Source organism: Pseudomonas sp. BP01, assembly GCF_022760795.1.
Lineage (GTDB): Bacteria > Pseudomonadota > Gammaproteobacteria > Pseudomonadales > Pseudomonadaceae > Aquipseudomonas > Aquipseudomonas putida_Q.
Genome location: NZ_JAFBKA010000019.1, coordinates 1 through 57,671 on the forward strand (window position 1 = coordinate 1; position 57,671 = coordinate 57,671).

The window sequence follows — 57,671 nt, forward strand, 5'->3', positions numbered from 1 at the left end:
GATTACATCGAGATGTTCTATAACCCAAAACGTCGACACAGCAGTGCTATGCAGCTGTCTCCAGTAGAGTATGAGAAACGCTATTTCCTGAGCTTGGAGAGTGTCTAGGAAACCAGGGGCGATTCAGCCCATAAGGGCTGTAGGCGCGCGGAACGTACATAGTGTCTGATCTCGCAAGACGGGTATGCCTTAAGTCTTGAGGTTTGCGAGGGTGCGTGCAACTAGCAGAATTGTCAGTACTCGTCGCCGTTTCAGGCGGCTTCGGTGAAGTCCACTAGTCTCATCGGGCGGCGGAAGCCGGCAGTCAGTGTCGCCAGATAGGCCAACCCCAGCGCAAACCAGCACAGACCAATCACCAGCGTCAGCGCGGACAGGCTGGTCCACAGCCACAGTGTCAGCGCCAACCCCACCAGCGGCACCACGCCATAGTTCAGCAGCCCCTTGGCATTACGCTGGCTGGCATCATCCATCAGATGCGTCTTCACCACCGCCAGGTTCACCGCCGAGAACGCCACCAGCGCACCAAAGCTGATCAGCGAGGCGAGGGTAGCCAAGTCGATCACCAGCGCCAGTAGCGAGAACGCCGACACCAGCAAGATAGCGAACACCGGCGTGCCAAAGCGCGGCGACAGGTAGCCAAAGCTGCGCCGTGGCAGCACGTTGTCGCGGCCCATGGTGAACAGGATGCGCGACACCGCCGCCTGCGAGGCCAGCGCCGAACCCAGGCTGCCTGCAACATAAGCGGCGGTGAAGAAGTTGGTAAGGAACTGCCCGCCAGCCTTGAACATCACTTCGTTGGCCGCTGCATCGGCGTTGGCGAAGCTGCTGCCTGGCAGCACCAGTTGGCTGACATAGGCCAGCAGGGTGAACAGCAAGCCGGCAAACAGGGTGGTGAGGATGATCGCCCGTGGCACATCGCGGCGAGCGTCGCGGCATTCTTCGGCCAGGGTCGACACAGCGTCGAAGCCCAGGAACGACAGGCACAGCACCGCCGCGCCAGCCATCAGGTGGCCGAAGCCCGGTTTGCTGCCGTCACCCAGCAGCGGCGATAGCAGGTCGAGCGGCTGGCCGGCTAGCGTTTGGCAGGACAGCGCGACAAACACGCCGATGAACACGATCTGCGCGCCGACGATCAGGTTGCTGGTCTTGGCCACCGAGTTGATGCCGACCACGTTCAGCACTGTCACCAGGGCGATGCAGGCGAGCACGAAGGCCCAGGCGGGCACTGCCGGGAAGGCGATGTTGAGGAACAGGCCGATCAGCAGGTAGTTGATCATCGGCAGAAACAGGTAGTCGAGCAGCAGCGACCAGCCGGCGAGGAAGCCGATGTTGGGGCCGAAGGCCATGTTGGTGTAGGAATATGCCGAGCCCGCCACCGGGAAGCGTTTGACCATGAAGCTGTAGGACGCTGCGGTAAACAGCATGGCCACCAGGGTGACAAGGTAGGCGCCGGCTGTGCGCCCACCAGTGAGTTCGGTGACGATGCCGTATGTGGTGAAGATGGTCAGCGGGACCATGTAGACCAGGCCGAAGAACACCAGGGCGGGCAGGCCGAGGACACGGCGAAGCTGGGCGGGGGTAGAGCTAGGTTGGTTGGCCATTGATCGATCCAGGCTTTTTGTAATTGTGCTTTGATCGATTTTTATCCACTTAGGTGGGGTGTGACAAAGAAGTAATCCTAATGTTGATTATTAGCCTGGGTTTTAATGGGGATTGTGCTTTGCCTGTTCTGGCCTCTTCGCGGGTAAACCCGCTCCCACAGGTACTGCACTGCCTTTGAGTGCGGCGCCCTCCCTGTGGGAGCGGGTTTACCCGCGAAGAGGCCAGGTCAGACGATAAACATATCAGCCCATTTCGGCCTTAAGCTGCTCGATCCGCTGGTCCTTCGCCGACCACAGCTGGTTCACCCAGGCCTGTACGGTCTGCCGGAACTCGGGGTTATTCTCGTAATCCCCCGCCCACAATGCCGGGTCCAGCTCTCGCACTTGAATGTCGATAATCACCCGGCTAATGCTGCCATTGAGCAACGCCCAGAACCCCGGTGCCTGGTTGCCGGGGTACACGATGGTCACGTCCAGCAGGGCATCCAGTTGTTCACCCAATGCCGCCAGCACAAACGCCACGCCGCCAGCCTTGGGCTTGAGCAGGTAGCGATACGGCGACTGCTGTTCCTGGCGCTTGGCTTCGGTAAACCGGGTGCCCTCCAGGTAGTTCACCACGGTCACCGGCTGGCGTTTGAACAGCTCGCAGGCCGCCTTGGTGATTTCCAGGTCCTTGCCCTTGAGCTCGGGGTGCTTTTCCAGAAACGCCTTGCTGTAGCGCTTCATGAACGGGTAATCCAGCCCCCACCAGGCCAGGCCCAGCAGTGGCACCCAGATCAGCTCTTTCTTCAGGAAGAACTTGAAGAACGGCGTGCGGCGGTTGAGGCTTTCGATCAACGCGGGGATGTCGACCCAGCTCTGGTGGTTGCTTACCGCCAGGTAGGAGGTGTCCTTACGCAGGTTCTCGACGCCGCGGATGTCCCACTTTGTAGGAATGCACAGGGCGAAGATGGCCTTGTCGATTTCCGACCAGGTTTCGGCCACCCACATCACTGCCCACGAGGCATAGTCGCGGCCACGGCCCGGTAACACCAGCTTGAGCAGGGCAAAGACCAGCAGCGGGCAGATCAACACCACAGTGTTGAGCAGCAGCAGGGTGGTAGTAAGAATGCCGGTCAGCAGGCGACGCATAAAGAGACTCTTGTTGTGGGAAATAAACGGCTGGCAATGATAAGCAGGGCAGTGGCCTACGCCAAATGTCCAATGCCCTGCGGCGGCAACAAATGTTTCACATTATGTTGATTAGGCTTGTGACAGCGAACCTATCCTGCCAGTGCAGTCTAAGCACTGACCCTTCTCAAGGAAGCCTGCTTGTGAAATCTCTGTTTGCCATGTTGTCACTGTTGGCGCTGCCAGTAATGGCCGCCGAACCTACGATCTACGGCCGGTACGAGAACATCGCCCTGCCCGAGTTGGGCGAAACCCTGAAGGCCAAGATGGACACCGGTGCTTTCACCGCGTCGCTGTCGGCCAAGGACATCGAGCTGTTCAGCCGCGATGGCGACGAGTGGGTACGTTTCCGCCTGGCGACCAAGGACTCGGACGGCAAGGTGTACGAGCATAAGGTCTCGCGCATCAGCAAGATCAAGGGCCGTGCCGATGAGGAGGAAGAGGGCGATGCGCCGGAAATTTCCAAGCGCCCGGTGGTGGACCTGGAGCTGTGCCTGGGTGATGTGAAGCGCACCGTTGAAGTGAACCTTGTGGACCGCAGCAGCTTCAACTACCCGCTGCTGGTGGGGTCCAAGGCGCTGCGCGAGTTCAAGGCGGCGGTCAACCCGGCGAAGAAGTTTACCGCTGGCAAGCCTGACTGCTGATTCGGGATGCCTGCACCGGCCCCTTCGCGGGCACGCCCGCTCCCACAGGATAGCGCTGCTCTCGAGGGCTATGCAGTACTTGTAGGAGCTGGCTTGCCTGCGATGGGCCGCAAAGCGGCCCCATGATCTCAGCGCTGAAGCAGACATTGCCGGGGCCGCTCTGCGGCCCTTTCGCGACACAAGGCCGCTCCTACACAATAGTGCGTCGCCATCGACATCTGCACAGGCCGCGCATCCATGCCCCATATTCTTATCGTCGAAGACGAAGCCGCCATCGCCGACACTCTGATCTACGCCCTGCAGGCCGACGGCCACACCACCGAATGGGTGACCCTGGGCAGCGCCGCCCTCGACCAGCAGCGCCAGCGCCCGGCCGACCTGATCATCCTCGACATCGGCCTGCCCGACATCAGTGGCTTCGAAACCTGCCGGCAATTGCGCCGTTTCAGCGAGGTGCCGGTGATGTTCCTCAGCGCCCGTGACGGTGAAATCGACCGGGTGGTGGGCCTGGAAATCGGTGCCGACGACTACGTGGTCAAACCCTTCAGCCCGCGAGAAGTGGCGGCGCGGGTGCGGGCGATCCTCAAGCGCATGGGCCCCAGGGCCGACCCGGCCACCGATACGGCGTTGTTCCAGCTCGACACCCTGCGCATGCAGATCACTTATCGCGGCCAGCCACTCACGCTGACCCGCCATGAATTTCGCCTGCTGCAATCGCTGCTGGAGCAGCCGCAGCGGGTGTTCAGCCGAGAACAGCTGCTTGATGCCCTGGGGGTGGCCTCCGACGCAGGGTACGAGCGCACCATCGACAGCCATATCAAAAGCCTACGCGCCAAGCTGCGCCAGGTCGCGGGTGACGCCGAGCCGATCCAGACCCACCGCGGCCTCGGCTACAGCTACAGCCCGGACGATGCCTGATGCGCCTGGGCATCCGGATCTTCCTGGTGTACTTCCTGTTCGTCGGCCTGGCGGGCTACTTTCTGCTCAACACGGTGCGTGAACAGATACGCCCGGTGGTACGCCAGTCTTCCGAAGAAACACTGGTCGACACCGCCAACCTGCTGGCCGAGATCCTGCGCGATGACGTCAAGGCCGGCACCTTGAACCAGAGCCGCCTGCCACAAGTACTCAAGGCCTACGGCTCGCGCAGCCCTGGCGCGCAGATCTGGGGCCTGGCCAAGAACCAGGTCAGCCACCGCATCTATGTGACTGACGCCAAGGGCATCGTGCTGCTGGACTCCAGCGGTGAGGCGCTAGGCAAGGATTACTCGCAGTGGAATGACGTGCTGCTGACCCTGCGCGGCCAGTACGGCGCCCGCTCCACCCGCAGCGACCCCAATGATGAAAGCACCTCGGTGATGCACGTTGGCGCACCGATCATCGACGACGGCAAGGTCATCGGCGTGGTCACCGTGGCCAAACCCAATAGCTCGCTGCAGCCGTACATCGACCGTTCCGAGCAGCGCCTGCTCACGCTGGGCCTGGGGCTGATCGGCCTGGGCTTGCTGATTGGCGCGGCGCTGTCGTGGTGGCTGGCGCGCTCGCTGCGCCGGCTGGCGCGTTATGCCCAGGCGGTCAGTGAGGGTGAGCGGGCTGCGTTGCCGCACTACAAGGGCGGCGAACTGGCGCACCTGGCCCAGGCGGTGGAACGCATGCGCACCCAGCTGGAGGGCAAGGCTTATGTCGAGCGCTATGTGCATACTTTGACTCACGAGCTGAAAAGCCCGCTGGCGGCCATCCGTGGGGCTTGCGAGCTGTTGCAGGACGAGGGCATGCCCGCCGACCAGCGCGCGCGCTTTGCTGGCAATATCGAGCGCGAGAGCGAGCGCTTGCAGCAGATGGTCGAGCGCCTGCTCAACCTGGCCAGGGTCGAGCAGATGCAGGCCCTGGAGGATGAACAGCAGGTGGCGCTGGCGGCGCTGGTGGACGAGTTGCTGCTGGCCCATGGGGCGCGGATCGAAGGCGCTGGTTTGCACGTGCGTCAGCGGGTGCCGGCGGGTTTGCGTTTGCTGTGTGATCCGTTCCTGATGCGCCAGGCGCTGGCCAACCTGCTGGATAACGCACTGGATTTCACCCCCGCCGGTGGCGCACTGCTGTTTGACCTGGAGCGCGATGGCGAGCGGGTAGCATTGAGCCTGTTCAACCAGGGGCAGGCGATACCGGCGTATGCCATCGGACGGGTCAGCGAGCGGTTCTACTCGCTGCCGCGGCCGGGGAGCGGGCGCAAGAGCACCGGGCTGGGGCTGAATTTTGTGGCCGAGGTGATGCAACTGCATGGCGGGTCGTTGGCGGTGGATAACGTCGATGGCGGGGTGCGGGTGCGGTTGTGGCTGCCGGTGCGGCGTATCAGCTGAGATAGCCGGGGCTGCTTTGCAGCCCATCGCCGGCAAGCCAGCTCCCACAGGTACTGCGCAGGTTTCCGGCCTTGTGCTGGACCTGTGGGAGCTGGCTTGCCGGCGATTTGGCCCTTGAAAGTACACACGATCTCCACACAAGCTCCCCAAAGCCTCCACGCAAGGCGCAGACACTGCGCCCACTGCCACTGGAGGCCCCAATGAACAAGACCCTCGGTTACAAACTCGGCATGATCGCCGTGCTCATATTGCTGCTGCTCATTCCGCTGCTGCTGATCAACGGCCTGATCGATGAACGCCAGGCCCTGCGTGACAACGTGCTGCGCGACATCGCCCAAAGTGCCAGCTTCGACCAACAGCTCAGCGGCCCGCTGCTGGTGGTGCCGTACCGCAAGTACCAGCGCCGCTGGATCGAAAAGGACGGCGAGCGCACCCAGGAAACCAGCACCGTTGCCGGCCACCTGTACTTCCTGCCGGAAACCTTCGCCGCCGACCTGGGCGTGGACACCGAACTGCGTGCCCGCGGTATCTACCAGGCCCGGCTGTTCCACGCCAAGGGACGTATCAGCGGCCGCTTCAAGCTCCCGGTGCGTTGGGGCATCGACAAGGACTTCGACGACTACCGCTTCGACAAACCCTTCCTGGTGGTGGGCATCAGCGATATCCGCGGCATCGAGAATGGCCTGGAACTGAGCATGGACGAGCACAAGGTGCCGTTCGAGGCAGGCACCCAGCTCGACTGGATGCGCGGTGGCGTGCATGCCAGCCTGCCGGGGCTGGACGGTATGCAGGCACGGGAATTCAGCTACGGCTTCGACCTTGCTTTGCAAGGCACCGGCCAGTTGCACATCGTGCCGGTGGGCCGCACCAGCAGCGTGGACATGCGTGCCAACTGGCCGCACCCGAGCTTCGTCGGCAGCTATCTGCCCAACCGCCGCGACATCGATGCGCAAGGCTTCAGCGCCCACTGGCAGACGTCGTTCTTCGCCACCAACCTCGAAGATGCCCTGCGCCAATGTGCCACCGCCGGCCAGTGCGAAGACTTCAGCGAGCGCAGCTTCGGCGTGAGCTTTGTCGACCCGGTGGACCAGTACCTGAAGAGTGAGCGGGCGATCAAATACGCGTTATTGTTCATCGCGCTGACCTTTGCCGGCTTCTTCCTGTTCGAGGTGCTGAAAAACCTGAGTGTGCACCCGGTGCAGTACATCCTGGTGGGCGTGGCGCTGGCGTTCTTCTACCTGCTGCTGTTGTCGTTGTCCGAGCACTTAGGCTTTGGCCTGGCCTACGGGCTGTCGGCTTCGGCGTGTGTGCTGCTGATCGGCTTCTACCTGAGCCATGTGTTGCGCAGCCTGGGGCGAGGGGTTGGGTTTGCGGCGGGGCTGGCGGCGCTGTATGCGATGCTCTACGGGCTGTTGAGTGCCGAGGACTATGCGCTGCTGATGGGGTCGCTGCTGTGCTTTGGTTTGCTGGGGGTGTTCATGGTGCTGACCCGGCGGCTGGACTGGGCGCGGGTGGGGAGGTCGGCATGAGGGAGGACAGAGAAATCGGGCGGTCGCTGGCCCTCAGGATTGGGCAGCTGTTTCCTGCATTACCTAGGTGAAGCTTTCGCGGGCACGCCCGCTCCCACAGCACTCTACCTGTGGGAGCGGGCGTGCCCGCGAAGAGGCCCTGTCAGGCCACTGGAGATGTGGCGACCATCGACGGCCGCTTGGCCACCTCGGCATACCATGCCGCCAGGCCTGGCTGGCGTTCACGCCAGCCAAACTCCGGCTGACGCAAATCCAGATACCCCAGCGCACAGGCCACGCCAATCGCCGCCAGGTCGAACCCGGACACCAGCTCGGGCAGGTGCTCCTGCTCCAGGTTGGCCAGGCTACGGCGGATCTTGTCACCCTGCGCCTGCAACCAGCCATCCCAGCGTTTGTCTTCTGGCCGCAGGAAGCTTTCATAGCGCGACGACACTGCTGCATCCATGATCGCATCGGCCTGCGACACCAGCGTCATGCGTCGCCAGCGCGCCGAGCCTTCACGGGGCAGCAGCGGCAGGCCGACGTGTTGCAGGTCTAGGTATTCGCAGATCACCCGGCTGTCATGCAGCACAGTGCCGTCGTCCAGGCGCAGGGCCGGGATCTTGCCGATCGGGTTGTCCTGGTTAAGCTGCGGGTCGCCGCTCACCGGGCTGATGTTTACCGCTTGCAGCTTTACACGCTCAAGCTGCGAGGTCTCGTGCAGCACCACCATGACCTTGCGCACGAAAGGCGACAATGGTGAGTGGAACAGGGTCATCGTGGCCATGGTTCAGTTGCCCTGCAGGCTGGGTGGCAGGCATACACCGGTGCCGCCGATGCCGCAGTAGCCTTGCGGGTTCTTGGCCAGGTACTGCTGGTGGTAGGCCTCGGCGAAGTAGACGGTCGGTGCCTGGTCGATCTCGGTGGTGATTTCACCGAAGCCGGCCTTGTTCAGTTCCGCCTGGAAGGCGTCGCGGCTGGCCCTGGCCTGGTCCAGCTGTTCAGGGCTGGTGCAGTAGATGGCCGAGCGGTACTGGGTGCCGACGTCGTTGCCCTGGCGCATGCCCTGGGTCGGGTTGTGCAGTTCCCAGAACATCGCCAGCAGCTCGCGGTAGCTGACCTTGTCCTTGTCGAACACCACCAGCACCACTTCGGTGTGGCCGGTCAGGCCCGAGCAGACTTCTTCGTAGGTAGGGTGGGGGGTGATGCCGCCGGCGTAGCCGACCACGGTGCTCACCACACCTTCACGCTGCCAGAAGCGCCGCTCTGCGCCCCAGAAGCAACCCAGGCCGAAGATGGCGAAGTCGATGGCGCCTTCGAAGAAGGGGCCGAGCAGCGGGGTGCCTTCGAACACGTAGTGGAACTCGGGCAGGCTCATTGGCGTTTCGCGGCCAGGCAGGGCCTGTTCCGCAGTTGGCAGGACGTTTTTGTTCACCAGGATTTCCGAACGCAGGACCATGGCCGTTCCTCTGTGTTTATTCAGTGGGATAGGTGTTGGGGCCATCGCCGGCAAGCCAGCTCCCACAGGGATATCACAGGTCTGGAAACCTGTGCGGTCCCTGTGGGAGCTGGCTTGCCGGCGATAGGGCCCGAATAGGTTCTATAGTGCCCGAGGATTACGCCGCTGTCAGGCCACTGGTCCGCGCGGATAACGCTTCAGCCGCTCGGCCAGCTCGCGCCCGGGAATCGGCCGGTCGAACAGGTAGCCCTGGCCCACATCGCAGCGGTGCCGACGCAGGAACGCCAGCTGCTCCGGCGTCTCGATACCCTCGGCCACCACCTTCAGCTTGAGGTTGTGGGCCATGGCCACCACCGCCGAGGTGATTTCCATGTCGTCCTGGTTGTCGGGGATTTCGTTGATGAAGCTGCGGTCGATCTTGAGTATGTCGATCGGAAACTTCTTCAGGTAGCTCAGCGACGAATAACCGGTACCGAAGTCGTCCATGGCCAGGGTCAGGCCCAGGGCCTTGAGCTCGTCCAGCTGGCGGTGGGTGTCTTCGCTGGCTTCCAGCAGCAGGCCCTCGGTAAGTTCCAGCTCCAGCAAGTGCGGGGGCAGGGCTTCCTCCTTGAGGATGCTGCTGATCGACGCCACCAGGTCCGGGTCGGAAAACTGCTTGGGCGACAGGTTGATGGCCACGTGCAGGTTGCCCAGGCCGGCCTCGCGCAGTTGCTTGCTCATGCGGCACGACTGGCGTACCACCCACTTGCCGATGGGTATGATCAGGCCGGTTTCTTCTGCCACGCTGATGAACTGGTCCGGGCGGATCATGCCGCGCTCGGGGTGGTTCCAGCGCAGCAATGCCTCCAGCCCCAGCAGGCGGCCGCTGCGCAGGCAGATCTTGGGCTGGTAGAACACCTCCAGCTCGTTCTGGGTCAGGGCGCGGCGCAGGTTGTTCTCGACGAACAGCTTGTAGCTGGCCTCGGCGTTCAGCACCTCGGTAAACACCTGTACCTGATGCTTGCCGTTGGCCTTGGCCTTGTGCAGCGCAAGGCCGGCGTTTTTCATCAAGCTGGCGGGGTCGACGCCGTGCAGCGGTGCACAAGCCAGGCCTACCGAGGCGGTGACGTTGATCAGCTGGTTGTCGACGAACATCGGCTTGTCGAGTGTGCTCAGCAACTGCAGCGCAACGCCCTGGCCATCTTCCAGGCTGGTGTCATCGAGCAGCACGGCGAACTCGTTACTGGCAAAGCGCGCCAGGATGCCACCGCTGTGCAGGCTGTTGCGCAGGCGCCGGGCCAGGCTGATCAGCAGCTTGTCGCCGGTCTGGTGGCCGAGGCTGTCGTTGATGCGCTTGAAGTTGTCGATGTCTACCAGCAGCAGGCACATCGCGCTTTCGCCATCACGCACAAAGCGCTCGTCCAGGCTGCGGATGAACGCCGGGCGGTTGCCCAGGTTGGTCAGGTTGTCGGTGTAGGCCAGGCGCTCGATGCGCTGCTGGGCCAGCTTGGTCTGGGTGACGTCTTCGTAGATGCCGATGTAATGGGTCAGCTCACGGTTGTCGCCGTACACCTTGGAAATCGACAACTGGCCCCAGTAGGGCTCCAGGTTCTTGCGCCGGCTCTTGAACTCGCCCTGCCAGCTATTGCCCATGGCCAGGCTGGAGGGCGAGTCGAACAGCAGTTCGCTCAGGTTTTCCAGTGCCGGCAGCTCGCCCAGCTGGCGGCCTTGCACTTCGTCGGTGCTGTACTGGGTGATGGCGGTGAAACTTGGGTTGACGTACTCCACCCGGCCATCGCGATTGACCAGCAGGAAGGCGCTGGCGCTTTGCTCCACCGCACGCTGGAACAGGTGCAATGCGCTGGCCGCAGCGCGCCGGTTGTGGTTGGTGATGACCTGGGCGAACTGGTCGGCCAGCTCGCCGGCAAAGGCAATCTCGTCCGATTGCCAGGCCCGAGGCTGGCCGCTCTGCTCCAGGCACAGCACGCCGACCACCTGGCCATCGACGCGGATACTGGCATCGAGCATGGCCTTGTTTTCGGGGCGCAGGCTTTGCGTCAGGGCGCGGGTGCGCGGGTCGTGGCCGGCGTTGTGGGCGTCGATGGCGCGGCTGGCGTGCAGCGCCTCGAGGTAATCGGGGAAGCGGCTGGCATCGATGGCTTCGGGCTGGCGATGCTCCTGCGCGTCGCGGTACCACGCGGTGATCGGTTCCAGGCGCTGGTCGTCCAGATGCCAGATGCTGGCGCTGTCGACCTTGTAAATTTCGCAGGCGCTCTGGGTGATCAGCTGGGCGGCTTCCAGCAGGGAGTTCTCGGCGCTGTAGCGCTGGCGCGCCAGGCGCAGGATCAGGTCCTGCTGGCCGCGTACCCGCTCCAGGTGTTCCAGTTGTTCCTGCTGGGCACGCTGGTTCAGTTGCAGGGCCAGTTGCAGGCGGTTGTTGCGCGACTCCAGGTCGCTGGCACTCTCGCCTGCGTCGTCGGGCTGGTCGTCGAGCACGCTCAGGTAACCGCGCAACAGCTGGCGGTTGTGCTGCTTGTAGGCTTCACCGGTTTCCAGCAGGCGCAGCGAGGTGGTTGGCGTGTGCAGGGAGTAGCGCACGCGGTAGTAGCCGCGCTGGGCCAGTTGCAGCTGGATCTCGTCGTGCAGCCGGTAGCGGGCCTCTGGCTCCATCAGGCTGGCGTAGGGCGCGTCCACCAGGGCACACAGGTCGGCGGCGTGCAGGCCAAACTGGCGCTCGCAGGCCGGGTCAAGGTAGAGCATGGACCAGGTGGCTTCGTTGAGCCTTTCGAAACGCAGCATACCGAGCCGCGAGGGCACGGGTAACGGCGTGACGACCTCGGCCGCCACACGGCTGGCGGCATCGGGTTGGCTTTTCATCGAAGACTCGCTTGAACAGGGAGCGCGGCCTTGTAGCGGCGGCGGATTCGGCAAGGTTGCATCATGTCCCGAGGGCTGGCAAGCGGCCATGCTTGATGCTGTGGACAGGTTATCGGCTGACGTGGCCGATTCTGTAGTTTGGCTGGAGATTTTGGGGCCGCTTTGCGGCCCATCGCGACACAAGGCCGCTCCTACAGGGAACCGTGATCGCCTTGTAGGAGCGGCCTTGTGTCGCGATGGAGGGCGAAGCCCTCCCAGCTTTTTCCAGGCAAAAAAAGCCCCGCCAATTGACGGGGTTGAGGTACGAGCGTGGCAGCTCGAAAAGGGTACTGCCCCTCGCAAGGAGGGGCAGCGGGCTGCCTTACAGCAGCATGGTGCGGATATCGCCCAGCACGTCGCCCAGGCGCTTGGTGAAGCGCGCGGCGGCAGCGCCGTTGATCACACGGTGGTCGTAGGACAGCGACAGCGGCAGCATCAGCTTCGGCTGGAAGGCCTTGCCATCCCACACTGGCTGCATGGTCGCCTTGGAGACGCCCAGGATAGCCACCTCAGGCGCGTTGACGATCGGCGTGAAGCCGGTGCCGCCAATGTGGCCGAGGCTGGAGATGGTGAAGCAGGCACCTTGCATGTCGTCGGCCGACAGCTTTTTGGTGCGCGCCTTCTCGGCCAGTGCAGCGGCTTCGGCAGCCAGTTGCAGCAGGCTCTTCTGGTCGACGTTCTTGATCACAGGGACCAGCAGGCCGTCCGGGGTGTCCACGGCGAAGCCGATGTGCACGTACTTCTTGCGGATGATGGCTTTGCCGCTTGGTGCCAGCGAGCTGTTGAAGTCCGGCAGTTCCTTGAGCAGGAAGGCGCAGGCCTTGAGCAGCAGTGGCAGCACGGTCAGCTTCACGCCAGCTTTTTCGGCCACGGCCTTCTGCGCAACGCGGAAGGCTTCCAGCTCGGTGATGTCGGCGGAGTCGAACTGGGTAACGTGTGGCACGTTCAGCCAGCTGCGGTGCAGGTTGGCGGCACCGACCTGCATCAGGCGGGTCAGGGCCACTTCTTCCACTTCACCGAACTTGCTGAAGTCCACTACCGGGATCGGCGGGATGCCAGCACCACCGGTTGCACCGGCGGCTGCCGGGGCTTCCTTGGCCTTTTGCATCATCGCCTTGACGTAAACCTGCACGTCTTCCTTCAGAATACGGCCGTGCGGGCCGGTGGCAGCCACTGCGCCCAGCTCGACACCAAATTCACGGGCCAGCTGACGAACGGCCGGGCCTGCGTGAACCTTGGCGTTGTTGCCAGCAGCTGGTGCGGTAGCAGCCGGTGCAGGGGCAGCAGCAGGGGCAGCAGCGGCAGGCGCGGCGGCTGGAGCAGCCTCAGCCTTGGCTGGCGCCGGTGCAGCAGCAGGTGCCGGCGCAGCAGCCGCGGCAGCGCCCGCGACTTTCAGCTTGAAGATCAGGTCGCCAGTGCCGACTTCGTCTTCCAGCTTGCACAGTACTTCTTCGACCACGCCGGCAGCCGGCGACGGGATTTCCATGGAGGCCTTGTCGGACTCCAGGGTAATCAGCGACTGGTCGGCTTCGACGGTGTCGCCGACCTTGACCAGCACTTCGATGATCTTGGCCTTGCCCGACGAACCGATGTCCGGCACGTGGATGTCCTGCACGCTGGCAGCAGCCGGGGCTGCGGCGGCGGCAGGCGCGGCGGCTTCAGCGGCTGGCGCTGGAGCAGCAGCCGGGGCAGCGGCCGCGGCCGGAGCCTCAGGCGCCGCAGCAGCGGCACCCTCGACTTCCAGCACCAGCAGCTCGTCGCCTTCTTTCAGGCGGTCGCCCAGCTTGACCTTCAGCTCCTTGACGATACCGGCCTTGGGGGCCGGGATCTCCATGGAGGCCTTGTCGGACTCCAGGGTCAGCAGGCTCTGGTCAGCCTCGATACGGTCACCGACCTTGACGAACAGCTCGATGATTTCACCTTCACCGCTGCCGATGTCAGGTACGCGAATGAGTTCGCTCACTTAAAAATACTCCTCAGCAGTCCAGTGGGTTGCGCTTGTCCGGGTCGATGCCGAACTTGACGATGGCGTCAGCCACAACCTTGGGTTCGATCTCGCCACGGTCAGCCAGGGCTTCCAGGGCAGCCAGTACCACGAAGTGGCGGTCGACTTCAAAGAAGTGACGCAGCTTCTTGCGGCTGTCGCTGCGACCGTAACCGTCGGTACCCAGGACCTTGAACTCTTTGCTCGGCACCCACTGGCGAATCTGCTCGGCGAACAGCTTCATGTAGTCGGTGGAGGCGATGACCGGGCCTTTGCGACCGTTCAGGCACTGCTCGACGTAGGTCTGCTGTGGCTTCTGGCCAGGCTTCAGGCGGTTGGCGCGCTCTACGGCCAGGCCGTCGCGACGCAGTTCGTTGAAGCTGGTGACGCTCCACACGTCGGCACCGACGTTGAACTCTTCACGCAGGATCTTCGCCGCTTCGCGGACTTCGCGCAGGATGGTGCCGGAGCCCATCAGCTGTACGTGGTGCGCGGCTTCGCGGGTGTCTTCTTCCAGCAGGTACATGCCCTTGATGATGCCTTCCTCGACACCGGCCGGCATGGCTGGCTGCTGGTAGGATTCGTTCATCACGGTGATGTAGTAGAAGATGTCCTGTTGCTCTTCGGTCATCTTCTTCATGCCGTCCTGGATGATCACCGCCAGCTCGTAGCCGTAGGTCGGATCGTAGGTGCGGCAGTTCGGGATGGTACCCGCCATCATGTGGCTGTGACCGTCTTCGTGCTGCAGGCCTTCACCGTTCAGGGTGGTACGGCCGGCGGTACCGCCGATCAGGAAGCCACGGGTGCGGCTGTCGCCAGCGGCCCAGGCCAGGTCGCCAATGCGCTGGAAGCCGAACATCGAGTAGAAGATGTAGAACGGCAGCATCGGCTGGTTGTGGCAGCTGTACGAGGTACCGGCAGCGATGAACGACGACATGGCGCCGGCTTCGTTGATGCCTTCCTCGAGAATCTGGCCCTTCTTGTCTTCGCGGTAGAACATCACCTGGTCTTTATCGACTGGCTCGTAGAGCTGGCCGACCGACGAGTAGATACCCAGCTGGCGGAACATGCCTTCCATACCGAAGGTACGGGCTTCGTCCGGGATGATCGGCACGATGCGCTGGCCGATTTCCTTGTCCTTGACCAGCTGCGCCAGAATACGCACGAAGGCCATGGTGGTGGAGATTTCGCGGTCGCCCGAGCCGTCCAGGATCGCTTTCAGCGTTTCCAGGGATGGGGTCGGTACGCTGAAGCTCTTGGCACGGCGCTGTGGTACGAAGCCACCCAGGGCTGCGCGGCGCTCGGCCAGGTACTTGGCTTCGGCAGAACCTTCTTCCGGCTTGAAGAACGGCAGGTTCTCCAGGTCGGCATCCTTGACCGGGATGTCGAAGCGGTCACGGAAGTGACGCAGGCTGTCGACGTCGACCTTCTTGGTGTTGTGCGCGGTGTTCTTGGCTTCGCCAGCACCGGTGCCGTAACCCTTGATGGTCTTGGCCAGGATGACGGTCGGCTGCTCTTTGTGGTTCACAGCCTGGTGGTACGCCGCGTAGACCTTGTACGGGTCGTGGCCGCCACGGTTGAGCTTCCAGATCTCGTCGTCGGACAGGTCTTCGACCATGGCCTTGAGCTCTGGGGTGTTGAAGAAGTTCTCACGAACGTACGCGCCGTCTTTGGCTTTGTAGTTCTGGTACTCGCCGTCGATGACTTCGTCCATGCGGCGCTGCAGGGCACCGTTGGTGTCCTTGGCCAGCAGTGGGTCCCAGAAACGGCCCCAGACCACTTTGTTGACGTTCCAGCCACCGCCACGGAACACGCCTTCGAGTTCCTGGATGATCTTGCCGTTGCCACGAACCGGGCCGTCGAGGCGCTGCAGGTTGCAGTTGATGACGAAGATCAGGTTGTCCAGCTTCTCGCGGCCGGCCAGGGCGATTGCGCCCAGGGATTCCGGCTCGTCGCACTCGCCGTCGCCCATGAAGCACCAGACCTTCTGCTTGCCGGCCGGGATGAAGCCACGGGCTTCCAGGTACTTCATGAAGCGCGCCTGGTAGATGGCCTGGATCGGGCCCAGACCCATCGATACGGTCGGGAACTGCCAGAAGTCAGGCATCAGCCATGGGTGCGGGTACGAAGACAGGCCGTTGCCGTCCACTTCCTGACGGAAGTTGTTCATCTGGTCTTCGTTGATGCGGCCTTCCATGAAGGCGCGGGCGTAGACGCCTGGCGAAGCGTGGCCCTGGAAGAAGATCAGGTCGCCGCCGTGTTCTTCGGTCGGCGCCTGGAAGAAGTAGTTGAAGCCGATGTCGTACAGGGTGGCGCTGGAGGCGAAGCTGGAGATGTGTCCGCCCAGGTCCGAGTCTTTCAGGTTGGTGCGCATGACCATGGCCAAGGCGTTCCAACGCACCATCGAGCGAATGCGGCGTTCCATGAACAGGTCGCCAGGCATGCGTGCTTCGTGGGTGACAGGGATGGTGTTGCGGTATGGCGTGGTGATCGCATACGGCAGCTGGGAGCCACTGCGGGTGGCCAGCTCGCCCATACGGGTCATCAGGTAATGAGCGCGGTCTTCGCCTTCTTTGTCGAGGACCGACTCCAGGGCATCCAGCCATTCCTGGGTTTCGATTGGATCGAGGTCTTGCATGGCTTGCTCCAGGGCGGAAAGGCAACCAGAATCGATTGCCTGAGATTGCGACTGGCCTTATGGGCAGACGTCGTGAATTCTTGGATTACCGGGGTGTCATCCGGCGCCGTGTAGTTTTACTACATTTGCTTGCGCATTTCATGCTTTTGCACGACATGGGTAGTAGTAAAACTACATTTCTGCGACGTTTGGTCGCACCTTGGCTTGTGAGGAAAAACGTTCATGGTGGTTGGCATTGTGACGCGAACGGGTACTTCTTGATGTTTGTTGCCAAGTTTTCGTTTTTTTCAGCTATTTCCAACTTTTGTACGACAGTCCAACCGTGGTCCGGCTTCCCCTTGGCCGCTTTTTCCCTTCTATTTCACGCCGATCAAGGATAGACCATGCGCCTGCCTTTGCCGTCCGATCTGCCCGCCACCCTCCAGCCATTGGTCGCTCGCAACCAGCAATTCCTCAACGATGCAGTGGCCGCGCACCCCGACCTCGACCTGAATGCCTGGGCCCCGGTGCACCGGCAACAATTCGACCAGGTTGCCGCAGCCAGCGACTTTGTCCTTGGCCTGGCCCAGCGCGAGCCAGCCATGCTGTTCGACCTGCTGGCCACTGGTGAGCTGGAGCGGCGTTACGCGCCGGGGGAACTGCGCGGGCAAATTGCGGCGGCTGCCCAGGCGGCGCAGAGCGACGACGAGCTTGCACGTAACCTGCGCCGTGCGCGCAACCGTCAGCAGCTGCGCATCATCTGGCGCGACATCACCCGCCAGGCAGAGCTTGGCGAAACCTGCCGCGACCTGTCGGACCTTGCCGATGCCGCCATCGACGAAGCCTACCAATGGCTGTATCCGCGCCATTGCCAGCAGTTCGGCACGCCCATCGGCAACCGCAGCGGCCAGCCGCAGCACATGGTGGTGCTGGGCATGGGCAAGCTGGGGGCGGTGGAGCTGAACCTGTCGTCAGACATCGACCTGATCTTCGGCTTCCCCGAAGGGGGTGAAACCGAAGGGGTAAAGCGCTCGCTGGAAAACCAGGAGTTCTTCACCCGCCTTGGCCAGCGGCTGATCAAGGCGCTGGACCCGGTGACCGTCGACGGCTTCGTGTTCCGCGTCGACATGCGCCTGCGCCCCTATGGCTCGGCCGGCGCACTGGTGCTCAGCTTCAATGCCTTGGAGCAGTACTACCAGGACCAGGGCCGTGACTGGGAACGCTACGCGATGATCAAGGCGCGGGTGGTGGCTGGCGACCAGGCGGCCGGCGCGCAGTTGCAGGAAATGCTGCGGCCGTTCGTGTACCGCCGTTACCTGGACTTTTCCGCAATCGAAGCGCTGCGCACCATGAAGCAGCTGATCCAGCAGGAAGTGCGGCGCAAGGGCATGGCCGACAACATCAAGCTGGGTGCCGGCGGCATCCGCGAGGTGGAGTTCATTGCCCAGGCCTTCCAGCTGATCCATGGCGGGCGCGACCTCAGCCTGCAGCAACGGCCGTTGCTCAAGGTGCTGGCCACCCTCGAGGGCCAGGGTTACCTGCCGCCGGCAGTGGTGGCCGAGCTGCGCGAGGGCTATGAGTTTCTGCGCTATACCGAGCACGCCATCCAGGCCATCGCCGACCGCCAGACGCAAATGCTGCCCGAAGGCGAGACTGACCAGGCGCGGGTGGCCTACATGCTCGGCTTTGCCGACTGGCAGAGCTTCCACGACCAGCTGATGTACTGGCGTGGCCGTATCGACTGGCACTTCCGCCAGGTGATCGCCGACCCGGATGACGAAGACGGTGAGGGCGAACTGGTGGTGGGGGGCGAATGGTCGCCGCTGTGGGAGCAGGCGCAGGACGAGGAAGCCGCTGGCCGGCAGCTGGAAGAGGCCGGTTTCAAGCAGCCCGTCGAAGCCCTGCGGCGCCTGGCCGGGTTGCGCTCCAGCCCGCAGCTGCGCTCGATGCAGCGTATCGGCCGGGAGCGCCTGGATGCCTTCATCCCACGGCTGCTGGCCCAGGCGGTGGAACATGACAACCCTGACCTGGTGCTTGAACGCGTGTTGCCGCTGGTCGAGGCCGTGGCGCGGCGTTCCGCCTATCTGGTACTGCTGACCGAAAACCCGGGCGCCTTGCGCCGCCTGCTGACGTTGTGCGCCGCCAGCCCGTGGATTGCCGAGCAAATTGCGCTCTACCCGCTGTTGCTCGACGAACTGCTCAATGAAGGCCGCTTGTTCAGCCCGCCCCTGGCCCCAGAGCTGGCCAGCGAGTTGCGCGAACGCCTGACGCGCATCCCCGAGGACGACCTGGAGCAGCAGATGGAAGCGCTGCGCCACTTCAAGCTGGCGCACAGCCTGCGCGTGGCGGCTTCGGAAATCAGCGGCAACCTGCCGTTGATGAAAGTCAGCGACTACCTGACCTGGCTGGCCGAAGCCATCCTCGACCAGGTGCTTGCCCTGGCCTGGCGCCAGACCGTGGCCCGCCACGGCCAGCCCAAGCGCAGCGACGGCAGCCTGTGCGACCCAGGGTTCATCATCATTGGTTACGGCAAGGTCGGCGGCCTGGAACTGGGCCATGGCTCGGACCTGGACCTGGTGTTCATCCACGACGGCGACCCGCAGGCGGAAACCGACGGCACCAAGCCCATCGACAGTGCGCAGTTCTTCACCCGCCTGGGCCAGCGCATCATTCACTTGCTGACCACCCAGACCAACTCGGGCCAGCTGTACGATGTGGACATGCGCCTGCGCCCGTCCGGTGCTTCCGGCCTGCTGGTCAGCTCGCTGGGCGCATTCGAGCGCTACCAGCAGAACGAGGCCTGGACCTGGGAGCACCAGGCCCTGGTGCGGGCCCGCGTGCTGGTAGGTTGCAAGCAGGTGGGCGCGGCATTCGAAGGCGTGCGCGCCAATGTGCTGGGCCAGGCGCGCGACCTGGAAAAACTGCGCACCGAAGTGAGTGAAATGCGCGCCAAGATGCGCGGCAACCTCGGTACCAAGGCCACGGCTGCCGGTACCGCAGCCAACGCCTTCGAGGCCGGTGTGCCCTTCGATATCAAGCAGGATGCCGGCGGTATCGTCGATATCGAATTTATGGTGCAATACGCCGCTTTGGCTTGGTCCCACGACCATCCGGCCATACTGCGATGGACCGATAACATCCGCATTCTGGAAGAGCTGGAGCAGGCGAGCCTGATGCCGGCCAGTGACGCGGTGCTGTTGCGTGAAGTGTACAAGGCGTTCCGCTCGGCCTCGCACCGCCAGGCCTTGCAGAAGGAGGCCGGGGTGATCGATGCGACGCAGTTTGCCGATGAACGCCGCGAAGTGCGGCGGATCTGGGGTGAACTGGGGTTGACCTGAAGGCGCCGCAGGCCCTGTGGGAGCGGGTTTACCCGCGAAGCAGGCACCGCGGTGTCTGGCACGGGCTTCGCCCGTGTTCGCGGGTGAACCCGCTCCCACAGGGGCTGCGATCAGCCATGGATCTGCCTGAGTGGTACACTGTCCGCCACATAGCCTGAATATAAAGAGGGGAGGCCAGGCTGTACCGCAGCCTGTAGCCTCCCCGAGCGTTTCTGGACTAAGCATGAGAATACTGATCATTGGCCCCAGCTGGGTCGGCGACATGGTGATGGCGCAGACCTTGTTCCAGTGCCTGAAACAGCAGCACCCCGACTGCGTGATCGACGTGCTGGCACCCGAGTGGAGCCGGCCGATCCTGGAGCGTATGCCCGAAGTACGTCAGGCCTTGAGCTTCCCGCTCGGCCACGGCGCACTGGAGCTGGCCACGCGCCGGCGCATTGGCAAATCCCTCGTCGGCCAGTACGACCAGGCCATTTTGCTGCCCAACTCGCTGAAGTCGGCATTGGTGCCGTTCTTTGCTGGCATCCCCAAGCGTACCGGCTGGCGCGGTGAACTGCGCTTCGGCCTGCTGAACGATGTGCGCAAGCTGGACAAGGCCCGCTACCCGCTGATGATCGAGCGCTTCATGGCCTTGGCCTACGCGCCCGGCGCCGAGCTGCCGCAGCCGTACCCGCGCCCCAGCCTGCAGATCGAAGCGCAAAGCCGCGATGCTGCACTGGCCAAGTTCGGCCTGGAGCTGGACCGCCCGGTGCTGGCGCTGTGCCCAGGCGCGGAGTTTGGCGAAGCCAAGCGCTGGCCGGTCGAGCATTACGCTGCCGTGGCCGATGCGATGATCCGCCAGGGCTGGCAGGTGTGGCTGTTCGGCTCGAAGAACGATCACCCGGTTGGCGAGCAGATCCGTGACCGGCTGATCCCGGGGTTGCGCGAAGAATCGTCCAACCTGGCCGGTAAAACCTCGCTGGCCGAGGCCATCGACCTGATGTCCTGTGCCCATGCCGTGGTGTCCAACGACTCCGGCCTGATGCACGTGGCCGCAGCGCTGAACCGCCCGCTGGTGGCGGTGTACGGCTCCACCTCGCCCGGCTTCACCCCCCCGCTGGCCGACCAGGTGGAGGTGGTGCGCACCGGTATCGAGTGCAGCCCATGCTTCGATCGTACCTGCCGCTTCGGCCACTACAACTGCCTGCGCCTGCTGGAACCGGGCAAAGTCATCGCCGCCCTGCACAGCCTGAGCGGGCCGGACCTGATCGATACCGTGGCCGAGGTCGACTAAGTGCGGGTACTGATCATCAAGACCTCGTCGCTGGGTGATGTGATCCACACCCTGCCGGCGCTTACCGACGCCGCCCATGCCATCCCGGGCATCCGTTTCGACTGGGTGGTGGAGGAAGGCTTCGCCGAAATCCCCAGCTGGCACCCTGCGGTCGACCAGGTTATCCCGGTGGCCATCCGCCGCTGGCGCAAGAACCTTTGGCAAACCCTGAAAAGTGGCGAGTGGAAGGCCTTCAAGCAGCGCGTGCGTGCGCGCAAGTACGACCTGGTGATCGACGCCCAGGGCCTGGTCAAGTCGGCTTGGCTGACCCGCTACGTGAAGGCCCCGGTCGCCGGCCTGGACCGTTACTCGGCCCGCGAAGGCTGGGCCAGCCGCTTCTATGACCGGCGCCTGTCGGTTGCCACCGGCCAGCACGCGGTGGAGCGGGTGCGCCAGCTGTTCGCCATGGCCCTGGCCTACGACTTGCCAGAAGGCATTGGCGATTACGGGCTGGACCTGGAGCGCCTGCAACTGCCGCCCGCCGCGCCTTATGTGGTGTTTTTGCATGGCACCACCTGGGCGACCAAGCACTGGCCTGAAGCCTACTGGCGCGAGCTGGCCGAGCGCATGGGCCGGCGCAAGCTGGAAGTGCGCCTGCCCTGGGGCAACCCGGCCGAGAAGGCGCGGGCCGAGCGCATTGCCCAGGGCTTGAACAACTGCCAGGTGCTCCCCAAATTGAACCTTGCCGGCGTTGCCCGTGTATTGGCGGCGGCAAAAGCTTGTGTGGCGGTCGATACCGGCCTTGGCCACCTGGCAGCGGCACTCGATGTGCCGACCATTTCGCTGTTCGGCCCGACCAACCCGGGCCTGACCGGTGCCTACGGACGGACCCAGATTCACCAGGCCAGTGACTGGCCTTGCGCTCCCTGCCTGCAGAAGAAGTGCACCTATAAACCGAGCGCAGACGACCTGCGCCGGTTCGATCTGAAACGCGAGTGGCCGCTGTGTTTCACTCGCCTGAATCCCGAGCATGTGGCGGGCCGCTTGAGCGCGTTGCTGCTGGCTGAGGATGTCCGTTGATGCAACTGGCTTTCGTGCTTTACAAATATTTCCCCTTCGGCGGGCTGCAGCGCGATTTCATGCGCATTGCCCTGGAATGCCAGAAGCGGGGCCACCAGATCCGTGTGTACACGCTGATCTGGGAGGGTGACATTCCGCCTGGCTTCGAAGTGCTGGTGGCGCCGGTGAAGGCCATTTTCAACCACCGTCGCAACGAGAAGCTCAGTGCCTGGATGGCCGCCGACCTGGCCAAGCGCCCGGTCGACCGCCTGATCGGCTTCAACAAGATGCCGGGGCTGGACGTGTACTACGCCGCCGACGGCTGCTTCGAAGACAAGGCGCAGACCCTGCGTGGCGGCCTGTACCGCCGCTGGGGCCGCTACCGGCATTTTGCCGAGTACGAGCGTGCGGTGTTCGGCAAGGACGCCCACACCGAAGTGCTGATGATTTCCGAGGTGCAGCAGCCGCTGTTCATCAAGCATTACGGCACCCCGGTGGAGCGCTTCCACCTGCTGCCGCCGGGCATTTCCCAGGACCGCCGCGCGCCGGCCAATGCCGCTGAGATCCGCGCCGGGTTCCGCAAGGAATTCAACCTGGGCGATGACGACCTGTTGCTGGTACAGATTGGCTCTGGCTTCAAGACCAAGGGTGTGGACCGCAGCCTCAAAGCGCTGGCCGCGCTGCCCTCGGCCCTGCGCAAACGCACGAAGCTGATGGTGATTGGCCAGGACGACCCCAAGGTGTTCCAGCTGCAAAGCGCCACCCTGGGCCTGGGTGACCAGGTGCAGTTCCTCAAGGGCCGCAGCGACATCCCGCGCTTCCTGCTGGGTGCCGACCTGCTGATTCACCCGGCGTACAACGAGAACACCGGCACGGTGCTGCTTGAAGCGCTGGTGGCTGGCCTGCCGGTGCTGGTGTCCAAGGTGTGCGGCTACGCCCATTACATTGCCGAGGCCGATTGTGGCCTGGTGCTGGACGAACCGTTCGAACAGGACCAGCTCAACGGCTACCTGCAACGCATGCTCGAAGACCCGCAGGCCCGCGCCAGCTGGTCGCGCAACGGCCTGGCGTTTGCTGAAACCGCCGATCTGTACAGCATGCCGCAGCATGCTGCCGACGTGATCCTGGGGCAGAAAACCGCATGAAGCTGATACTGGCCGAACCGTTCAAGCGCCTGTGGGCCGGGCGTGATGCCTTCGATGCCGTAGAAGCGCTGCAAGGCGAGGTTTATCGCGAGCTGGAGGGGCGCCGCACGCTGCGTACCGTAGTGGCTGGCGAGGGCTTTTTCGTCAAGATTCACCGCGGCATCGGTTGGGGCGAGATCTTCAAGAACCTGCTCACCGCCAAGCTGCCGGTGCTGGGTGCCGGCCAGGAATGGCGGGCTATCCAGCGCCTGCACGAGGTGGGTGTGCCGACCATGACCGCAGTCGCCTATGGCGAGCGTGGCAGCAACCCGGCCACGCAGCACTCTTTCATCATCACCGAAGAGCTGGCGCCGACCATCAGCCTGGAAGACTTCAGTATCGACTGGGTCAAGCAACCGCCTGAGCCGCGCCTGAAGCGTGCGTTGATCACCGAAGTGGCGAAGATGACCGGCGGCATGCACCGCGCCGGGGTCAACCATCGCGACTGCTACATCTGCCACTTCTTGCTGCACACCGACCGCCCGGTGACGGCGGATGACTTCAAGCTGTCGGTCATCGACCTGCACCGCGCCCAGACCCGCGCGACCATCAGCCGCCGCTGGCGCGACAAGGACCTGGCCGCGCTGTACTTCTCGGCGCTGGACATCGGCCTTACCCAGCGCGACAAACTGCGCTTTTTGCGGGGTTACTTCCAGCGCCCGCTGCGCCAAGTGCTGAAGGACGAAGCGCAGTTGCTCGCCTGGCTTGAGCGCAAGGCGCAGAAACTCTACGATCGCAAGCAACGCTACGGGGATGCACTCTGATGGCGGGTTGGACACTGGCGCCAGGCTATGAACACCTGGCGGTGGACTTCGGCAGCCTCGATGCGGTATTTGCCCTGCAAGGCGAACGCCTGACCCGCGACCCGCTCAGCGAAGTGGTGCGCATCGAGCGTGACGGGGTCAATTACTACGTCAAGCGCTACACCGGGGCTGGCAAGCACATGCGCCGCTACCTGGGCCGGCCGCGTATCAAGGCCGAATGGCAGAACCTCAAGCAGTTCGCCAAGTGGGGTATCCCTACCGCCGAAGTGGTGGCCTGGGGCCTGGAGCGCAATGGCCTGGCCTTTGGTCGCGGGGCTATGATCACGCGCGAGCTGCCGAACACCGAAGACCTGTCTGCGCTGGCCGAACGCAACGATGCACGCCTGGCGGACCGGGCCTGGGTTGACCATGTCAGCCGTCAGCTGGCGCGCCATACCCGGGTGATGCACGAGCACCGCTTTGCTCACAATGACCTGAAGTGGCGCAACCTGCTGGTCGACGACCAGGGCACGTTATTCTTCATCGACTGCCCCACCGGCGACTTCTGGCGCGGCTTCATGTGGCGGCACCGGATGATCAAAGACCTGGCCTGCCTGGACAAAGTGGCCAAATACCACCTGTCGGCCACCCAGCGCCTGCGTTTCTATCTGCAGTACCGTGGCCGCGACCGGCTGAATGTGCGTGACAAGAAACGCATTCGTCAGGTGCTGGGCTTTTTCGAGGGAAGGGAATGACCGATTACCTGGCCAGCGCGGACCTCGCGCTGCTCAAGCGCCATGGCCTGGACGACTTCGAGGCGCTGTGGGCGCTGCAACTGGACGCCGTGGACGAACCCAACACCGGCCGTGGCGGCTGGAGCAGCGTGTTCCGCCTGGAGCTCGAAGGCAAGGGCTACTACCTCAAGCGCCAGAGCGACTACCTGACCCGCACCTTGCACCGGCCGTTTGGCGAGCCCACTTTCGCCCGCGAATTTCGCAACATCAGCCGCTACCAGAAGCTGCACATCCCTGCCTTGCAGGCGGTGTTCTATGGCGAGCGCAAGCAGGGCGGCAAGCACCGGGCCATCCTGATGACCCGCGCGCTGGACGAGTGGGCCGACCTCGACAGCCTGCTGGCGCAGTGGCCACAACTGGGCGATGCCGAACGCAAAGGTATCCTGCAGGCGTGCGGCCAACTGGCGCGCACCCTGCACAACGCCGGCCAGGTGCATGGCTGCTTCTACCCCAAGCACATTTTCTTGCGCCAGCGCCGTGAAGGCTGGGACGCGCAACTGATCGACCTGGAAAAGACCCGGCCATTATTTTTCGGCATGCGCGACCGCCTCAAGGACCTGGAGCCGCTGCTGCGCCGCGCCCGGGCCTGGAGCGAGGCCGATGTGCGCACGGTGCTGGCGACCTACCTGGGGCAGCCGGCTGACAGCACGCTGGTCGATGACTGGCTGCAACGCCTGACGCAACGGCGTCGTGAGAAAGAGGCCCGCTGATGCGTTTGTCTGAACTGAAGGATGCCGGGCGCAGCCCGTCGTTGCCCCTGAGCATCAGCTTGGCGGATGCCGCCGGCAGCGCTGACCTGCAACTGCTCAGCCTGCTGCGCGTGCTTCCAGGCCAGCGGTATGTTGGCGCGGGTGTGTGGCGCGGTACCCCGGTGCTGGCCAAGCTGCTGGTGGGCGGTAGCGCCGCCCGGCATTTCCAGCGCGAACTGCAGGGTGTGAAGCTGCTGGCCGAGCAAGGCCTGACCACGCCAAAACTGTTGGCCGATGGCCTCAAGGAAGGCGAGGGAGGCTGGCTGCTGTTCGAGTTCCTTGACGGTGCCCAAAGCCTGGCCGATGCCTGGGCGGCGGTGGAAAACCTGCCGGTGTTGGCTGACGAACAGCACCTGGTGTTGGGCGAAGCGCTGACTGCTGTCGCGCACATGCACGCCCAGGGCCTGTGGCAAGAAGACCTGCACCTGGACAACCTGCTGCGCCAGGGCGGCAAGCTTTACCTGATCGATGGGGCCGGCATCAAGGCTGAAACGCCGGGCCAGCAGCTGTCACGCCCACGGGTACTGGAAAATCTCGGCGTCTTCTTTGCCCAGCTGCCCAAGCGCCTGGAACCGTTTATCGAAGAGCTGTTGGTGCACTACCTGCTGGCCAACGCCGAGCATGCGTTGCCACTGGAAGCCCTGCAAAAGCAGGTGGACAAGGTGCGCAACTGGCGCCAGAAGGACTACCTGGACAAAGCGGGCCGCGAGTGCAGCCTGTTCAGCGTCCAGCGCAGCCTCTCGGGCTTGCAGGCAATCCGCCGCAGTGAGGTGCAGGCCATGCAGCCTGTGCTGGAGCAGGCCGATGCGCTTATCGACAAGGGCCATCTGTACAAGACCGGTGGCGCCGCCAGCGTGGCGCGTATCGAGGTGAACGGTCGCAAGCTGGTGCTCAAGCGCTACAACATCAAGAACACCGCGCACTGGTTCAAGCGCTTCTGGCGCCCTAGCCGGGCCTGGCATTCGTGGATCGAAGGCCACCGCCTGGAGTTCCTTGACATCGCCACCCCCAAGCCGTTGGCGGTGCTGGAGCAACGGGTCATGGGGCTGCGCAGCCGTGCCTACCTGGTCACCGAGTATGTCGATGGCCCGGACCTGACGGCATGCTTTGCTCCCTACGTTGAAAACGGCGATGCGCCCGAGGAGCAGGTGGATGCCCTGGTGCAGGTGATGCAACAGCTGATTCGCGAACGCATCAGCCATGGCGACTTCAAGGGCCACAACTTGTTCTGGGACAATGGCCGGTGGTCGCTGATCGACCTCGACGCCATGTGCCAGCACGCCACCCAGCTCAGCTTCGCCCCGGCCTATGCCCGTGACCGGGCACGGCTGTTGCGCAACTGGCCCAGTGGCAGTGCCTTGCACCAGCGGCTGGACCGTTTATTGCCGAAGCTGGGTGAGTGAGGCCTGCGGTTCGGCCATTCAGCGGGCTGGCAGTGGCTGATCGGGCAATGCCAGCCAGTCGCTGCTGCGCCCCGCTTGGCGAACGCGTATCAGCCACTGGCCGTTCTCGTGGCGCAGCACCGCCCACGGCACCACGCCAGCATTGATAGCGACAGCAATCTGCAAATGGTACCGGTCCGGCAGCAGGTGGCTGCGTAAAGGTAACTGCCCGCCCTCGAGCGCCAGGTACAGCTGATCGTCAGCCAGGTACAACCCCTGTTCGATGTTCAGGGGTGTGCCCGCCAGTGCCGCTTGCATGTAACAGGCCTGCAGCAACTGGGTCAGGTCGGGTAGCCCGTCGTACCAGTGCAACGGAGAGTCGATTACCCATTGCCCGTCGGCTTGGCGCTTGAGCGGCTGGTGCAAGTAGGCATCCGGCTGGTCAGGGTCGATGGCCCGCCAGCGGTAGCCGTCGAAGCTCACTTTGTAGTAACGGTTGTGGTTATCCTTGACGAAATACAGCGACAGCCCGCCAAAAGCCGAGCGCTGTTCGTACACCCCTTCACCGTAGATCCCGTCTATGCGATAGCGCAGGTTGCTGCTGTCCGGTTGTGCCTGCAAGCGCGCGGGCAATGGCAAGGGCGGTTGTTTGGGCATGCCACGCAACGAGCGTCGCAGCAGGCCGGAGCCTACATAACTGATTGCTGCATCATTGAGGTGGCTGAGTGCGTTGTAGGCGTGTCGCATCACCCCTTCGGCATCCTCCTGCTTGAAAGCCTGCGCGCCGTCCCAGATGTCGATGGCCATGCGCCCGATCGACAACGCCAGCAGGGCGCGACTGGGCAGCAGCAGGCTGATGAAGTCCACCAGGCGCCAGCTCAGTGCGATGACCGACTGCGCATTCACTTCCTGGGTCGTCATGCTGTCGGCATCGGCCTGGGCGATCAGCGCTTTGACTTCGGCCAGGTAATAGACGAAGAACAGGTCATCGTTCACCGCCGGGGTTTTCACATGCGTGCCCAGGCGCCCTTTGTCCAGAAGGCGCTGCACCTTGTCGGCAGGAAGCAATGGCAGGCGCTGTGCCACGTACGCTTTCAGCCCGGGCTGCAGGCGCAAGGTCCGAAGCAGTTCACGCGGTGTGCGAAAGCGGCGCCAGGCCCTGCGGTCCGGGGCATCCGGCGTATACAAAACGCATGCCTGGGACTTGTAGGTCGCGCTATTGAGCAGCAGCACGCCCTGCAAGGTATGGCCCATGATGTTGAACTGCCGAACCGTGACCGGGTAGCCCGCTACCGGGGCACGCAAGGCATTGTGCGGTTGGTCCAGCACTGCGCATACCCAGCTGTAACCATGCTCGAAAGGGTCATCGCCGAAATGCCCGGCATAGCGCGCTTTGACCGCTTCTGCGCGCATGCGCGCCAGGTTTACCCGGCTGTGTGCGGCCTGGCGCCACTTGCCCGCCCTGGAGCTGATGAGCTGGGTGTGCAGGTACTTGGCATAACTGTCACCCACGTTCAGTTCCCGGATCATGTTCTTCACATAGTGCGGCGTGAGCGCGGCGGGCAACGCACCCCCCCGGGCGTGGACGATGCGCGCGGTAAGCCAGTAGTCGGTGTCGAACCATGGCAGGTTCTTCAGCGCCAGTTGCTCGAGCGTGTTGCTTTCCTCGACCATCTCCACCATCTCATTGCCCACGCGTTGCATGCCGGCATAGGCCACATAGGAGGAGGTGGCGAAGGGATGCATGACAGCGCCGGTGCGGCGGGCGCGGACGACAATGACCTGAATTTCGCCAGGGTCCGTGTCGTAGCTCAGGTCATGGCTCAGGCGCTCGCGCAGGCGTGCATTGGCCCAGGACAGCAGGCTGTTGCGCTGCTTGAAATCATTGAGGCTCAGCACTCCGGGGGCTGCCGCCCGCTCGGCGGTTGCCACCAGCTCCTGCACAGCCTGCATGATATGGCTCAAGCCTTGCGCGGAGGTGTTGCGCAGCCAGTTTGGCAGGTTCTTTTCCAGCAGTTGCGAGTAGCGTGTCTGCACGCTGGGTTTGGCACCGACTTCGTGCCGAAGCGCCATGGCCCTACTCAAGCGGGTGTGCTGGTCGGCTGTGTGACTGCCCCACAAACCGGGTTCAGTCAAGCGCTGGCGCTGGGCCTCGATCACGCAGTCGACCTGGGCTTCCAGCAGGCTGTCGGCGTACCAGTCATAGCGCAGGCGTTGTGACCGGCGAGCGCGGTCTGCCTGTTCATCAAGATACAGGTGCAGCAGTGGCTTGCTCTGCAGTGGATCCTCCAGGCGTTCGCAAAGCTCTTTGTGCAGTGCGGCAAGGGACTCGAAGGCCTCGATACCTTGGGACAGGCTGCACAGCAAGGCACTTCCTGCGGAGTCTTCAGCCGTGAGCATTTGGCCCTCGACGGTACTGGCAACGATGACCAGAGTGCCTGGCAGGTAGCTGCGCCAGTTTGGCCGCCGGTTTTCCAGCAGGACGCGGTAGACCTGTGACCGTTCGGCCAGAGGCAGGTGCCGGCGTTGTGAGGGCAGTGGCTTCTCCAGGCAAGTGCGCAACAGTTCGGCCTGCCCGTTGCCCAAGGTCTGGTCGGCGACGCGCAATTCGATCTCGGTCAGCATCAGTGCCTTGCGCAGTGTGAGCAACTGCTGTCTGCGCGTGTTGCCTTGCTCATCGGCCGTGGCCCAGAAACTGGCCAGCTCGCCGTGCAGCCAGGTGCGCGTGGCGGGGCTGATGGGCTGTTTGGGGTCGACGGTGGGGAGGCTGTCGAGCAGGTCACCGATCTGTCGGTCGATCTGTTCCAGGCGTTCGAGGGGGCGCATGGGGCTGATCCTTGATTGAGGAAAGCCCCATGCTTGGCAATATCCGCGGCTGCGGGGTGGTAGCCGGCTAGCGCCGCCGACGCCAGAACAGCCCGCGCAGGCTCAGCAGGGCCGGAAGGCCCAAACCGGCCCAGGCCAGCACATCCCAACCTCCGTCGCCCAGCAGGGCGGCGAACAGCCCCAGGAAGCCCAGCAGGGCAATCAGTGCTGGCCAGGCGAAGAGGCGCGCAGTGGATCGAGATTTGTGGCTCATGCACGCGCCTCCCTGGGTTTGCGCTGCTTGCCCCACCACAGGTACAGACCGCTACCGAGCACGATGATGGTCAGCACGTCCAGTACGGCCCAGAGGATCTGCATCGGCCGGCCGCCGTAGTCGCCAAAATGCAGCGGCTGCGACAGGCCCAGCGCGTCCATGTACCAAGGGCGGTCGCCTACCGCAGTCACTTCAAGGGTGCGGGCGTCGATCAGCACCGGCGTGAACAGGTGCGAAGTGAGATGGGTGGAGCCGTTCATGAACACCGCGAAGTGGTGTTCGCTGGAAAAGCGCGTGCCGGGGAAGGCGATGAAGTCCGGGCGCATGCCGGGGGCGGCCTGTTCGGCAATCTCCAGCAGGCGGGTGGCTGGCGCGCGCTCGGTGAGCGGCGGGGCATCGCGGTAAGGCGCGATCATGGTGGCCAGGCTGTCGTTGCGCCAGGCGGCGATGACCAGGTCGGACAGGGCGCTGATCACACCGGTCACGCCCACCGTCAACGCCCACGCCAGGGTGACCACGCCGAGCAGGTTGTGCAGGTCGAGCCAGCGCAGGCGGCGGGACTTTTCGTGGCGCACGGTGCCGAACGCCAGGCGGCGCATGAACGGCGCATAGAGCACGGTGCCGGAGACGATCGCGACAATGAACAGTATGCCCATGAAGGCCAGCAGCAGCTTGCCGGGCAAGCCGGCGAACATGTCCACGTGCAGGCGCAGCATGACCATCATGAAACCGCCATTGGCAGCCGGCATGGCCACCGCTTCGCCGGTGCGGGCGTCGAGCATGAAGGTGTGCGACAGGTTGGGGTCGGTGTCGGCCGTGGCTGCGGTTATGGCGACCACGCCGTTGGGTTCGTCTTCGTCGTAGCCGAAGTACTGCATCACCTCGCCGGGGCGGTGCTGTTCGGCTTTCACTACAAGCTGCTGCAGGTCGAGGTGCGGGGTGCCTGCCGGCATGACGCGCAGTTCTGGGGCTTCGCCGAGCAGCTGTTCGAGTTCGTGGTGGAAGATCAGCGGCAGGCCGGTGAGTGCCAGCAGCAACAGGAACAGGGTACAGACCAGGCTGCTCCAGGTATGGATCACGGACCAGCGGCGGATGGTTGGGCTTTTCATCACGGTACCGATTTTTGTCTGTTGGAGCGGGGGGCCGCAAAGCGGCCCCCGCTCACTCAGAACTTGTAAGTGGCGCTGGCGACAACACTGCGCTCATCGCCGTAGTAGCAGTAGTACGAGTCACAGGTAGAGAGGTAATCCTTGTTCAGCAGGTTGGTGGCATTGACCGCCACCGACGCGCCCTTCAGGCTGCTGTTCAGGCGACCCAGGTCGTAATGCACCGACGCATCGAACACGGTGTAGGCCTTGGCCTTGCCCAGGTAGGTATTGGCCTGGTCACCGTAGGTATTGCCGGTATAACGCGCGCCCAGGCCGATGCCGAAGCCGTCGAGCACGCCCGAGTGCCAGGTGTAGTCGCCCCAGACGGACGCCTGCTGGTTAGGCATCAGCTGCAGGCGGTTGCCTTTGAAATCGCCGTCCTGCACCTCGGACTTGGCCAGGGTGTAGGCGGCAATCACCTTCAGGTTTTCGGTAACATCGGAAACCGCTTCCAGCTCAAGGCCACGGACTTTCACTTCGCCGGTCTGGCTGGTGATGGTCACACCACCGACGGTGTCGGTGACCGCGACGTTTTTCTGGGTCAGGTCATACACGGCCGCCGACAGCAGGGTGTTGGAGCCTGGCGGCTGGTACTTCACGCCCAGCTCCCACTGCTTGCCTTCGGTGGGTTTGAGCGGGTTCGTTGCCGACACACTGGCATTGCTGGACGGCTGGAACGACTCGGCATACGACAGGTACGGCACGAAGCCCGAGTCGAACACATAGCTGATGGCTGCGTTACCGCTGAATTTCTTGTCCCGCTGGGTACTGGTGGCGTCGTCCTGGTTGAAGAACTTGGTGCCGGTATGCACCCAGTCTTCACGACCACCCAGGGTCAGGCGCCAGTTGCCAAGCGCCATCTGGTCCTGCACATACAGGCCGGTCTGACGGGTTTTCTGGTTGTAGTCATAAAACGCGGTCGAGCGATCCGGGCGGGTGATCGGCAGCCCGTAGACGGGGTTGTTGACGTTGCTGTCCGGCACGTTGAAGCCGAAGATCGACAGGTAGTTGGTATTGACGCGCTGGTGGTCCAGGCCGATCAGCAGGGTGTGGGTAATGTCCCCGGTGGCGAAGTCGGCCTGGAAGTTGTTGTCCACCGCAAACTGGCTGATGTCTTCATCGGTGTTGGTGGACATGCGGCTGACCGTGCCATCGTCTTGCACCGGGCCACCCGGCGCGTAGTAACTGCCAGGGGTGATGGTCTGGAACGACAGGTCCGACTTGGTGTAGCGAAGGTTCTGACGGAACTGCCACACGTCGTTGATGCGGTGTTCGAAGGCGTAGCCCAGCGCGTAGTAAGTGCGGTCGTAGAACTCGTAGTCCGGGTCACCCAGGTTCTTGTGGTGCGAGATCTTGCCGAACGGCATGTCGATCTTGGTGCCCTGGATCGGCCGGAACTGGCTGGTGGCGCCGGTATCGTCACGGGTGAACTGGGTCAGCAAGGTCAACGTAGTGTCTTCGTCGATGTTCCAGGTCAGGCTTGGCGCGATGTTGTAGCGCTTGTTGTCGATGTGGTCGATCTGCGTGCCGCTGTCGCGGATCACACCACTGACGCCGTACAGAAAGCGGCCTTCATCGTCGATTTTGCCAGTGCTGGCAAAGTTGATCTGGCGATGGTTGTCGCTGCCATATTGCAGCTCGATCTCATGGGCGCTTTCGGCCTGCGGCCGGCGGCTGACCATGTCCAGCAGGCCGCCGGGCGGGGTTTGGCCATAAATCGAGGAGGCCGGACCACGCAGCAGGGCGAGGCGGTCGAGGTTCCAGGTTTCGGCTTTGGGGTTGGCGTACACGCCGCGTGGCAGCGGCAGGCCATCGAGGAACTGGGTGGGCTCGAAGCCGCGCACGCGCATCCAGTCATACCGCGTGTCGCTACCGAAACTGGCCGACACGATACCCGGCATGTAGCGCACGGCGTCATCCAGGCTGTGCACGCCGCGGTCTTTCATCTGCTCGCGGGTGGCGATGGAGATGGAACGGGGGGCCTCCACCAGCGCGGTGTCGGTCTTGGTGCCAGCGGCGGTGCGCTTGGCCAGGTAACCCTCTACCGGGCCCCAGGCACCTTCAGAAACGCTGGCGGCGTCCACGGTGGTTTCCGGTAGCGCCAGCGCGCCATCCGGCACGGCCACCAGGCTGTAGCTACCGACGCTGCTCTGTTGCAACTGCAGGCCGGTACCGCGCAGGGCTGCTTGCAGAGCGCCAAGGCCGTCGTACTGGCCGCTTACCGGGGCCGAGGTGCGGCCGCTGACCAGTGCCGGGTCGATGGCCAGGGCAATGCCGGCCTGGCTGGCGATCTGGTTGAGGGTGGTGGCTAGCGGCGCGCTGGGCAGGTTGTAGGCGCGGGCAGTGGATTGCTCGGCGGCGAACAAGGGGGGGCTTGCCAGCGGGGCAGCCAGGCCGATGGCCAGGGCCATCAAACTGGGGCGCAGGATACGATCAACGGCACGGGACATGCGGCGGTTCCTCGACGGGTAAGTGCTTGCTGCTTCCTTGCCGAGCGAGAATTGAAAAGTGACAGGGTGAATCTGAAAAATATTGAGAATTATTTGAAATGTGTATTTGCCTGCACTGGCCTCTTCGCGGGTGAACCCGCTCCCACAGGGACCCCACGGGGTCAGGCACTGTGAAACACCTGTGGGAGCGGGTTCACCCGCGAAGAGGCCGTTACAGGTCTACTGGGGAACGACGTTGACCCACCACTGGGTATGCCGCTCGATCTTCACCGGCAAGGCCGGTACCAACGACTCCAGCGCCAGATTGGTGTCGGTCAGCGGGAAGCTGCCGGTCACTCGCAGGTCGGCGACTTGCTCGTCTACCCCGAGGTAGCCGCTGCGGTATTTGCCAAGTGCGGCCAGCAGGTCGCCCAGGCGCACGTTGTCCACCACCAGCATGCCGCGGGTCCAGGCATCGGCACCGGCAGGCACGGTGCCCATCTTGCCGAGGCCGTTGGCATTCATCAGCACCTGCTGGCCTTCGCGCAGCACTTGCTCGTCGCCACTGTTGTGCGGCATGGCAGCAACCGAGGCTTGCAGCACTTCCAGGCGCGTACCGCCGGCTTCGCGGCGCACCAGGAAGCGCGTGCCAAGGGGGCGCAGGCGACCGTCGTCGGTGCGTACCAGCAGCGGGCGCGGGTCCTGGTGGCCTGTTTCGACCGAGATTTCGCCCTGGTGCAGCACGATTACCCGCTGCTCGCCCGCGTAGTCGATGTCTACGGCGGTGTGCGTGTTCAGGCTCAGCAGTGTGCCGTCTTCCAGGCGCAGGGTACGCAGCTCGCCGGTAGCGGTACGCTGGTCGGCCAGCCAGTAGCTTGGGGCCAGCGACGGTGCGCCGACCCAGGCCAGCAGCGAGCCGAGCAGGAACATGCCGGCCAGCCCGCCGCCCACTTTGCCGATGCGTCGACGCAGGCCGGCGCGTGATTGCAGCAAGGCCTGGCGTGCCGGGCCGGCTGCCGCACTGACGCGCTGGTCCATGGAGCCGAGCTGGCGCCAGGCACGCGCGTGTTCTTCGCTGGCGGCATGCCAGCGCATGAATTCGCTGCGTTCATCGGGCGTGCCGCTGGCGTCGCCCAGGCTGAGTTTCCAGGCGATGGCGTCTTCCAGTACCTGGGACGAAACCGGTGCATTGCTCACGTCGGTTCCCCGTACAGGGCCACATAGCACTGGCGCATGCCCTGGGCGATGTACTGGCGCACCCGCGATACCGAAACGCCCAGGCGCTCGGCGATTTCGGCATGGCCCATGCCGTCCAGGCGGTTGTGCAGGAACGCTGCGCGGGCTTTGCTCGAGAGCTTGCCGAGCAGGCGGTCGATGGCTTTGAGGTCTTCGAGAATAAGGTGCTGCACTTCTGGTGAAGGGTGTTCGGCTTCCGGGATCAGGGCCAGCTCGGCCAGGTAGGCCTGTTCCAGCGCGGCGCGGCGGAAGTGGTCGAACATCAGCCCCTTGGCCACGGCGGCCAGAAACGCACGAGGTTCGCGGGGCGTGTCCAGCTGCTCACGGCCGAGCAGGCGCACGAAGGTGTCCTGGCTGAGGTCTTCGGCACGTTGGCGGCAGGCCATGCTGCGCTGCAGCCAGGCGAGCAACCAGCCGCGGTGGTCGCGGTATAGCGCACCGACCAGATCGGCGTGTGGGCTGTGTGCAGAAGACAAGCAGCGTCCCCCCGGAACGAATGCATTAACTAACGATAACTATTCGCGATTGTTGCAGAGGGGAGGGGGTGGGTGCAATGGACGCTTATCGGATTGCCATCATGGAAAAGCCCTATAACCCATGGCTGTGGGCTTGGCGCCGCCGCCACCCGCGCAACCGCTGCTCAAGCTGCAACGGGCTGTCCAGCTGCTGGCGCCGGGCTTGGCTGAACAGGATCAGCGCCAGCTCTGCGGTCACCTGGGCATCGGCACTGGCATGATGACGCTCCTCCACCTGCAAACCAAACCGCGCCACCCAGTCATCCAGCCCGGCTTCGCGCAGCACCGTGTCGGGGTTGAGCATCGGCGCCAGTTCGGCAACGTCGAGGAACAGTGACTGCAAGCGATGCCCAAGGCTCTCCTTCAGCGCACGGGCCAGCATGCGCTGGTCGAAGGGCGCATGAAACGCCAGCACCGGGCTGCTACCAATGAAATCGAGCAAATCGAGCAAGGCCTCGGCCGGGTCGCAACCGGCGGCCAGGGCGCTGGGGCCCAGGCCATGGATCAGCACGCTGGCGTTGGTCTTCTGCAAAGGCCGGTGCAGCGTACGCTCGAACTGCTGGGCAAAGTCGATGGCACCGTCCTCGATAGCCACTGCCCCGATCGACAATACCTGGTCACGGTTGGGGTTGAGCCCGCTGGTCTCCAGGTCCAGTACCACCCAACGCTGTTCGCGCAGGGTACATACACCCAGCGGCGCGGGCTTGGGCGACCGTGCCAGGCGCTGGCGTGTGGCGTGGTCCAGTTCGGGCGCGCTGGGGCGCAGCCAGGCGAACAGGCTCATAGCTGGTACCGCAGGGCCAGGCTGCTTTGCAGGCGCTGGGCCTGGCGCAGGGACTCGCGCAGGATGCGCCGGTCCAGGTGGTTGAGGCTGTCCGGGTCGAGCCGGTTGGAGTAGGGCAGGTTGTCGCGGGCCTGGCGCTGGTGCTGCTGCATCCGGGTTTGCTGGATGAAGTGGTAGGCCTCTTCATAGGCCGCGCCATCCAGTGGCTCGATCACACCCTTGGCTACCAGCTGGCGCAGCCGCTCCAGGGTATTGCAGGCGCCGACCCCATTGGCCAACGCCAGTAGCCTGGCACCGTCGACGAAGGGCGTCAGGCCCTGGACCTTGAGGTCGAGGGTGGCGGCCTTGTCGTTGCCCTGGCGGGTCAGCACGAACTCGCGCAGGCGCCCCACCGGCGGGCGCTGGCGCAGGGCATTGTCAGCCAGCATGCGCTGGAAGATGCGGTTGTCGGCCACCTGCTCCAGCAGGCCTTGGCGCAATTGTTCGCAACCTTGCTCATCGCCCCACACCACGCGCAGGTCGAAGTAGATGCTCGACCCCAGCAGGTTTTCCGGGCTGGCTTCGCGAACAAAGCCGGCAAAGCGCCGTGCCCACTCGCTGCGCGACAGGCACAAGTCAGGGTTGCCGGCCATGACGTTGCCCTTGCACAGGGTAAAGCCGCACTGGGCCAGGCACTGGTTGATGTATTGCGCGAGCGGCAGCAGGCGGGCACGAACGGCATCGGCCTCAGCGCTGTCGGCAGCTTCGAAGAGGATGCCATTGTCCTGGTCGGTGTGCAGGGTCTGTTCGCGGCGCCCTTCGCTGCCAAAGCACAACCAGCTGAACGGCACGCCTGGGTCGCCACGCTCGGCCAGCGCCAGCTCGATCACCCGGCACACGGTGTGGTCGTTGAGCAGGGTGATGATCTGGGTGATCTGCGTGGACGATGCGCCATGGGCCAGCATGCGCTCCACAAGCTGGCTGATTTCCCCGCGCAGCGAGACCAGGGTGTCCAGCCGGGGCGCATGGCGGATGGTGCGCGCCAGGTGCACCAGGTCGACCCGTTGCAGCGAGAACAGGTCGCGCTCGGAAACCACCCCGCACAGGCGCCGGTTTTCCACCAGGCACACGTGGGCGATATGCCGCTCGGTCATGGCCATGGCCGCGTCGAAAGCGCTGGCCTGAGGGCTGAGGTAGAAGGGTTTGACCGTCATGTGCCGCTCGATGGGGGCGCCCAGGTCGGCATCCGCCGAGGCCACCACCTGGCGCAGGTCGCGCAGGGTGAAGATGCCGGTGGGGTAGCGCTGCGCGTCGACCACCACGATGCTGCCGACCTGCTGCTCGTGCATCAGCCGCACGGCTTCGCGCAGCGGGGTTTGTGCCGTGCACACCACCGGGTGACGCATGGCCAGCTCACCCAAGGGCGTGTTCAGCGAGTACTGGGTGCCGAGGGTTTCCACAGCGCGCTGTCGTACCTGCTGGTTGACCTGGTCAAGCAGGCTGCTGACCCCGCGCAGGGCAAAATCCCGAAACACTTCAGACATCGAGAACACGCGGATGAACGCGGCCTTGTTCAACTGCAGGCAGAAGGTATCTTCACCGGCCAGGTGCTCGGTGCGGGTGGCTCGCTCGCCCAGCAGGGCGGCCAGCGGGAAGCACTCGCCACTGGTGATTTCGAAGGTGGTTTCCACGCCAGGCTTGACCAGGTGCTGGCGCTCGCCAACCACGCGGCCCTGTTTGACGATGTAGAAGTGCTCGACCGGGCCGTCGGCAGGTTTGACGATGCTTTCGCCGCAGGCATAAAAGCGCAGCTGGCATTGCTCGACCAGGTAGGCCAGGTGGCTGTGCTCCATCTGGTTGAACGGAGGGAAGCGCTGCAGGAACTGCAAGGTGCCCTGGATGTTCTGCAGCACTGCTGTCCTGCCCGCCTGGCTGTAGGCGTCCTTTTTGCTCATGAAACTGACCGTATCGCTACGCCGAACTATATATATCTATATATAGGTGCCGGCCTTGTTGTTCTCTGCCTCCATGGTCGGCTTGCGGCGGGGTGGTGCCCATTGGACGTAAGTCTATGAACGCGCCTGTCAAAGACCCGACGAAAGGCGAAACGGGTTACGCAAGTAATGTGGTCCTAAGGCTGAAGCGGAATGATTTTGACGAGACAAGCATGCCTGAGCACACCGACATCCTGAGTGACGCCGAGCGCGAGGCCTTGGCCATAGTAAGTGCGCCTGCCGCACCCAAGCCATTGGTGCTTGTGGTGGATGACAACGCGGTGAACCGCGAGGCACTGATCCTTTACCTGAAAAGCAGGGGCATTGATGCGGTGGGGGCGGACGGGGCAGAAGAAGCCAGGTTGTACCTGCATTACCAGCAACGGATTGCTTTGATGATCACCGATTTGCGCATGCAGCCAGAGGACGGTCTGGACCTGATCCGGCAGATTCGCGAGTCGGAGCGCGCAGCGTTGTCGATCATCGTGGTGTCGGGCGACACCGATGTGAAAGAGGCGGTGGACGTGATGCACCTGGGGGTGGTGGATTTCCTGCTCAAGCCGGTGGACCTGGGCAAGCTGCTGGAACTGGTGAAGAAAGAACTGAAGATCGAGTAAGTAGTGGCCTGTTCCGGCCTCATCGCCAGCAAGCCAGTTCCCACAGGGACCGCACAGATTTCAAGGCCTGTGCAGTTCCTGTGGGAGCTGGCTTGCCCGCGAATGGGCCGCACAGCGGCCCCCGTTCGCAGGTGTTACTTACAACCCGTTACGCGCCTTGAACTCGCGGCGACGGCGGTGCAGCACCGGCTCGGTATAGCCGTTCGGCTGTTTGCCACCTTCTACCACCAGCTCTACAGCCGCCTGGAACGCGACGTTGTCGTCGAAGTTCGGCGCCATCGGGCGGTACAGGGCGTCACCGGCGTTCTGCTGGTCGACCACCACGGCCATGCGCTTGAGGCTTTCCAGCACCTGCTCCTGGCTGACCACGCCATGGCGCAGCCAGTTGGCCAGCAGCTGGGCAGAAATGCGCAGGGTGGCACGGTCTTCCATCAGGCCGACGTTGTTGATGTCCGGCACCTTCGAGCAACCCACACCCTGGTCGATCCAGCGCACCACGTAGCCGAGGATGCCCTGGGCGTTGTTGTCCAGCTCGTTGCGGATTTCTTCGTCCGACCAGTTGGTGTCGGCGGCCAGCGGGATGGCGAGGATGTCGTCCACCGACGCCGGGGTACGCGAAGCCAGTTCACGCTGACGCGCCTGCACGTCCACCTTGTGGTAGTGCAGGGCGTGCAGGGTGGCGGCAGTCGGCGACGGCACCCAGGCGGTGTTGGCACCGGCCAGCGGGTGGGCGATCTTCTGCTCGAGCATGGCAGCCATCAGGTCGGGCATGGCCCACATGCCTTTGCCGATTTGCGCGCGGCCCTGCAGGCCGGTGGCCAAGCCAACGTCGACGTTGTTGTTTTCGTAGGCACCGATCCACTTCTCGTTTTTCATGGCGCCTTTGCGCACCACGGCGCCGGCCTCCATCGAGGTGTGGATTTCATCGCCAGTGCGGTCGAGGAAGCCGGTGTTGATGAACGCCACGCGCTCGGCGGCAGCCTTGATGCAGGACTTGAGGTTGACCGTGGTCCGGCGCTCCTCGTCCATGATGCCGACCTTGACGGTGTTGCGTGGCATGCCCAGCAGGTCTTCGACCTGGCTGAAGATTTCGGCGGCGAAAGCGACTTCTTCCGGGCCATGCATCTTCGGCTTGACGATGTACACGCTGCCGGTGCGGGTGTTCTTGCGGCTGGTGTTACCGTTGAGGTTGTGCAGGGCGATCAGGTTGGTGAACAGGCCGTCCTGGATGCCTTCGGGGATCTCGTTGCCTTGGGCATCGAGGATCGCCGGGTTGGTCATCAGGTGGCCAACGTTGCGCACGAACAGCAGCGAACGGCCATGCAGGGTGACGCTGCCGCCATTGGGCGCGGCGTACTCGCGGTCCGGGTTCATGGTGCGGGTGAAGGTTTTGCCACCCTTGCTCACGCTTTCGGCCAGGTCGCCTTTCATCAGGCCCAGCCAGTTGCGGTAGACGATTACCTTGTCGTCGGCGTCGACGGCGGCGACCGAGTCTTCGCAGTCCATGATGGTGGTCAGTGCCGATTCCATCAGGATGTCTTTGACGCCAGCGGCGTCGGTGCTGCCAACCGGGGTGTTGGCATCGACCTGGATTTCGAAGTGCAGGCCGTTGTGCTTGAGCAGCACGGCGGTTGGTGCGGCGGCGTCACCGTGGAAGCCGATGAGCTGGGCGTCGTCACGCAGGCCGCTGTTGCTGCCGCCTTTGAGGGCAACAACCAGCTTGCCGCCTTCGATGCGGTAGCCGGTGGAGTCGACGTGCGAGCCGGCAGCAAGTGGCGCGGCCTCGTCGAGGAAGGCGCGGGCGAAGGCGATGACCTTGTCCCCACGGACCTTGTTGTAACCCTGGCCTTTTTCGGCGCCGCCTTCATCGCTGATGGCGTCGGTGCCGTACAGGGCGTCATACAGCGAACCCCAGCGGGCGTTGGCGGCGTTCAGGGCGAAGCGGGCGTTCATTACCGGCACCACCAGCTGCGGGCCGGCCATGTGGGCGATTTCTTCGTCCACGTTCTGGGTGGTGGCCTGGAAATCGTCGGCTTGTGGCAGCAGGTAGCCGATTTCCTGGAGGAATGCCTTGTAGGCTACGGCATCGTGTGCCTCGCCTTTGCGTGCCTGGTGCCAGGCGTCGATCTTGGCTTGCAGCTCGTCGCGCTTGGCGAGCAGGGCTTTGTTCTTTGGAGCGAGGTCATTGATGATCTTCTCTGCACCTGCCCAGAACTGCTCGGCGACGATGCCGGTCCCGGGGATGGCTTCGTTGTTCACGAAGTCGTACAGGACCTTGGCGACCTGAAGGCCACCGACTTGAACGTATCCAGTCATTGCTTGCCTCACTCTGCTCAGCTATTTCGCTCTTCTGTATTAAGCCTGTAGCGCTTCTCTAAACACGGCACCAGTGCGTGCCCCCGGGTTGTACCGGGCGCGGCTGGGTGCGGCTTGCCAGACAGGCCGGCAGGCAGTGTGCGTATTTTCACAGGCGCCTTGGCAGACATCCAAACGACGTTTTGTAGTCCGCGCCACGGGATACTACATGAAGCAGTAGTCGGGGCAAAATCAGACTAAAAGCGCCGTTATGCGACCCGTTGGTCGCGTATGGTCACGCTGGGAGTGGGTATGTTCGCAAAAAACAGGTGGATTGTTCCAGATAAATCTTGAAACAGTACACGATTCGTTGTGCTGGCCGCCCTGCGGCAGGTTGCCGCGCCTTGCCTATACTGACTCGATCCCCCGATTTTCTGCCGCCGGGCGCGGCCCGACACGAGGAAGGGCTTGTGGATCATCTTGTACTGACTGTTATCGCCCCTGACAAGGCCGGCCAGGTCGAACGCATTGCCCAGTGCATCGCCGACCACAGTGGCAACTGGCTGGAAAGCCGCATGTCGCGGATGGCCGGGCAGTTTGCCGGTATCTTGCGGGTGGCGGTGCCGGCTGAGAACTACGCTGAACTGGTGGCGTCCTTGCAGGGGCTGGCCAGGTATGACATTCGCGTGCTGATTGCCGAGAGCGGCATCGAGCCGTCGTGCAACTGGAAGCCGATTGCGATGGAGCTGGTGGGGAATGACCGGCCGGGGATCGTGCGGGACATTACCCGGTTGCTGGCGGATCTGGGGGTGAACCTTGAGCGGTTTACCACTGAGGTGCGGCCGGCACCGATGAGCAGTGAGCCGCTGTTTCATGCCGATGCATTGCTGGCGCTGCCGCTGACCCTTTCGCTGGATGAACTGCAGCAGAAGCTGGAGAGCCTGGCGGATGATTTGATGGTGGAGTTGAAGTTGCGGGCGGAGGATTGATTCGGGATTGCCGGGGCCGCTTTGCGGCCCATCGCGACACAAGGCCGCTCCTACAGGGGAATGCATAACCTTAGTGGAAGCGGCCCCTTGCGGTTATCCCGATATCGCGGGGAAGGCCCTGTGGATAACCTGGGGGCGTACCTCTCCAGCCCAGTCCCTCTGTGCCCTGCGTAGTTTTGATCAAAAAACACCCAATAATCAGCAGCTTGTGCACAAAGCACGGGGACGAGGGTGTGGATAACCTTTGGAGATGTTTCTGCAGACCACGAACCGCATGGCCTGCAGAGTTTTGATCGTTTTTTGATCAGCTGCGCTTGCGCAGATTCATCCACGCATCGACGCTGTAGATCGCCAAACCTGCCCAAATGAACATGAACGCCACCAACGTGCTCGACGACAAATGCTCATCGAACAGCAGTACGGCCTGCAACAGCACCAGGGTAGGTGCCAGGTACTGCAGGAAGCCCAGGGTGGTATACGGCAGGTGCCGTGCTGCAGCGTTGAAGCACACCAGCGGTACCAGTGTTACCGGCCCCGCTGCCATCAGCCACAGTGCTTCGCTGCTGGAGTAGAACGCCCCCTGGGCGCTCATCGCCGCCGGGTGCAGCAATAGCCAGCCAAGGGCCAGCGGCACCAGCATCCAGGTTTCCACCACCAGGCCCGGTAACGCCGCCACTGGCGCCTGCTTGCGAATCAGCCCGTAGAAGCCAAAGCTCAGCGCCAGCACCAACGACACCCAAGGCAGGCTGCCCACTTGCCATACCTGCTGGGCCACGCCCACGGCCGCCATGCCTACCGCCAGCCATTGCAGGCGGCGCAGGCGCTCGCCAAGAATCAGCATGCCCAGCAACACGTTGATCAGCGGGTTGATGTAGTAACCCAGGCTGGCCTCGAGCATGCGGCCGTTGTTTACCGACCACACATAGGTCAGCCAGTTGCCGGCGATCAGTGCCCCGCTCAGCGCCAGTATGCCCAGCCGGCGAGGGTTGTCGCGCAGTTCGCGCCACCAGCCGGGGTGTTTCCACACTAGCAGTAGTAGCGAGCCGAACAGCGCCGACCACAGTACCCGGTGGACAATGATCTCGACCGCCGGGACGTTCTGGATGGCCTTGAAGTAGATGGGGAACAGGCCCCAGATGATGTAGGCGCTCAGGCCCAGGATGTACCCGCGACGCGGGTTTGCGGCGTGCATGCAGAATCCTTGCTTAGGTAGCTAAATAAAGCGACGCCTATTGTAGACAGAGGCAGGCATGCTTCTAGAACAATTTCAATGGTGCTTCATCCAGCGCGGCCATTTGCTCGCGCAGGGCGAGAATCTGGTCGCCCCAGTAGCGGGGTTGGCCGAACCACGGGAAGCTGGGCGGGAACGCCGGGTCGCTCCAGCGCCTTGCCAGCCACGCGCTGTAGTGCAACTGGCGCAGGGCGCGCAGGGGCTCGATCAGGGCCAGTTCGCGCGGGTCGAAGTCGTGGAACTCGTTGTAGCCGTCGATCAGTTCGGCCAGTTGCCCCAGGCGCTCCTCGCGGCTGCCGGCCAGCATCATCCACAGGTCTTGCACCGCCGGGCCCATGCGGCAGTCGTCGAGGTCGACCACGTGGTACACCTCGTCACGGTGCATCAGGTTGCCGGGATGCAGGTCGCCGTGCAGGCGGATCAGCTGGTGCGGTGTGCGGGCGTAGATATCCTCGACACGTTTTAGCAGGTCGCGGGCCACCGACTCGAAGGCGGGCAACAGTTCGCGAGGGACAAAACCACCGTCCAGCAGGGTGTTCAGCGAGGCGTGGCCGAAGTTGTCCACAGCCAGGGCCTCACGGTGCTCGAATGGTTTGGTGGCGCCCACGGCATGCAGGCGGCCGAGCAACTGGCCAAGGCGGTAGAGCTGGTCGAGGTTGCCCGGCTCCGGAGCGTGGCCGCCGCGGCGGGGGAACAGGGTGAAACGGAAGCCCTGATGTTCGAACAGGGTGCGGCCGTCGTGCTGCATCGGCGCAACCACCGGCACTTCGCAGTCGGCGAGTTCGGCGGTGAAGCTGTGCTCTTCGAGGATCGCCGCATCGCTCCAGCGTCCTGGGCGGTAGAACTTGGCGATCAGCGGCTGCGCGTCTTCGATGCCCACCTGATAGACGCGGTTCTCGTAGCTGTTCAGCGCCAGCACCCGTGCATCGCTGAGAAAGCCGATGCTTTCCACGGCGTCCAGGACCAGGTCGGGGGTAAGGGTGTCGAAGGGGTGGGACATGGTGACTCCGGAGGGTAAGCAGCGTGGGGCCATGGTAACCCGTTATGCCTGTACCGGCCTCTTCGCGGCTAAAGCCGCTCCCACAGGTTTTGCGCACATGTCTCAGGCGGCGCGTTCCCTGTGGGAGCGGGTTTACCCGCGAACCGCGCTGAAGCGCGGCCAGGCTATGCAGGAACTCCAATCAGTACATAGGACGGATGAAACTGCACCCGCACCGCACTGCCCGCCGCCACCGGCTGCCCAGCCAACCAATCCGCCTCGGCGATGGCACACAATGTCTGCCCATTGCCTAACGCCAGCCGCACCTCACTGGGCCCCTCACCCTCTGCCAGCACCTCTTCCACCGTTGCATTCAAGCAGTTGCTGCCCGCGTCGGCTGCTTCCCCCTCCGCCAGCAACCGTATCCAACCGGCCTTGAGCAGCGCCACCACCATCGTCCCCAGTGTCAGCTCCAGCCGCGCGGTACTGTCGTGGGTGATCAGCGCATCAATCTCCAGGCCGCCGCCCAGTGCCAGGCTGATGCGGTCATACCGGCCTTCCCGGCGCAGGCCGCTGACCTGGCCCTGCAGCTGGTTACGCGCACTGGTGCGCAGCATCAGGCGCCCGAGCAGGTCGAGGTCGCTGGATTCTTCGGCGGCCTCAAGAATTTGCGCCTGCAGTGTCTGCAGCCTTTGATACAGGCGCAGCACCCGCTCGCCTTCGGGCGACAAACGCGCACCGCCACCGCCACGGCCACCGGTACTGCGCTCGACCAAGGGTTGGCTGGCCAGGTTATTCAGCTCGTCGATGGCATCCCAGGCCGCCTTGTAGCTGATACCCGCAGCCTTCGCGGCGCGGGTGATCGAGCCTTGTTCGGCAATGTGCTGCAGCAGCGCGATGCGTTGGGGGCGGCGGGCGATGTGCTGGGTAAGCAGGGTGGGTAGGGGCATGGGTATTCGGTCGTAGTGGCGCCAGAAGGTGGATAGTGTGTAGTAGCGGCCTTGTGTCGCGAAAGGGGCGCGAAGCGGCCCCGGGATTTCTGCCGTGGCTAATATCGCTGGGGCTGCTGTGCAGCCCGATCGCGACACAAGGCCGCTCCTACAGAGGGCGATCCGCGTTTCCTCATACATACCCCGGCTTGGGCGTGCGCGCCAGGCAATACACATCCACCCGCCGCGCTCCGGCCTTGCGCAGCACCTCGGCGATGGCCTGCGCGGTAGCACCGGTGGTCAACACATCATCGACAATGGCCACATGTTTGCCCGTCAGTTCACCCGAGACCGCAAACGCTTGTCGCAAATTGCGCTGCCTTGCCCTGGCATCCAGCTGTTGCTGGGCAGGTGTTTCGCGCGTGCGCACCAGCATTCGCTCATCGCAAGGTAGCGCAAGTTGCCCAGACAGCCACCGCCCAAGCATCCCTGCCTGGTTGAACCCGCGCTCGCGTAGTCGACGCTTGGCCAAGGGCACAGGCAACAGCAGGTCAGGGCGGGGTAGGCCTTCTGCAAAGCGATGCAGCAGCCCATACCCCAGCAGTTCGGCCATCAAGCGCCCCAAAGGCCATTGACGATTGTGCTTGAAGCGGCTGATCAACGTGTCCACCGGAAAACCGAAATGCCACAACGCAATGACCTGTTCGAACGCCGGCAAGCGGCGGGAACACTGGGCGCAGATCAGGCCGGCCATCGGCAAGGGCAGGGCGCATTGCAGGCAGTGATCACCCAGCCAGGGCAGTTCCTGCTCGCAGGCGATGCACAATGGGTAGTGCTGCTCGGCCGGTTCATCACACAATAAACATAATTGGTTAATAAGTGAGCACTTGTAAACCAGTCTTTTCCAGTATGGTTGACAGTTCATGGGTCTTCCGTAACTATGCCAGCTATCCGTGATGCGCTTGTGGGCTTTCCTGTCCCGGCGCCAGCTACAGCCTAAACAAGGAAACGCCGATGAGCGCCAGCACAACTGCAACAACACGTCACGACTGGTCCCTGGCCGAGGTCAAGGCGCTGTTCCAGCAACCGTTCAACGACCTGCTGTTCCAGGCGCAGACCGTGCACCGCGCGCATTTCGACCCTAACCGGGTGCAGGTTTCGACCCTGCTGTCGATCAAGACCGGCGCCTGCCCGGAAGATTGCAAATATTGTCCGCAGTCCGGCCACTACAACACCGGGCTGGAAAAACAGAAGCTGATGGAAGTGCAGAAGGTGCTGGAAGAGGCTGCCCGCGCCAAAGCCATCGGCTCTACCCGCTTCTGCATGGGCGCGGCGTGGAAGCACCCGTCGGCCAAAGACATGCCCTACGTGCTGGAGATGGTCAAAGGCGTGAAGGCCATGGGCCTGGAAACCTGCATGACCCTCGGCAAGCTCGACGAGGAGCAGACCAAGGCCCTTGCCCAGGCTGGCCTGGATTACTACAACCACAACCTCGACACCTCGCCGGAGTTCTACGGCAGCATCATCACCACCCGCACCTACGGCGAGCGCCTGCAGACCCTGGCCTACGTGCGCGATGCGGGGATGAAGATCTGCTCCGGCGGCATTCTGGGCATGGGCGAGTCGCTGGACGACCGCGCCGGCCTGCTGATTCAGCTGGCCAACCTGCCCGAGCACCCGGAGTCGGTGCCGATCAACATGCTGGTCAAGGTTGCTGGCACGCCGCTGGCCGAAGAAGAGGACGTCGACCCGTTCGACTTCATCCGCATGCTCGCCGTGGCTCGCGTGCTGATGCCCAAGTCGCACGTGCGCCTGTCCGCCGGCCGCGAGCAGATGAACGAGCAAATGCAGGCCCTGGCGTTCATGGCGGGCGCCAACTCGATCTTCTACGGCGAAAAACTGCTGACCACTGCCAACCCACAGGCCGACAAGGACATGCAATTGTTCGCACGCCTGGGCATCAAGCCCGAAGCGCGTGAAGAGCACGCCGACGAAGTGCATCAGGCGGCCATCGAGCAGGCGCTGGTCGAACAGCGCAGCAGCGAGATGTTCTACAACGCTGCATCGGCCTGACATGGCCTTCGACCTGGCGGCGCGCCTGGCCGAACGGCGCACCGCAGACCTGTATCGGCAGCGGCCTCTGCTGGGCAGCCCGCAAGGGCCGCAAGTGGTGGTCGACGGCCAGCAGCTGCTGGCCTTCTGCAGCAATGACTACCTGGGCCTGGCCAACCACCCCGAGGTGATCGCCGCCTGGCAGGCCGGCGCCGAGCAGTGGGGTGTCGGCGGCGGTGCCTCGCACTTGGTGGTCGGCCACAGCACGCCGCACCACCAGGTTGAAGAAGCGCTGGCCGAACTCACCGGCCGCCCGCGTGCATTGTTGTTCTCCACGGGCTACATGGCCAACCTGGGCGCCATCACCGCGCTGGTGGGGCAGGGCGACACGGTGTTGCAAGACCGCCTGAACCATGCCTCGCTGCTGGATGGCGGGCTGCTCAGCGGTGCGCGCTTCAACCGCTACCTGCACAACGATGCCGCCAGCCTGGCCAGCCGCCTGGACAAGGCCGTCGGCAATACGCTGGTGGTGACCGATGGCGTTTTCAGCATGGACGGCGACCTGGCCGACCTGCCGGCACTGGCCGACGTCGCCCGTGCCCGCGGCGCCTGGCTGATGGTCGACGACGCCCATGGCCTGGGCACCCTTGGCGCACAGGGCGGTGGCATCGTCGAGCACTTCGGCCTGGGCGTGGATGATGTTCCGGTGCTGGTCGGTACGCTGGGCAAGGCGTGCGGTACGGCGGGCGCTTTTGTTGCCGGCAGCGAAGAGTTGATCGAGGCGCTGGTGCAGTTCGCCCGCCCCTATATCTACACCACCAGCCAGCCGCCTGCGCTGGCCTGCGCCACGCTCAAGAGCCTGGAGCTGCTGCGCCGCGAAACCTGGCGTCGTGAGCACCTGGCCGCGTTGATTCGCCAGTTCCGCGAAGGCGCGCAGCAGGTCGGGCTGGCGTTGATGGACAGCCCGACGCCGATCCAGCCGATCATGATCGGCGACAGCGCACAGGCCCTGCGCCTGTCGCGTATGTTGCGCGAGCGCGGCTTGCTGGTGACGGCCATCCGCCCACCCACCGTGCCAGTTGGCAGCGCACGCCTGCGGGTGACCCTGAGCGCCGCGCACAGCGAGGCGCAGGTGCAGCTATTGTTGAATGCATTGGCCGAGTGTTATCCACAGCTGGAGAACGCCGATGCGTAATCGTCTTGTACTGCTGCCCGGCTGGGGCCTGGGCACTGCTTCACTGGAGCCACTGGCCGCCAGCCTGCGCGCCCAGGATGCCCGCTTGCAGGTAGAGCTGATGCCCCTGCCCGAACTGGACCACAGCGATGTGCAGGGTTGGGTCGACCACCTGGACCGCAAGCTGCCCAGCAATGTCTGGCTGGGTGGCTGGTCGCTCGGTGGCATGCTGGCCAGCGCGCTGGCGCATCAGCGTGGTGATCACTGCTGTGGCCTGCTGACCCTGGCCAGCAACCCCAGTTTTGTGGCCCGGCTCGACTGGCCCCACGGCATGCCCGAAGACACCTTCGGCACCTTCCTCGATGGCTGCCGGAGCCATACACAGGTCACCCTCAAGCGCTTCCGTACCTTGTGCAGCGATGGCGCCCAACAGCCACGCACGTTGCTGCGCCAACTGGGTGTCGGTGTGCCGGACACCGACCCGCTGTACCTGGCCACCGGCCTTGAAGTGCTGGCCAAGCTGGACACCCGCGAGGCCCTGCAGGCATACGGCGGCCCGCAACTGCACCTGTTCGCCGGCAGCGATGCGCTGGTGCCGGCAGAGGCAGCCAAGGCATTGAGCGAGCTGCTGCCAGATGTGGAAGTGGGCCTGGTCGAAGACAGTTCCCACGCGTTCCTGCTGGAGTATCCGCAGGAGTTGGCGGCGGGCATCAAGAGTTTCCTGCATGAGAGTGGCGATGACTGACCTTTCCCATCCGACCCTGCCCGGCGCATTGCCCGACAAACGCCAGGTGGCGGCTTCGTTCTCCCGCGCTGCGGCCAGCTACGACAGCGTGGCAGCCTTGCAGCGCGCTGTAGGGTTGAACCTGCTGGAGCAGTTGCCGGCAGGCTTGCAGCCGTCGCACTGGCTGGACCTGGGTAGCGGCACTGGCCATTTCAGCCGAAAGCTGGCCGAGTGTTTCGCACCGGCCAGCGGTGTGGCAGTGGACATCGCCGAAGGCATGCTGCGCCACGCCCGGCATGAACAGGGTGGGGCGCACTACCACGTGGCCGGTGATGCCGAGCGTTTGCCGCTGCGAGATGCCAGCGTCGACCTTGTGTTCACCAGCCTGGCGGTGCAGTGGTGCGACCAGTTCGCCAGTGTGCTGGCAGAGGCGTTGCGGGTACTGCGCCCCGGCGGCGTGCTGGCCTTCAGCAGCCTGTGCGTGGGTACTCTGGACGAATTGCGTGCCAGCTGGCAGGCGGTGGATGGCCTGGTGCATGTAAACCGCTTTCGGCGGTTTGAGGATTACCAGCGCCTGTGTGCCGACAGCGGCTTTGAACAACTTGGGCTGCAGCGTTGCCCGCATGTACTGCACTACCCGGATGTGCGCAGCCTGACCCATGAACTGAAGGCGCTGGGCGCGCACAACCTCAACCCGGGCCGCCCTTCAGGCCTCACCGGCCGGGCCCGCATGCAGGGCCTTTTGCAGGCCTACGAAGCATTTCGCCAGCCCGAGGGGCTGCCAGCCACCTATCAGGTGGTCTATGGTGTGTTGCGCAAGCCACAGGCGTAAGGGGAGCGAGATGAGTCAGGCCTATTTCATTGCCGGTACCGATACCGATGTCGGCAAGACCACCATCGCCGCCGGGCTTTTGCACGCGGCGCGCTTGCAGGGCATGAGCACTCTGGGTGCCAAGCCGGTGGCCTCCGGCTGCACGATGACACCGAAGGGCTTGCGCAACAGCGATGCCCAGGCGCTGATCGACGAAAGCACGATCAAGTTGCCATACGAGCAGGTCAACCCGTTTGCCTTCGAGCCTGCGATTGCCCCGCATGTGGCGGCGCGCGAGGCGGGGGTGACGCTGGCTGTTCCGGAGCTGCTGGCGGCAATGCGCAATGTGCTGCAACAAAATGCCGATTTCACCTTGGTCGAAGGGGCCGGTGGCTGGCGTGTGCCGCTGTCGGGTCTGGAGAACCTGTCCGACCTTGCCGTTGCCCTGCAGCTGCCGGTGATTCTGGTGGTGGGGGTGCGGTTGGGTTGCATCAGCCATGCCTTGCTCAGCGCCGAAGCCATCGAGCGCGACGGGCTGCAACTGGCGGGCTGGGTGGCGAACATCATCGAGCCCCGTACTTCGCGTCTTGAAGAGAACCTGGCCAGCCTGGCAGAGCGCTTGCCCGCGCCTTGCCTTGGGCGGGTGCCCAAATTGAAGCAGGCCAGTGCCGATATGGTGGCTGAACACCTTCAGCTGGATCTGCTGGATTAGCCGTTTTCACGCCCGGCCCTTTGCGGGGGAACCCGCTGTTGCAGGAGCTGGCTTGCCGGCGATAGGGCCGGTGCAGGAATACCCAAGGCCTATCAACTGGCACCAGGCCATTAGGCTTTTAAACGGGCCTTTTCGCGCCCAGCCTGCTTTAATTAGGCCTGTTCGTCATCCAGCGTCAATGGAGTCCTGACATGGAAATCACCGGTAGCTCCGCATATTACGCGGGCCTGAGCGCAATCCAGACCGGCCAGAACCGCGTCGATCAGGCCGCCGGCCAGATCGCCAACACCACAGCCGAACGTACCGCCACCAGCCAGTCCAGCGATTTTCAGGCTGAACGCCTGCGTTCGGTCGACCGCAGCCAGCAGATGGACATGGCCACCAGCGTGGTGCAAATGGTCGTGGGCAAAACCGAAGTCGAGCTTGGCGCAAAGGTAGTCAAGGCATCCGACGAAATGCTCGGCCGGATCATCGACACCTACGCCTGATTGTCGGCGTCTCCCCTGAATCTACCGCTATCTCTGTGGGAGCGGGTTTACCCGCGAATGCGTCAGCCCAGACAACTTATTTTTCTGGCGCGGGCCTATTCGCGGGTAAACCCGCTCCCACAGGGGTTGCGCCTTGCCTTGGCGTAAACGCCATTTTTCGTGGCGCAAATGACACTATAGTCCCTCCTTGACATAAGCCGGAGCTAAACGTAAGTTTCAAACAACTGTTTGATAGACGGCCGCCAAGAGCTGGTCACCCCCACAGAACTGACCCAGAGGTTCATCGCAATGCCTGATTACAAAGCCCCCTTGCGTGATATCCGCTTCGTTCGCGACGAACTGCTTGGCTATGAGGCGCACTATCAGAGCCTGCCGGGCTGCCAGGACGCCACGCCTGACATGGTCGACGCGATCCTCGAAGAAGGCGCGAAGTTCTGTGAGCAGGTGCTGTCGCCGCTGAACCGTGTGGGTGACCAGGAAGGCTGCACCTGGAGCGAATCGGGCGTTAAAACCCCGACTGGCTTCAAGGCGGCCTACGAGCAGTTCGTCGAAGGCGGCTGGCCGAGCCTGGCGCATGACGTCGAGCATGGCGGCCAAGGCCTGCCGGAATCGCTGGGCCTGGCCCTGAGCGAAATGGTCGGCGGTTCGAACTGGTCGTGGGGCATGTACCCAGGCCTCTCGCATGGCGCGATGAACACTATTTCGGCGCATGGCACTGCCGAGCAGCAGCACACCTACCTGACCAAACTGGTGTCCGGCGAGTGGACCGGCACCATGTGCCTGACCGAACCGCACTGCGGTACCGACCTGGGCATGCTGCGCACCAAGGCCGAGCCACAGGCCGACGGCAGCTACAAAGTGTCGGGCACCAAGATCTTCATTTCGGCAGGTGAGCACGACATGGCCGATAACATCGTCCATATCGTCCTGGCCCGCCTGCCGGATGCACCAGCCGGTACCAAAGGTATTTCGCTGTTCATCGTGCCGAAGTTCCTGCCCAATGCCGAAGGCGGCGTGGGTGAGCGCAATGGCGTGAGCTGCGGTTCCATCGAACACAAGATGGGCATCCACGGTAACGCCACCTGCGTGATGAACTTCGATGCGGCAACCGGCTACCTGATCGGCCCGGCCAACAAAGGCCTGAACTGCATGTTCACCTTCATGAACACGGCTCGCCTGGGTACTGCGCTGCAAGGCTTGGCCCACGCCGAGGTGGCGTTCCAGGGTGGCCTGAAATACGCCCGCGAGCGCCTGCAGATGCGCTCCCTGACCGGCCCGAAAGCACCGGACAAGGCCGCTGACCCGATCATCGTCCACCCGGACGTGCGCCGCATGCTGCTGACCATGAAGGCCTTTGCCGAAGGCAACCGCGCGATGGTGTACTTCACCGCCAAGCAGGTGGACATCGTCAAGTACAGCCAGGACGAGGAAGAACGCAAGAAGGCTGACGCCCTGCTGGCGTTCCTGACCCCGATCGCCAAGGCGTTCATGACCGAAGTCGGTTTCGAAGCGGCCAACCACGGCGTGCAGATCTACGGCGGCCATGGCTTCATCGCCGAGTGGGGCATGGAGCAGAACGTGCGCGACAGCCGTATCTCCATGCTGTACGAAGGCACCACCGGCATCCAGGCCCTGGACCTGCTCGGCCGCAAAGTGCTGATGACCCAGGGCGAGGCCCTGAAGGGCTTCACCAAGATCGTGCACAAGTTCTGCCAGGCGCAGGAAGGCAATGACGGGCTCAAGGAGTTTGTCGAACCGCTGGCGGCCATCAACAAGGAGTGGGGCGAGCTGACCATGAAAGTGGGCATGGCCGCCATGAAGGACCGCGAAGAAGTGGGTGCGGCCTCGGTGGATTACCTGATGTACTCCGGCTACGCCTGCCTGGCCTACTTCTGGGCCGACATCGCCCGCCTGGCAGCCGAGAAGCTGGCAGCCGGCACCAGCGAAGAGGCCTTCTACACCGCCAAGCTGCAGACTGCGCGCTTCTACTTCCAACGCATCCTGCCGCGTACCCGTACGCATGTGGCGACCATGCTGTCGGGTGCCAACAACCTGATGGCGATGGACGAAGAGCACTTCGGCCTGTCGTACTGATTCACCCGCTGTACCCAAAACCCGCCTGCCCTCACCGGCAGGCGGGTTTTTTGCTTTTTGGGCACTACTGCGAACCCTTTGTAGGAGCGGCCTTGTGTCGCGATCGGGCCGCAAGGCCGCTCCTACACGGGACCGCGTCGGAACTGAAATTCAACTGTTCTTGTGCACTGCCGATGAAGTAAGGGCACAATGCCACTATTGATCTGCCGGGTTGGAGATTACCCTTGTTTCGTCTTAACGCTGTTCGCGCAAGCCACTTCCTGCCTTCGCTGTTTCTGTTGCTGGCAGGGCTCGCCGCAGCCTATGTGAGAGACCTCAGTGTCTTTTTCACATCGCTGTTCAACGTCCTGCCCACCTTGGTCCTGTTGCTGGGCGGTGCCTACTGCGCGGTGTACCGCCGCCAGCGTGAGCTGTGCATGATGCTCACGGTGTACATCGCCTACTACCTGCTCGATACCCAGACCGACTTCTACCGTGACCATGGCCGCGTGCGCGAGGACGCGGCAGTGATCTTCCACCTGGTGTGCCTGCTGCTGCCCGCCCTGTTCGGGCTGTACGGCGCCTGGCAGGAACGCACCCACCTGCTGCAGGACATGGTCGCCCGCGGCGCCGTGCTGTTCGCCGTGGGCAGCGTGGCGGTAGCCCTCGAACAAAGCTACCCCGAAGCGTTGCTGGCCTGGCTGGCGGACATCCGCTGGCCCACCTTGCATGGCCAGTGGATGAGCCTGATCCAGATGGTCTACCCGTTGTTCATCGGCGTGTTCATCCTGCTGGTGGTGCAATACCTGCGCGCACCGCGGCCGCTGCACGCTGCGTTGATAACCGGCCTGCTGGGCATTTTCTGGATGCTGCCGCAAACGTTCATCCTGCCGTTCACCCTGAACATCATGTGCAGCCAGGTGATGTTGATGATCGCCGCAGCGGTTGCCCACGAGGCCTACCAGATGGCCTTCCGTGACGAGCTGACCGGCCTGCCGGGGCGCCGTGCGCTGAACGAGCGCATGCAGCGCCTGGGGCGCAATTACGTGATCGCCATGACCGATGTCGACCACTTCAAGAAATTCAACGATACCCATGGGCACGATGTGGGCGATCAGGTGCTGCGCCTGGTCGCCAGCCGCTTGTCCAAGGTGACCGGCGGTGGCCGCGCTTATCGATATGGTGGTGAGGAGTTCGCCTTGGTGTTCGCCGGCAAGACCGCCGAGGAATGTGTGCCCCACGTGCAGGCCGTGCGCGAGGTGATCGCCAACTATGTGATGCACCTGCGCGACCAGAGCAGCCGCCCACAGGACGATACAAGTGGGCGCCAGCGGCGGGCGGGCAGTAGCGGCGGAACGGTGTCGGTCACCATCAGCATCGGTGTGGCCGAACGCCAGGTTGACCACCGTAACCCTGAGGCGGTGCTGAAATCTGCGGACCAGGCGTTGTATAGCGCCAAAGGCGCGGGGCGCAATTGTGTCATGGTGCATGGGCAACAATCGCAGCGCGGTGCAGTGCGTACGGCGTGACTGAACAAGACTGTACGGTCAGTTGATGACCCTATGTCTCGTAAAAGTTGTTCGGTTACACTGCCAGTAACCCAGTGTCGCGGTTCCCCGAGACCGCCCCGACCCGACTAGCGAGAGGTTGTCATGGCTGACTATAAAGCGCCCCTGCGCGACATGCGCTTCGTACTGAATGAAGTCTTCAACGTGGCCGAGCAGTGGGCGCAGTTGCCCGGGCTGGCAGAGGTGGTCGATGCCGACACGGCCATGGCCGTGCTGGAAGAAGCCGGCAAGGTCACCGCCAAGACCATCGCGCCGCTCAGCCGCGCCGCCGATGAAGAAGGCTGCCACTGGGACAACGGCGCGGTCAGCACACCGGCCGGTTTCATCGAGGCCTACAACACTTACGCCGAAGGCGGCTGGGTGGGCGTGGGCGGTGACCCGGTGTTCGGCGGCATGGGCATGCCCAAGGCCATCTCGGCCCAGGTCGAGGAAATGGTCAACGCTTCCAGCCTGGCGTTTGGCCTGTACCCGATGCTGACCGCTGGCGCCTGCCTGTCGATCAACGCCCACGCCAGCGAAGCACTGAAGGAAAAGTACCTGCCGAACATGTACGCCGGCGTTTGGGCAGGTTCAATGTGCCTGACCGAGCCGCATGCCGGTACCGACCTGGGCATCATCCGCACCAAGGCCGAGCCCCAGGCCGACGGCAGCTACAAGGTCAGCGGCACCAAGATCTTCATCACCGGTGGCGAGCACGACCTGACCGAGAACATCATTCACCTGGTGCTGGCCAAGCTGCCGGATGCACCGGCAGGGGCGAAAGGCATTTCGCTGTTTCTGGTGCCGAAGTTCCTGGTCAACGAAGACGGGAGCCTGGGGGCGCGCAACCCGGCTACTTGCGGCTCGATCGAGCACAAGATGGGCATCCAGGCCTCGGCTACTTGCGTGATGAACTTCGACGAGGCAGTCGGCTACATCGTCGGTGAGCCGAACAAGGGCCTAGCGGCCATGTTCACCATGATGAACTACGAGCGCCTGGGTGTTGGCATCCAAGGCCTGGCCTCCGCCGAACGCTCCTACCAGAACGCGGTGGAATACGCTCGCGACCGCCTGCAGAGCCGCGCCCCGACCGGCCCGCATGCCAAGGACAAGGCCGCCGACCCGATCATCGTCCACCCGGACGTGCGCCGCATGCTGCTGACCATGAAGGCGCAGATCGAGGGTGGCCGCGCCTTCTCCACCTATGTAGCCATGCAGCTGGACAGTGCCAAGTACAGCGAAGACGCTGCCGTGCGCAAGCGCAGCGAAGAGCTGGTGGCACTGCTGACACCGGTGGCCAAGGCGTTCCTCACCGACCTGGGGCTGGAGAGCACGGTGCATGGCCAGCAGGTGTTCGGTGGGCATGGTTATATCCGTGAGTGGGGGCAGGAGCAGCTGGTGCGTGATGTGCGCATTACGCAGATCTACGAAGGCACCAACGGCATTCAGGCCCTCGACCTGATGGGGCGCAAGGTGGTGGCCAGCGGTGGCGCGTACTACCGGTTGTTCTCCGACGAAATTCGCCAGTTCATAGCCGGCGCGGGTGGCGAGCTGGGCGAATTTGCCAAGCCGTTGGCGGCCAGCCTCGACCAGCTCGATGGCTTGACCGAGTGGGTGCTGGAGCAGGCTAAGGGCAATCCGAATGAGATCGGTGCTGCCTCGGTCGAGTACCTGCATGCCTTTGGTTATGTGGCCTATGCCTACATGTGGGCGCTGATGGCGCGCGCGGCCAAGGCGGGTGAGGGGGACGAGGCGTTCTACTCGGGCAAGCTGGGGACGGCGCGGTTCTACTTTGCACGGTTGTTGCCACGGGTGGATTCGCTGGTGGCTTCGGTGAAGGCGGGGAGCGAGTCGCTGTACCTGCTGGATGCTGAGCAGTTCTGACAGATCTTGGGGCCGCAAAGCGGCCCCAATTCCCGGTATGTCTGGGAATAAATCCCTTTGTAAGCTTTTTCCTACACGACGTGGTGACTTTTCACCACTGTTCTCAGATTGGATCCACGGTTAATCTTTACCACATGGACGTTGCGCAGGAAGCGCAAAGGACAGATCAAGGAAGACGACGAAGGACCACCTGCCAGGATGGCGGGGCGATACGGATGTCACAGGGAAACAGTCTGGAAAACCCCGCTTCGGCGGGGTTTTCTTTGTGCGTGTGTTTTTTCAGGCCAGCACGTCCAGCGGCGATGGCCCCAACAGGCGGGTGTCCGTCTCCTCCTCCAGCAGCGTGCGCAGTAGCTCCACAGAGGCCTGCTGGCGCTGAGCATCGCGAAACACCAAGCCAACCTTCAGCGGCACCCGCGGCTCGCTCAACGGCTTCCACAGCAGGCCCTGATCATCCTCGGCGGCTTCTTTGGCCCGGCCCGGCAGGATGGTGGCCAGTGCGGTGTGCGCCAAGCTGTCGAGAATCCCCGCCATGTTGTTCATCTCTGCCTGCACGTGTGGCCGCCGCCCCTGGCTGGCCAGCTGCGCCTGCCAGATCTGGCGGATCTGGAACTCTTCGCCCAGCATCAGCATGGGTAACTCGGCGGCCTGGCGGATGGACACCTTCTTGAAATCCTTCAGCGGGTGGGTATCGGGGATCACCAGCTGCAGCTCGTCTTCGTACAGCAGCAGGCCATGCAGCCCAGGTTGGCGCGGTGGCAGGTAGCTGATGCCGATGTCCAGGCTGCCGTTGAGCAGCCGCCGTTCGATCTCCAGCCCCGACAACTCGTAGATCTGCACCACAAGGTGCGGCTGAGCCTTGCGCAGCCGTTCGAGCAACTGCGGCACCAGGCTGGGCCGCACGGTCTGCAATACGCCGATCGCCAAGGTGCGCAGCGATTGCCCCTTGAAATTGCGCATGGCCTCGTGGGCGCGTTGCAGGCCGTCGAGCAATGGCAAGGCGTGGTTGTACAGGGTGTGGGCAGCCAGGGTGGGCAGCAGGCGCTTGTTGCTGCGCTCGAACAGGCTCAGGTCGAGGCTGTGTTCCAGCTGGCGGATCTGCTGGGAGAGCGCTGGCTGGGAAAGCGACAGTCGCTCGGCGGCACGGCCTACGTGGCCTTCTTCGTACACCGCGACGAAATAACGCAGTTGGCGGAAATCCATAAGTAACACTTATCGAAAATGCTGGAAAAACGAAATGGTCGAAAACCCTCGCGAAGCCTAGTCTAT

General features: G+C 63.6%; 45 protein-coding genes. 24 read left to right on the forward strand and 21 right to left on the reverse strand.

Features of this window, described 5'->3' with window-relative positions:
- The coding region (locus tag JOY50_RS17755; RefSeq protein WP_135192744.1) for an IS3 family transposase at positions 1 to 108 on the forward strand (108 nt) is incomplete at its 5' end.
- A 143-nt stretch (positions 109 to 251) separates the two neighbouring features.
- Here the strand turns inward: JOY50_RS17755 and JOY50_RS17760 are convergent.
- Together JOY50_RS17760 and JOY50_RS17765 are read right to left on the reverse strand one after the other, a co-directional pair.
- Positions 252 to 1,601 (reverse strand): APC family permease, encoded by a 1,350-nt coding sequence (locus JOY50_RS17760; protein ID WP_132842956.1) that lies wholly within the window; start codon positions 1,599 to 1,601, stop codon positions 252 to 254.
- A 243-nt stretch (positions 1,602 to 1,844) separates the two neighbouring features.
- The gene (locus JOY50_RS17765; RefSeq protein ID WP_243055589.1) at positions 1,845 to 2,732 is read right to left on the reverse strand and encodes an acyltransferase; all 888 of its coding nucleotides are present in this window, start codon (positions 2,730 to 2,732) and stop codon (positions 1,845 to 1,847) included.
- 182 nt (positions 2,733 to 2,914) lie between these two features.
- Between JOY50_RS17765 and JOY50_RS17770 the strand changes: the two genes are divergently transcribed.
- From JOY50_RS17770 to creD, 4 genes are all read left to right on the forward strand, one after another.
- Positions 2,915 to 3,415, forward strand: a complete 501-nt coding sequence (locus tag JOY50_RS17770; protein WP_019470186.1) for an ATP-dependent zinc protease — start codon at positions 2,915 to 2,917, stop codon at positions 3,413 to 3,415.
- 237 nt (positions 3,416 to 3,652) lie between these two features.
- Complete coding sequence (gene creB, locus JOY50_RS17775) at positions 3,653 to 4,333, forward strand: two-component system response regulator CreB (RefSeq protein WP_132842960.1); 681 nt, start codon at positions 3,653 to 3,655, stop codon at positions 4,331 to 4,333.
- Positions 4,333 to 5,769, forward strand: a complete 1,437-nt coding sequence (gene creC, locus JOY50_RS17780; RefSeq protein ID WP_243055590.1) for a two-component system sensor histidine kinase CreC — start codon at positions 4,333 to 4,335, stop codon at positions 5,767 to 5,769. Before creB ends, creC begins: the two co-directional genes overlap by 1 nt.
- A 200-nt stretch (positions 5,770 to 5,969) precedes the next feature.
- Entirely contained in the window at positions 5,970 to 7,298 is a 1,329-nt protein-coding gene (gene creD / locus JOY50_RS17785) for a cell envelope integrity protein CreD (RefSeq protein ID WP_132842964.1), read from the forward strand.
- Positions 7,299 to 7,440: 142 nt separating this feature from the next.
- On the opposite strand, the gene JOY50_RS17790 is transcribed toward creD, so the two are convergent.
- The 5 genes from JOY50_RS17790 to aceE form a co-directional block, all read right to left on the reverse strand.
- Complete coding sequence (locus JOY50_RS17790; protein ID WP_019470529.1) at positions 7,441 to 8,064, reverse strand: glutathione S-transferase; 624 nt, start codon at positions 8,062 to 8,064, stop codon at positions 7,441 to 7,443.
- A gap of 3 nt (positions 8,065 to 8,067) precedes the next feature.
- Entirely contained in the window at positions 8,068 to 8,736 is a 669-nt protein-coding gene (msrA, locus tag JOY50_RS17795) for a peptide-methionine (S)-S-oxide reductase MsrA (RefSeq protein WP_132842966.1), read from the reverse strand.
- A gap of 168 nt (positions 8,737 to 8,904) precedes the next feature.
- Positions 8,905 to 11,592: a bifunctional diguanylate cyclase/phosphodiesterase gene (locus JOY50_RS17800; RefSeq protein WP_132842968.1), complete on the reverse strand. Its 2,688-nt coding sequence runs from the start codon at positions 11,590 to 11,592 to the stop codon at positions 8,905 to 8,907.
- A gap of 361 nt (positions 11,593 to 11,953) precedes the next feature.
- A complete protein-coding gene (gene aceF, locus JOY50_RS17805; protein WP_132842970.1) occupies positions 11,954 to 13,594 on the reverse strand; it encodes a dihydrolipoyllysine-residue acetyltransferase in 1,641 nt (546 codons plus the stop codon).
- A gap of 13 nt (positions 13,595 to 13,607) precedes the next feature.
- Positions 13,608 to 16,253, reverse strand: a complete 2,646-nt coding sequence (gene aceE / locus JOY50_RS17810; RefSeq protein WP_019470533.1) for a pyruvate dehydrogenase (acetyl-transferring), homodimeric type — start codon at positions 16,251 to 16,253, stop codon at positions 13,608 to 13,610.
- Positions 16,254 to 16,636: 383 nt separating this feature from the next.
- On the opposite strand from aceE, the gene glnE reads away from it, so the two are divergent.
- From glnE to JOY50_RS17850, 8 genes are all read left to right on the forward strand, one after another.
- Entirely contained in the window at positions 16,637 to 19,570 is a 2,934-nt protein-coding gene (gene glnE / locus JOY50_RS17815; RefSeq protein ID WP_243055591.1) for a bifunctional [glutamate--ammonia ligase]-adenylyl-L-tyrosine phosphorylase/[glutamate--ammonia-ligase] adenylyltransferase, read from the forward strand.
- Between the two features lie 223 nt (positions 19,571 to 19,793).
- A complete protein-coding gene (waaF, locus tag JOY50_RS17820; protein WP_132842975.1) occupies positions 19,794 to 20,843 on the forward strand; it encodes a lipopolysaccharide heptosyltransferase II in 1,050 nt (349 codons plus the stop codon).
- Positions 20,844 to 21,902 (forward strand): lipopolysaccharide heptosyltransferase I, encoded by a 1,059-nt coding sequence (waaC, locus tag JOY50_RS17825; protein ID WP_132842977.1) that lies wholly within the window; start codon positions 20,844 to 20,846, stop codon positions 21,900 to 21,902.
- Complete coding sequence (locus JOY50_RS17830) at positions 21,902 to 23,026, forward strand: glycosyltransferase family 4 protein (protein WP_138736492.1); 1,125 nt, start codon at positions 21,902 to 21,904, stop codon at positions 23,024 to 23,026. Before waaC ends, JOY50_RS17830 begins: the two co-directional genes overlap by 1 nt.
- The gene (gene rfaP, locus JOY50_RS17835; protein WP_132842981.1) at positions 23,023 to 23,829 is read left to right on the forward strand and encodes a lipopolysaccharide core heptose(I) kinase RfaP; all 807 of its coding nucleotides are present in this window, start codon (positions 23,023 to 23,025) and stop codon (positions 23,827 to 23,829) included. Before JOY50_RS17830 ends, rfaP begins: the two co-directional genes overlap by 4 nt.
- The gene (locus JOY50_RS17840) at positions 23,829 to 24,563 is read left to right on the forward strand and encodes a lipopolysaccharide kinase InaA family protein (protein WP_019470539.1); all 735 of its coding nucleotides are present in this window, start codon (positions 23,829 to 23,831) and stop codon (positions 24,561 to 24,563) included. Before rfaP ends, JOY50_RS17840 begins: the two co-directional genes overlap by 1 nt.
- Complete coding sequence (locus JOY50_RS17845; protein ID WP_132842983.1) at positions 24,560 to 25,312, forward strand: lipopolysaccharide kinase InaA family protein; 753 nt, start codon at positions 24,560 to 24,562, stop codon at positions 25,310 to 25,312. The genes JOY50_RS17840 and JOY50_RS17845 overlap by 4 nt, the downstream gene beginning before the upstream one ends.
- Positions 25,312 to 26,754, forward strand: coding sequence for a lipopolysaccharide kinase InaA family protein (locus JOY50_RS17850; protein WP_132842985.1), 1,443 nt, complete (start codon positions 25,312 to 25,314; stop codon positions 26,752 to 26,754). The genes JOY50_RS17845 and JOY50_RS17850 overlap by 1 nt, the downstream gene beginning before the upstream one ends.
- An 18-nt stretch (positions 26,755 to 26,772) precedes the next feature.
- Here JOY50_RS17850 and JOY50_RS17855 read toward each other — a convergent pair whose 3' ends face one another.
- The 8 genes from JOY50_RS17855 to JOY50_RS17890 form a co-directional block, all read right to left on the reverse strand.
- Positions 26,773 to 29,559, reverse strand: a complete 2,787-nt coding sequence (locus JOY50_RS17855) for a dermonecrotic toxin domain-containing protein (RefSeq protein WP_132842987.1) — start codon at positions 29,557 to 29,559, stop codon at positions 26,773 to 26,775.
- A gap of 67 nt (positions 29,560 to 29,626) precedes the next feature.
- Positions 29,627 to 29,812 (reverse strand): hypothetical protein, encoded by a 186-nt coding sequence (locus JOY50_RS17860; RefSeq protein ID WP_086976882.1) that lies wholly within the window; start codon positions 29,810 to 29,812, stop codon positions 29,627 to 29,629.
- Positions 29,809 to 30,921, reverse strand: coding sequence for a PepSY domain-containing protein (locus tag JOY50_RS17865; protein ID WP_243055592.1), 1,113 nt, complete (start codon positions 30,919 to 30,921; stop codon positions 29,809 to 29,811). Before JOY50_RS17865 ends, JOY50_RS17860 begins: the two co-directional genes overlap by 4 nt.
- A 56-nt stretch (positions 30,922 to 30,977) precedes the next feature.
- Positions 30,978 to 33,410 (reverse strand): TonB-dependent siderophore receptor, encoded by a 2,433-nt coding sequence (locus tag JOY50_RS17870; protein ID WP_132842992.1) that lies wholly within the window; start codon positions 33,408 to 33,410, stop codon positions 30,978 to 30,980.
- A 219-nt stretch (positions 33,411 to 33,629) separates the two neighbouring features.
- On the reverse strand, positions 33,630 to 34,586 hold the full coding sequence (locus JOY50_RS17875) for a FecR domain-containing protein (RefSeq protein ID WP_138736498.1): 957 nt from the start codon (positions 34,584 to 34,586) through the stop codon (positions 33,630 to 33,632).
- Complete coding sequence (locus JOY50_RS17880; RefSeq protein WP_019470547.1) at positions 34,583 to 35,101, reverse strand: RNA polymerase sigma factor; 519 nt, start codon at positions 35,099 to 35,101, stop codon at positions 34,583 to 34,585. Before JOY50_RS17880 ends, JOY50_RS17875 begins: the two co-directional genes overlap by 4 nt.
- A 112-nt stretch (positions 35,102 to 35,213) precedes the next feature.
- Positions 35,214 to 35,924, reverse strand: a complete 711-nt coding sequence (locus JOY50_RS17885; RefSeq protein ID WP_132842997.1) for a PolC-type DNA polymerase III — start codon at positions 35,922 to 35,924, stop codon at positions 35,214 to 35,216.
- A complete protein-coding gene (locus JOY50_RS17890) occupies positions 35,921 to 37,858 on the reverse strand; it encodes a DUF294 nucleotidyltransferase-like domain-containing protein (RefSeq protein WP_132842999.1) in 1,938 nt (645 codons plus the stop codon). The genes JOY50_RS17885 and JOY50_RS17890 overlap by 4 nt, the downstream gene beginning before the upstream one ends.
- 116 nt (positions 37,859 to 37,974) lie before the next feature.
- On the opposite strand from JOY50_RS17890, the gene JOY50_RS17895 reads away from it, so the two are divergent.
- Entirely contained in the window at positions 37,975 to 38,514 is a 540-nt protein-coding gene (locus JOY50_RS17895) for a response regulator (protein ID WP_243055593.1), read from the forward strand.
- 138 nt (positions 38,515 to 38,652) lie between these two features.
- Here JOY50_RS17895 and JOY50_RS17900 read toward each other — a convergent pair whose 3' ends face one another.
- Positions 38,653 to 40,830 (reverse strand): malate synthase G, encoded by a 2,178-nt coding sequence (locus tag JOY50_RS17900; RefSeq protein ID WP_132843003.1) that lies wholly within the window; start codon positions 40,828 to 40,830, stop codon positions 38,653 to 38,655.
- 449 nt (positions 40,831 to 41,279) lie between these two features.
- Between JOY50_RS17900 and JOY50_RS17905 the strand changes: the two genes are divergently transcribed.
- Positions 41,280 to 41,798 carry a glycine cleavage system protein R gene (locus JOY50_RS17905; RefSeq protein WP_019470551.1) on the forward strand — a complete coding sequence of 173 codons (519 nt, stop codon included), beginning with the start codon at positions 41,280 to 41,282 and terminating at the stop codon, positions 41,796 to 41,798.
- A 304-nt stretch (positions 41,799 to 42,102) separates the two neighbouring features.
- On the opposite strand, the gene rarD is transcribed toward JOY50_RS17905, so the two are convergent.
- From rarD to JOY50_RS17925, 4 genes are all read right to left on the reverse strand, one after another.
- Positions 42,103 to 42,990, reverse strand: coding sequence for an EamA family transporter RarD (rarD, locus tag JOY50_RS17910; protein WP_019470552.1), 888 nt, complete (start codon positions 42,988 to 42,990; stop codon positions 42,103 to 42,105).
- A gap of 64 nt (positions 42,991 to 43,054) precedes the next feature.
- The gene (locus tag JOY50_RS17915; protein ID WP_019470553.1) at positions 43,055 to 44,029 is read right to left on the reverse strand and encodes a serine/threonine protein kinase; all 975 of its coding nucleotides are present in this window, start codon (positions 44,027 to 44,029) and stop codon (positions 43,055 to 43,057) included.
- A 164-nt stretch (positions 44,030 to 44,193) separates the two neighbouring features.
- Positions 44,194 to 44,958, reverse strand: coding sequence for a TOBE domain-containing protein (locus JOY50_RS17920; RefSeq protein ID WP_132843005.1), 765 nt, complete (start codon positions 44,956 to 44,958; stop codon positions 44,194 to 44,196).
- Positions 44,959 to 45,130: 172 nt separating this feature from the next.
- Positions 45,131 to 45,862 carry a ComF family protein gene (locus JOY50_RS17925; protein WP_243055594.1) on the reverse strand — a complete coding sequence of 244 codons (732 nt, stop codon included), beginning with the start codon at positions 45,860 to 45,862 and terminating at the stop codon, positions 45,131 to 45,133.
- Between the two features lie 89 nt (positions 45,863 to 45,951).
- Between JOY50_RS17925 and bioB the strand changes: the two genes are divergently transcribed.
- The 9 genes from bioB (at position 45,952) to JOY50_RS17970 (ending at position 56,402) form a co-directional block, all read left to right on the forward strand.
- Positions 45,952 to 47,010 (forward strand): biotin synthase BioB, encoded by a 1,059-nt coding sequence (bioB, locus tag JOY50_RS17930; RefSeq protein ID WP_132843009.1) that lies wholly within the window; start codon positions 45,952 to 45,954, stop codon positions 47,008 to 47,010.
- 1 nt (position 47,011) lies between these two features.
- On the forward strand, positions 47,012 to 48,184 hold the full coding sequence (gene bioF / locus JOY50_RS17935) for an 8-amino-7-oxononanoate synthase (protein WP_132843011.1): 1,173 nt from the start codon (positions 47,012 to 47,014) through the stop codon (positions 48,182 to 48,184).
- Positions 48,177 to 48,908, forward strand: coding sequence for an alpha/beta fold hydrolase (locus tag JOY50_RS17940; RefSeq protein ID WP_132843013.1), 732 nt, complete (start codon positions 48,177 to 48,179; stop codon positions 48,906 to 48,908). The genes bioF and JOY50_RS17940 overlap by 8 nt, the downstream gene beginning before the upstream one ends.
- A complete protein-coding gene (gene bioC, locus JOY50_RS17945; RefSeq protein ID WP_132843015.1) occupies positions 48,901 to 49,719 on the forward strand; it encodes a malonyl-ACP O-methyltransferase BioC in 819 nt (272 codons plus the stop codon). The genes JOY50_RS17940 and bioC overlap by 8 nt, the downstream gene beginning before the upstream one ends.
- A 10-nt stretch (positions 49,720 to 49,729) precedes the next feature.
- The gene (gene bioD / locus JOY50_RS17950) at positions 49,730 to 50,410 is read left to right on the forward strand and encodes a dethiobiotin synthase (protein ID WP_019472548.1); all 681 of its coding nucleotides are present in this window, start codon (positions 49,730 to 49,732) and stop codon (positions 50,408 to 50,410) included.
- Positions 50,411 to 50,601: 191 nt separating this feature from the next.
- A complete protein-coding gene (locus JOY50_RS17955) occupies positions 50,602 to 50,898 on the forward strand; it encodes a pyrroloquinoline quinone biosynthesis protein PqqE (protein WP_243055595.1) in 297 nt (98 codons plus the stop codon).
- A gap of 288 nt (positions 50,899 to 51,186) precedes the next feature.
- Complete coding sequence (locus JOY50_RS17960) at positions 51,187 to 52,992, forward strand: phenylacyl-CoA dehydrogenase (protein ID WP_019472546.1); 1,806 nt, start codon at positions 51,187 to 51,189, stop codon at positions 52,990 to 52,992.
- A 224-nt stretch (positions 52,993 to 53,216) separates the two neighbouring features.
- Positions 53,217 to 54,500, forward strand: a complete 1,284-nt coding sequence (locus tag JOY50_RS17965) for a diguanylate cyclase (RefSeq protein ID WP_132843018.1) — start codon at positions 53,217 to 53,219, stop codon at positions 54,498 to 54,500.
- Between the two features lie 123 nt (positions 54,501 to 54,623).
- Positions 54,624 to 56,402: an acyl-CoA dehydrogenase C-terminal domain-containing protein gene (locus JOY50_RS17970; RefSeq protein WP_132843020.1), complete on the forward strand. Its 1,779-nt coding sequence runs from the start codon at positions 54,624 to 54,626 to the stop codon at positions 56,400 to 56,402.
- A 279-nt stretch (positions 56,403 to 56,681) separates the two neighbouring features.
- Here the strand turns inward: JOY50_RS17970 and JOY50_RS17975 are convergent, their stop codons facing one another.
- Complete coding sequence (locus JOY50_RS17975; protein WP_132843022.1) at positions 56,682 to 57,605, reverse strand: LysR family transcriptional regulator; 924 nt, start codon at positions 57,603 to 57,605, stop codon at positions 56,682 to 56,684.
- Positions 57,606 to 57,671: the final 66 nt, after the last annotated feature.

Coding starts and splice junctions, on each gene's coding strand:
- JOY50_RS17850 (WP_132842985.1), top strand. CDS start 25,312: ATGCGTTTGTCTGAACTGAAGGATGCCGGGCGCAGCCCGTCGTTGCCC.
- JOY50_RS17855 (WP_132842987.1), bottom strand. CDS start 29,559: ATGCGCCCCCTCGAACGCCTGGAACAGATCGACCGACAGATCGGTGAC.
- JOY50_RS17955 (WP_243055595.1), top strand. CDS start 50,602: ATGGAAATCACCGGTAGCTCCGCATATTACGCGGGCCTGAGCGCAATC.
- JOY50_RS17895 (WP_243055593.1), top strand. CDS start 37,975: ATGAACGCGCCTGTCAAAGACCCGACGAAAGGCGAAACGGGTTACGCA.
- JOY50_RS17765 (WP_243055589.1), bottom strand. CDS start 2,732: ATGCGTCGCCTGCTGACCGGCATTCTTACTACCACCCTGCTGCTGCTC.
- creC (WP_243055590.1), top strand. CDS start 4,333: ATGCGCCTGGGCATCCGGATCTTCCTGGTGTACTTCCTGTTCGTCGGC.
- msrA (WP_132842966.1), bottom strand. CDS start 8,736: ATGGTCCTGCGTTCGGAAATCCTGGTGAACAAAAACGTCCTGCCAACT.
- JOY50_RS17870 (WP_132842992.1), bottom strand. CDS start 33,410: ATGTCCCGTGCCGTTGATCGTATCCTGCGCCCCAGTTTGATGGCCCTG.
- JOY50_RS17975 (WP_132843022.1), bottom strand. CDS start 57,605: ATGGATTTCCGCCAACTGCGTTATTTCGTCGCGGTGTACGAAGAAGGC.
- JOY50_RS17890 (WP_132842999.1), bottom strand. CDS start 37,858: ATGAGCAAAAAGGACGCCTACAGCCAGGCGGGCAGGACAGCAGTGCTG.
- JOY50_RS17920 (WP_132843005.1), bottom strand. CDS start 44,958: ATGCCCCTACCCACCCTGCTTACCCAGCACATCGCCCGCCGCCCCCAA.
- JOY50_RS17960 (WP_019472546.1), top strand. CDS start 51,187: ATGCCTGATTACAAAGCCCCCTTGCGTGATATCCGCTTCGTTCGCGAC.
- JOY50_RS17925 (WP_243055594.1), bottom strand. CDS start 45,862: ATGAACTGTCAACCATACTGGAAAAGACTGGTTTACAAGTGCTCACTT.
- rfaP (WP_132842981.1), top strand. CDS start 23,023: ATGAAGCTGATACTGGCCGAACCGTTCAAGCGCCTGTGGGCCGGGCGT.
- glnE (WP_243055591.1), top strand. CDS start 16,637: ATGCGCCTGCCTTTGCCGTCCGATCTGCCCGCCACCCTCCAGCCATTG.
- bioF (WP_132843011.1), top strand. CDS start 47,012: ATGGCCTTCGACCTGGCGGCGCGCCTGGCCGAACGGCGCACCGCAGAC.
- creB (WP_132842960.1), top strand. CDS start 3,653: ATGCCCCATATTCTTATCGTCGAAGACGAAGCCGCCATCGCCGACACT.
- JOY50_RS17860 (WP_086976882.1), bottom strand. CDS start 29,812: ATGAGCCACAAATCTCGATCCACTGCGCGCCTCTTCGCCTGGCCAGCA.
- creD (WP_132842964.1), top strand. CDS start 5,970: ATGAACAAGACCCTCGGTTACAAACTCGGCATGATCGCCGTGCTCATA.
- JOY50_RS17885 (WP_132842997.1), bottom strand. CDS start 35,924: ATGAGCCTGTTCGCCTGGCTGCGCCCCAGCGCGCCCGAACTGGACCAC.
- bioD (WP_019472548.1), top strand. CDS start 49,730: ATGAGTCAGGCCTATTTCATTGCCGGTACCGATACCGATGTCGGCAAG.
- JOY50_RS17900 (WP_132843003.1), bottom strand. CDS start 40,830: ATGACTGGATACGTTCAAGTCGGTGGCCTTCAGGTCGCCAAGGTCCTG.
- JOY50_RS17940 (WP_132843013.1), top strand. CDS start 48,177: ATGCGTAATCGTCTTGTACTGCTGCCCGGCTGGGGCCTGGGCACTGCT.
- JOY50_RS17915 (WP_019470553.1), bottom strand. CDS start 44,029: ATGTCCCACCCCTTCGACACCCTTACCCCCGACCTGGTCCTGGACGCC.
- aceE (WP_019470533.1), bottom strand. CDS start 16,253: ATGCAAGACCTCGATCCAATCGAAACCCAGGAATGGCTGGATGCCCTG.
- JOY50_RS17830 (WP_138736492.1), top strand. CDS start 21,902: ATGCAACTGGCTTTCGTGCTTTACAAATATTTCCCCTTCGGCGGGCTG.
- bioC (WP_132843015.1), top strand. CDS start 48,901: ATGACTGACCTTTCCCATCCGACCCTGCCCGGCGCATTGCCCGACAAA.
- JOY50_RS17800 (WP_132842968.1), bottom strand. CDS start 11,592: ATGAAAAGCCAACCCGATGCCGCCAGCCGTGTGGCGGCCGAGGTCGTC.
- JOY50_RS17760 (WP_132842956.1), bottom strand. CDS start 1,601: ATGGCCAACCAACCTAGCTCTACCCCCGCCCAGCTTCGCCGTGTCCTC.
- JOY50_RS17840 (WP_019470539.1), top strand. CDS start 23,829: ATGGCGGGTTGGACACTGGCGCCAGGCTATGAACACCTGGCGGTGGAC.
- rarD (WP_019470552.1), bottom strand. CDS start 42,990: ATGCACGCCGCAAACCCGCGTCGCGGGTACATCCTGGGCCTGAGCGCC.
- JOY50_RS17970 (WP_132843020.1), top strand. CDS start 54,624: ATGGCTGACTATAAAGCGCCCCTGCGCGACATGCGCTTCGTACTGAAT.
- JOY50_RS17790 (WP_019470529.1), bottom strand. CDS start 8,064: ATGGCCACGATGACCCTGTTCCACTCACCATTGTCGCCTTTCGTGCGC.
- JOY50_RS17865 (WP_243055592.1), bottom strand. CDS start 30,921: ATGAAAAGCCCAACCATCCGCCGCTGGTCCGTGATCCATACCTGGAGC.
- bioB (WP_132843009.1), top strand. CDS start 45,952: ATGAGCGCCAGCACAACTGCAACAACACGTCACGACTGGTCCCTGGCC.
- JOY50_RS17845 (WP_132842983.1), top strand. CDS start 24,560: ATGACCGATTACCTGGCCAGCGCGGACCTCGCGCTGCTCAAGCGCCAT.
- waaF (WP_132842975.1), top strand. CDS start 19,794: ATGAGAATACTGATCATTGGCCCCAGCTGGGTCGGCGACATGGTGATG.